47 protein-coding genes, 1 tRNA gene and 1 other RNA gene (1 of these 49 running past the window's edge) are annotated in these 57,671 nt (G+C 69.6%); 26 read left to right on the top strand and 23 right to left on the bottom strand.

What is annotated here, in order from left to right; genetic code table 11:
- Positions 1–606, bottom strand: the start of a protein-coding gene (locus FK256_RS08200; RefSeq protein WP_141424413.1) for a glutamyl-tRNA reductase. The gene continues 963 nt to the left of window position 1, outside the view; the window shows 606 of its 1,569 coding nt (coding positions 1–606); its start codon is at positions 604–606; the stop codon falls past the left edge of the window.
- 189 nt (positions 607–795) lie between these two features.
- Here FK256_RS08200 and FK256_RS08195 point away from each other — a divergent pair, with 189 nt between their 5' ends.
- The 6 genes from FK256_RS08195 (at position 796) to hemL (ending at position 8,946) form a co-directional block, all read left to right on the top strand.
- Positions 796–2,361, top strand: a complete 1,566-nt coding sequence (locus tag FK256_RS08195) for a uroporphyrinogen decarboxylase (RefSeq protein WP_346265135.1) — start codon at positions 796–798, stop codon at positions 2,359–2,361.
- Positions 2,362–3,975 (top strand): protoporphyrinogen/coproporphyrinogen oxidase, encoded by a 1,614-nt coding sequence (locus FK256_RS08190; RefSeq protein WP_141424412.1) that lies wholly within the window; start codon positions 2,362–2,364, stop codon positions 3,973–3,975.
- A gap of 130 nt (positions 3,976–4,105) precedes the next feature.
- Positions 4,106–5,278 carry a hydroxymethylbilane synthase gene (locus FK256_RS08185; protein WP_141424411.1) on the top strand — a complete coding sequence of 391 codons (1,173 nt, stop codon included), beginning with the start codon at positions 4,106–4,108 and terminating at the stop codon, positions 5,276–5,278.
- A gap of 4 nt (positions 5,279–5,282) precedes the next feature.
- Complete coding sequence (locus tag FK256_RS08180; protein ID WP_141424410.1) at positions 5,283–6,335, top strand: uroporphyrinogen-III synthase; 1,053 nt, start codon at positions 5,283–5,285, stop codon at positions 6,333–6,335.
- A complete protein-coding gene (gene hemB, locus FK256_RS08175) occupies positions 6,332–7,381 on the top strand; it encodes a porphobilinogen synthase (RefSeq protein ID WP_141424409.1) in 1,050 nt (349 codons plus the stop codon). Before FK256_RS08180 ends, hemB begins: the two co-directional genes overlap by 4 nt.
- A gap of 155 nt (positions 7,382–7,536) precedes the next feature.
- Positions 7,537–8,946 (top strand): glutamate-1-semialdehyde 2,1-aminomutase, encoded by a 1,410-nt coding sequence (gene hemL, locus FK256_RS08170; RefSeq protein WP_244936285.1) that lies wholly within the window; start codon positions 7,537–7,539, stop codon positions 8,944–8,946.
- A gap of 14 nt (positions 8,947–8,960) precedes the next feature.
- On the opposite strand, the gene FK256_RS08165 is transcribed toward hemL, so the two are convergent.
- Positions 8,961–9,902: a macro domain-containing protein gene (locus tag FK256_RS08165; protein ID WP_021606485.1), complete on the bottom strand. Its 942-nt coding sequence runs from the start codon at positions 9,900–9,902 to the stop codon at positions 8,961–8,963.
- 150 nt (positions 9,903–10,052) lie between these two features.
- On the bottom strand, positions 10,053–10,433 hold the full coding sequence (locus FK256_RS08160; protein WP_009234483.1) for a thioredoxin family protein: 381 nt from the start codon (positions 10,431–10,433) through the stop codon (positions 10,053–10,055).
- 196 nt (positions 10,434–10,629) lie between these two features.
- On the opposite strand from FK256_RS08160, the gene FK256_RS08155 reads away from it, so the two are divergent.
- Positions 10,630–11,535 carry a helix-turn-helix domain-containing protein gene (locus FK256_RS08155; RefSeq protein WP_009234484.1) on the top strand — a complete coding sequence of 302 codons (906 nt, stop codon included), beginning with the start codon at positions 10,630–10,632 and terminating at the stop codon, positions 11,533–11,535.
- A gap of 32 nt (positions 11,536–11,567) precedes the next feature.
- Here the strand turns inward: FK256_RS08155 and FK256_RS08150 are convergent, their stop codons facing one another.
- On the bottom strand, positions 11,568–12,812 hold the full coding sequence (locus FK256_RS08150; RefSeq protein ID WP_141424407.1) for a multidrug effflux MFS transporter: 1,245 nt from the start codon (positions 12,810–12,812) through the stop codon (positions 11,568–11,570).
- A 458-nt stretch (positions 12,813–13,270) separates the two neighbouring features.
- Between FK256_RS08150 and FK256_RS08145 the strand changes: the two genes are divergently transcribed.
- The 4 genes from FK256_RS08145 (at position 13,271) to FK256_RS08130 (ending at position 16,974) form a co-directional block, all read left to right on the top strand.
- Positions 13,271–14,482 carry a Fic family protein gene (locus FK256_RS08145; protein WP_141424406.1) on the top strand — a complete coding sequence of 404 codons (1,212 nt, stop codon included), beginning with the start codon at positions 13,271–13,273 and terminating at the stop codon, positions 14,480–14,482.
- A 160-nt stretch (positions 14,483–14,642) separates the two neighbouring features.
- The gene (locus tag FK256_RS08140) at positions 14,643–15,548 is read left to right on the top strand and encodes a hypothetical protein (protein WP_141424405.1); all 906 of its coding nucleotides are present in this window, start codon (positions 14,643–14,645) and stop codon (positions 15,546–15,548) included.
- Positions 15,545–16,141, top strand: coding sequence for a DUF998 domain-containing protein (locus tag FK256_RS08135; protein WP_141424404.1), 597 nt, complete (start codon positions 15,545–15,547; stop codon positions 16,139–16,141). Before FK256_RS08140 ends, FK256_RS08135 begins: the two co-directional genes overlap by 4 nt.
- A gap of 80 nt (positions 16,142–16,221) precedes the next feature.
- Positions 16,222–16,974 (top strand): potassium channel family protein, encoded by a 753-nt coding sequence (locus tag FK256_RS08130; RefSeq protein WP_141424403.1) that lies wholly within the window; start codon positions 16,222–16,224, stop codon positions 16,972–16,974.
- A gap of 97 nt (positions 16,975–17,071) precedes the next feature.
- Here FK256_RS08130 and FK256_RS08125 read toward each other — a convergent pair whose 3' ends face one another.
- Together FK256_RS08125 and FK256_RS08120 are read right to left on the bottom strand one after the other, a co-directional pair.
- Complete coding sequence (locus FK256_RS08125; RefSeq protein ID WP_021606494.1) at positions 17,072–18,151, bottom strand: aspartate-semialdehyde dehydrogenase; 1,080 nt, start codon at positions 18,149–18,151, stop codon at positions 17,072–17,074.
- On the bottom strand, positions 18,148–19,686 hold the full coding sequence (locus FK256_RS08120) for an aspartate kinase (RefSeq protein ID WP_021606495.1): 1,539 nt from the start codon (positions 19,684–19,686) through the stop codon (positions 18,148–18,150). The genes FK256_RS08125 and FK256_RS08120 overlap by 4 nt, the downstream gene beginning before the upstream one ends.
- Positions 19,687–20,159: 473 nt before the next feature.
- Between FK256_RS08120 and FK256_RS08115 the strand changes: the two genes are divergently transcribed.
- From FK256_RS08115 to FK256_RS08105, 3 genes are all read left to right on the top strand, one after another.
- Positions 20,160–21,584, top strand: a complete 1,425-nt coding sequence (locus FK256_RS08115) for an ATP-binding protein (protein ID WP_141424402.1) — start codon at positions 20,160–20,162, stop codon at positions 21,582–21,584.
- 113 nt (positions 21,585–21,697) lie between these two features.
- Positions 21,698–22,639 (top strand): ABC transporter ATP-binding protein, encoded by a 942-nt coding sequence (locus FK256_RS08110; RefSeq protein ID WP_141424401.1) that lies wholly within the window; start codon positions 21,698–21,700, stop codon positions 22,637–22,639.
- Positions 22,636–23,715, top strand: a complete 1,080-nt coding sequence (locus tag FK256_RS08105) for an ABC transporter permease (protein WP_141424400.1) — start codon at positions 22,636–22,638, stop codon at positions 23,713–23,715. Before FK256_RS08110 ends, FK256_RS08105 begins: the two co-directional genes overlap by 4 nt.
- Before the next feature lie 94 nt (positions 23,716–23,809).
- On the opposite strand, the gene FK256_RS08100 is transcribed toward FK256_RS08105, so the two are convergent.
- From FK256_RS08100 to ffs, 5 genes are all read right to left on the bottom strand, one after another.
- Positions 23,810–24,577 carry an ABC transporter permease gene (locus FK256_RS08100; RefSeq protein ID WP_141424399.1) on the bottom strand — a complete coding sequence of 256 codons (768 nt, stop codon included), beginning with the start codon at positions 24,575–24,577 and terminating at the stop codon, positions 23,810–23,812.
- Between the two features lie 64 nt (positions 24,578–24,641).
- On the bottom strand, positions 24,642–25,550 hold the full coding sequence (locus FK256_RS08095) for an ABC transporter ATP-binding protein (RefSeq protein WP_021606500.1): 909 nt from the start codon (positions 25,548–25,550) through the stop codon (positions 24,642–24,644).
- Positions 25,551–25,757: 207 nt separating this feature from the next.
- Positions 25,758–26,366, bottom strand: a complete 609-nt coding sequence (recR, locus tag FK256_RS08090) for a recombination mediator RecR (RefSeq protein ID WP_009234497.1) — start codon at positions 26,364–26,366, stop codon at positions 25,758–25,760.
- 1 nt (position 26,367) lies between these two features.
- The gene (locus FK256_RS14615) at positions 26,368–30,069 is read right to left on the bottom strand and encodes a DNA polymerase III subunit gamma and tau (protein ID WP_141424398.1); all 3,702 of its coding nucleotides are present in this window, start codon (positions 30,067–30,069) and stop codon (positions 26,368–26,370) included.
- A 261-nt stretch (positions 30,070–30,330) separates the two neighbouring features.
- Positions 30,331–30,425, bottom strand: an RNA gene (gene ffs / locus FK256_RS08080) — signal recognition particle sRNA small type.
- A 253-nt stretch (positions 30,426–30,678) separates the two neighbouring features.
- Between ffs and FK256_RS08075 the strand changes: the two genes are divergently transcribed.
- Positions 30,679–30,766, top strand: a tRNA-Ser gene (locus tag FK256_RS08075).
- Positions 30,767–31,456: 690 nt separating this feature from the next.
- Positions 31,457–31,930 (top strand): septum formation family protein, encoded by a 474-nt coding sequence (locus FK256_RS08070; RefSeq protein ID WP_009234502.1) that lies wholly within the window; start codon positions 31,457–31,459, stop codon positions 31,928–31,930.
- An 18-nt stretch (positions 31,931–31,948) separates the two neighbouring features.
- Here FK256_RS08070 and FK256_RS08065 read toward each other — a convergent pair whose 3' ends face one another.
- Positions 31,949–37,111, bottom strand: coding sequence for an acyl-CoA dehydratase activase-related protein (locus FK256_RS08065; protein WP_141424418.1), 5,163 nt, complete (start codon positions 37,109–37,111; stop codon positions 31,949–31,951).
- Between the two features lie 478 nt (positions 37,112–37,589).
- On the opposite strand from FK256_RS08065, the gene FK256_RS08060 reads away from it, so the two are divergent.
- A complete protein-coding gene (locus FK256_RS08060; protein ID WP_141424397.1) occupies positions 37,590–38,300 on the top strand; it encodes a TetR/AcrR family transcriptional regulator in 711 nt (236 codons plus the stop codon).
- Positions 38,301–38,420: 120 nt separating this feature from the next.
- Here the strand turns inward: FK256_RS08060 and FK256_RS08055 are convergent, their stop codons facing one another.
- Together FK256_RS08055 and FK256_RS08050 are read right to left on the bottom strand one after the other, a co-directional pair.
- Positions 38,421–38,966, bottom strand: coding sequence for a hypothetical protein (locus FK256_RS08055; protein WP_009234506.1), 546 nt, complete (start codon positions 38,964–38,966; stop codon positions 38,421–38,423).
- A gap of 112 nt (positions 38,967–39,078) precedes the next feature.
- Positions 39,079–40,143, bottom strand: a complete 1,065-nt coding sequence (locus tag FK256_RS08050; protein WP_141424396.1) for a hypothetical protein — start codon at positions 40,141–40,143, stop codon at positions 39,079–39,081.
- Between the two features lie 404 nt (positions 40,144–40,547).
- On the opposite strand from FK256_RS08050, the gene FK256_RS08045 reads away from it, so the two are divergent.
- Both FK256_RS08045 and FK256_RS08040 read left to right on the top strand, forming a co-directional pair.
- A complete protein-coding gene (locus tag FK256_RS08045) occupies positions 40,548–40,886 on the top strand; it encodes a type II toxin-antitoxin system VapB family antitoxin (protein WP_141424395.1) in 339 nt (112 codons plus the stop codon).
- Positions 40,887–41,028: 142 nt separating this feature from the next.
- Positions 41,029–41,613, top strand: a complete 585-nt coding sequence (locus FK256_RS08040) for a LytR C-terminal domain-containing protein (protein WP_009234509.1) — start codon at positions 41,029–41,031, stop codon at positions 41,611–41,613.
- Positions 41,614–41,666: 53 nt separating this feature from the next.
- Here the strand turns inward: FK256_RS08040 and FK256_RS08035 are convergent, their stop codons facing one another.
- A complete protein-coding gene (locus FK256_RS08035) occupies positions 41,667–43,112 on the bottom strand; it encodes a uracil-xanthine permease family protein (protein ID WP_141424394.1) in 1,446 nt (481 codons plus the stop codon).
- Between the two features lie 288 nt (positions 43,113–43,400).
- On the opposite strand from FK256_RS08035, the gene FK256_RS08030 reads away from it, so the two are divergent.
- The 5 genes from FK256_RS08030 (at position 43,401) to FK256_RS08010 (ending at position 47,955) form a co-directional block, all read left to right on the top strand.
- Complete coding sequence (locus FK256_RS08030; protein ID WP_021605263.1) at positions 43,401–43,781, top strand: DUF4190 domain-containing protein; 381 nt, start codon at positions 43,401–43,403, stop codon at positions 43,779–43,781.
- 38 nt (positions 43,782–43,819) lie between these two features.
- Positions 43,820–44,557, top strand: coding sequence for a glutamine amidotransferase-related protein (locus tag FK256_RS08025; RefSeq protein ID WP_141424393.1), 738 nt, complete (start codon positions 43,820–43,822; stop codon positions 44,555–44,557).
- A gap of 332 nt (positions 44,558–44,889) precedes the next feature.
- On the top strand, positions 44,890–46,056 hold the full coding sequence (locus FK256_RS08020) for an annexin A7 (RefSeq protein WP_244936283.1): 1,167 nt from the start codon (positions 44,890–44,892) through the stop codon (positions 46,054–46,056).
- A gap of 297 nt (positions 46,057–46,353) precedes the next feature.
- Entirely contained in the window at positions 46,354–47,541 is a 1,188-nt protein-coding gene (locus tag FK256_RS08015; RefSeq protein ID WP_141424391.1) for a hypothetical protein, read from the top strand.
- A gap of 144 nt (positions 47,542–47,685) precedes the next feature.
- Positions 47,686–47,955, top strand: coding sequence for a hypothetical protein (locus tag FK256_RS08010; protein ID WP_141424390.1), 270 nt, complete (start codon positions 47,686–47,688; stop codon positions 47,953–47,955).
- A 35-nt stretch (positions 47,956–47,990) separates the two neighbouring features.
- Here FK256_RS08010 and FK256_RS08005 read toward each other — a convergent pair whose 3' ends face one another.
- The 7 genes from FK256_RS08005 to FK256_RS07975 form a co-directional block, all read right to left on the bottom strand.
- Positions 47,991–48,380 carry an ArsR/SmtB family transcription factor gene (locus tag FK256_RS08005; protein WP_141424389.1) on the bottom strand — a complete coding sequence of 130 codons (390 nt, stop codon included), beginning with the start codon at positions 48,378–48,380 and terminating at the stop codon, positions 47,991–47,993.
- A gap of 59 nt (positions 48,381–48,439) precedes the next feature.
- Positions 48,440–49,696, bottom strand: a complete 1,257-nt coding sequence (locus FK256_RS08000) for an NADH:flavin oxidoreductase/NADH oxidase family protein (protein WP_141424388.1) — start codon at positions 49,694–49,696, stop codon at positions 48,440–48,442.
- A 732-nt stretch (positions 49,697–50,428) separates the two neighbouring features.
- Entirely contained in the window at positions 50,429–51,172 is a 744-nt protein-coding gene (locus FK256_RS07995; RefSeq protein WP_141424387.1) for a glutamine amidotransferase, read from the bottom strand.
- A 62-nt stretch (positions 51,173–51,234) separates the two neighbouring features.
- On the bottom strand, positions 51,235–52,062 hold the full coding sequence (locus FK256_RS07990; RefSeq protein WP_141424386.1) for a nucleoside phosphorylase-I family protein: 828 nt from the start codon (positions 52,060–52,062) through the stop codon (positions 51,235–51,237).
- 202 nt (positions 52,063–52,264) lie between these two features.
- On the bottom strand, positions 52,265–52,768 hold the full coding sequence (locus FK256_RS07985; RefSeq protein ID WP_244936280.1) for a hypothetical protein: 504 nt from the start codon (positions 52,766–52,768) through the stop codon (positions 52,265–52,267).
- Entirely contained in the window at positions 52,761–52,949 is a 189-nt protein-coding gene (locus FK256_RS07980) for a helix-turn-helix transcriptional regulator (RefSeq protein ID WP_141424417.1), read from the bottom strand. Before FK256_RS07980 ends, FK256_RS07985 begins: the two co-directional genes overlap by 8 nt.
- A 63-nt stretch (positions 52,950–53,012) precedes the next feature.
- Positions 53,013–53,408, bottom strand: coding sequence for a PTS sugar transporter (locus FK256_RS07975; RefSeq protein ID WP_244936278.1), 396 nt, complete (start codon positions 53,406–53,408; stop codon positions 53,013–53,015).
- Between the two features lie 162 nt (positions 53,409–53,570).
- On the opposite strand from FK256_RS07975, the gene FK256_RS07970 reads away from it, so the two are divergent.
- The gene (locus FK256_RS07970; protein ID WP_141424385.1) at positions 53,571–53,939 is read left to right on the top strand and encodes a hypothetical protein; all 369 of its coding nucleotides are present in this window, start codon (positions 53,571–53,573) and stop codon (positions 53,937–53,939) included.
- A 40-nt stretch (positions 53,940–53,979) separates the two neighbouring features.
- On the top strand, positions 53,980–56,916 hold the full coding sequence (locus FK256_RS07965) for an ATP-dependent RNA helicase (protein WP_141424384.1): 2,937 nt from the start codon (positions 53,980–53,982) through the stop codon (positions 56,914–56,916).
- Positions 56,917–57,058: 142 nt separating this feature from the next.
- On the opposite strand, the gene FK256_RS07960 is transcribed toward FK256_RS07965, so the two are convergent.
- Complete coding sequence (locus FK256_RS07960; protein WP_009234527.1) at positions 57,059–57,532, bottom strand: nuclear transport factor 2 family protein; 474 nt, start codon at positions 57,530–57,532, stop codon at positions 57,059–57,061.
- Between the last annotated feature and the right edge of the window lie 139 nt (positions 57,533–57,671).

Here is a 57,671-nt window from a genome sequence, read left to right as displayed (position 1 = left end):
GATGCTGCGCCCCTGACTGGAGAGCTCGGTGTCGTGGGCCACCCGGCGGGCGGCGGTTGAGGCGCGCTCGATGATTCGCACGAGGTCGGGGCTGAGTGTGCCCTCGGCGGCGGCGGTCTCGGCGGCACGGCGGACCTGGCCGACGATCTGGGCCTCGCCGACCACCATGGAGTTCAGGCCGGCGGCGATGGCGAGTATCTCGCGGCGAGCGGCCGCGCCGGCCAGGTGGGACAGATGCAGGGATCCCGGTTCCAGGCCCGCGCGCTCGGTAAGGAAGGCGGACACAGCCTCGCCCAGGCCAGATGGTGCAGCATCGACCGGTGAGGCGCAGACAGTGGGACGGTGCGTGGCAGAAGTATGGGAGTCCGAGCTGTGGGCGGCGGAGCCGGGCAGCGAGTGGAGGGCTGCCGGGCACCCGGTGTCGGCCCAGGAGTCGGCGTCGATCAGAAGGGCCAGGCGGTTGCAGGTGGACAGGACGACGATCCCGCGCAGGGCGGGGACCGCTTCCAGGAGGTCTGGACCCAGCCCCGGGGCGACCGCTCCCAGTCGGGCGACGACGTCGAGGCCCGGCAGTCGGTAGTCGGCGGAGAGAAGATGAGTAGTCACAGCGAGCGCTATTGAAACATCACTGCGGCGTGCGGGCACAATAGCGGCGTGGCGACGCACTCCAACGTCAAGACAATGTGTCACCACCATATTCCTGACACCCTGTCAGCACCCTATCGACATCCAGAACATCGCATCATCACGCGAAATGAACCCCCTCTGACCACTGCTTACAGGAGGCAATCGAATATGTCTCACATTCAGTTCCCCTATCGCGGGAAGAATACGCGGCGTCAGCATTCTTCATCCGACAATGGCGATTTCGTCACCGGCGCTTCACACAATTCGATCGAGCGCGAGCAGGCGGTCCACGGGCCCGATCCGACCGGCATCGAGGCCGGGGAGGACCGGGCGGCAAGCGGTAGCGGGGGTCGGGACGACGGCGTCGGAACCACTGCGACCCCCGCGATCCTGGAGGCGCTGGCGGGCCGGCGGCCCGCCCGCACACCTGTGTGGTTCATGCGTCAGGCGGGCCGGTCCCTGCCGGAGTACCGCGCGCTGCGGGAAGGCTCGGGCGCCCCGATGCTGGAGGCCTGCCTGGACCCGGAGCTCGCGGCCGAGGCCACGCTGCAACCCGTGCGGCGTCATGGCGTCGACGCGGCCGTCTTCTTCTCCGACATCATGGTGCCGCTGCGCCTGGCGGGTGTCGGAGTGCGGATCGAGGAGGGCGTCGGGCCGGTTCTGGACGCCCCGGTGCGCAGCGCGGGCGAGGTTGCCGAACTGGTCGCCCACCAATTCGGCGACGCCCCCGGCGCCGAGGGCGTCGGGGCGATCGAGGAGGCGGTGCGCCGCGTCGTCGTCGAGCTCGGCAGCCCGCAAACGCCGGGCGTGCGCGAGGGCCTGAGCGAGCGGGCGCGCGCCGGGCTGGAGCACAGTGCCGGAGCGGCGCTCTGGACACCGGTACTCGCCTTCGGCGGGGCGCCCTTCACGCTGGCCGCCTACCTCGTGGAGGGCCGACCCAGCCGCGACCACCTGGCGGCGCGCACGCTCATGCGCGCCGATCCCGAGGCATGGGACCGGCTCATGACCTGGTGCGCCCGCCTGACCGGCGAGTTCATCGCCACTCAGGTACGGGCGGGGGCCGCCGCGGCCCAGCTCTTCGACTCCTGGGCGGGTTCGCTCTCGCCGCGCGCCTACCGCGAGCGCGTGGCGCCCTACTCGGCGCTCGCCCTGGAGACGGCCCGGGGAGCCCTCTGCCCCCTTACCGGGCGGGCGGCCCCCCTCATCCACTTCGGGACCGGCACGGACCGGCTGCTGGGGCACATGCGCCAGGCGGGGGCCGACGCCGTCGGGATCGATGAGCGCATCGAGCTCGGTGAGGCGATCGAGGAGCTGGCCGGGGCCGACCCGCAGGCGGGGGCCTGCCCGGTTCAGGGCAACCTCGACCCGGCTCTGCTGGCGGCGCCGTGGTCGCTGGTGGCCGAGGAGGTCGACGCGATCCTGGCCGCCGGGCGCGCAGCTCCGGGGCACGTGGTCAACCTAGGGCACGGGGTGCCGCCGACCGCCGACGCGGACGTGCTCACCCGGATCGTGGCGCGGGTGCACGGCTCGGCCGACTGGGAGGCCGTGGCGCTGGCCGGCTGGGACGCCATCGCGGACCCGGCGGAGGGGAAGTCCTCGTCAACCGAGGCGACGGGCGGTCGGCGAGGCGTCGGCCAGCGGAATCGGCACGTTCCCGGTCGACAGGCGCCGCGGGGCCCTGGCGGGCGGCCCCTGGCCCGCGTGTCGCACCGCCCCGGACGGGAGGAGCGCTGAATGAGTCCGTCTCCGGAAGCGCCGGTTCAGCGGTGGGACGCGCTCGTCGTCGGCGGCGGGATCGCAGGGCTGACGGCGGCCTGGGACTTGGTGCGCGCCGGGCTGCGGCCGCTGCTCATCGAGGCGCGTGGCTACACCGGTGGGCTCGTGGCGGCCGGGACGATCGGCGGGGCGCAGCTGGACCTGGGGGCCGAGGGCTTCGTGGTGCGCGGCGAGGCGGCCACCTCGATGTTGGCCGAGCTCGGCCTGCGCACCGCCGCACCGCACGGTCGGCCCAGGCTGTTCCTGCCGCCCCCCGCGACGGCCGACGGCGAGGTCGGCGAGCCCGGCGGCGCAGGAGGCAGCCAGGGCCCATCCGATTGGGCGCTGCACCGATTCCCGGAGGATGCCTACCTGGGGATTCCGGCGAATCCGCTGGCGCCCGACGTCGTCGCCATCATTGGGGAGGCCGCCGCCCGCCGGGCCGCGCGGGACGCCGAGCTGCCCGGGGCCGTGGGCACCGGCCCGGAGGACCCGGCCGACCTGGCCTCCTTCGTGACCGCGCGGATGGGGGCAGGCGTCCTGGAGCGGCTCGTGCGCCCGATCGTCGCCGGCATCCACTCGGCCGATCCTGCCGACCTGGCCGCCGACGTCGTCGTACCCGGACTGCGGCGGGCCACTGCGGAGCTGGGGTCGCTCGGTGCCGCCGTGACGGCGGTGCTGGAGCGGCGTCGGGACCGCCGGGACGGCGCGGGCGGTCGGAGCGTGGACGCGGCCGTCGAGGGCGGGCTGTTCCGGCTCACTGACGCGCTGCGCGAGGCGATCGAGGCCGGTGGTGGCAGCGTGCGCACCCGCGTCGGCGCCCAGTGGCTGCGGCCGGCCGGCTGCGAACGCGGAGACGGGGACGGTGCCGGCACCTGGCGCACGGGTGTCGCGCCGACGCGGCGGGGGCCGGCGCCGTCGGACGAGCCGGTGGCCGACGGCGCTGAGGAGGTCGTGGTCACCGACCGCGTCATCCTGGCCTGCTCGGCGGGTGCCGCGCTGCGGCTGCTTCGGGGCGTCCCCGCCCTGCCCGCGAGCGCGACGGATCTGAGCGTGCCAGTGGGGGCGCCGATCGCCCGCTTCACGCTGGTGGCGCGCGCTCCCGGGCTGAACGGGGAGCCGGTGGGCTCGGGTCTGCTCGTCGCACCGGCAGAGCATGCGGCCTCATATGAGGCGCCCTGCCCAGCCCGGGCCAAGGCCCTGTCGCATCTGAGTGCCAAGTGGCCGTGGATCGGTGCCGAGCTGCGCGCGCTGCACGGACCGGACGTCCACGCGCTGCGCCTGTCCTACGGCCGCCCTGGCCGGCCGCGCCCGGAGGTGGATCTGTCGGTGGCGCTGGCTGATGTGGCCGTCCTGACGGGGGTGCGGATCGAGCCGGGCGACGTCGTCGACCACATGCTGGTGCGCTGGGACGGGACGCTGCCTCCGGTGACGCCCGCCCACCGGGAGCGGACAACCCATCTGGAGGAGCAGCTCGCGCCGGTTCCGGGACTGGAGGTCACCGGGGCCTGGGTGGCGGGCACGGGGATCGCGACCGTCGTCGGGCACGCCCGCGCCGCCGCCGCGCGGCTAGTGAGCTCGCATGGCGGGTGAAGCGCCGCACCAGGACGGGGACAGTCGTCGCGTTCGTATATTGGGCCTCGCGTTCGTACCCCTAAGGTACGAGCCCTAAGGTACGAACACGTGGGCGAACAGGGCCAGGAGTATCGGGGAGGAGATGGCCATGACAACCGCAGGAACGAGCGCGCGGCGGCTTCGGCTGGGCACGCGAGGCTCGCGCCTGGCACTGACCCAGTCCGGGCAGGTCGCCGACGCACTGCGTCGGGCCGCGGCCGAAGGCGCACGGGCCAGCTCCGCAGACGGCTTCGACGAGGTCCCCGGCCTGGACATCGAGCTGGTCACCGTGCGCACGGACGGGGACGGCGACCGCACGTCTCTGCGCCGGCTCGGCGGGGTGGGGGTCTTCGCGGCCCGGCTGCGCCGCGCGCTCCTGGATGGCGAGGTGGACCTGGTGGTGCACTCCTTCAAGGACCTGCCCACGCAGCCGGTCGGGGGTCTGGAGGTCGTCTGCGTTCCCCCGCGCGAGGACCCGCGCGACGCCCTGTGCGCCCGCGACGGCCTGACCCTGGCCACTCTGCCCGAGGGCGCCCGCGTGGGTACCGGCTCACCGCGCCGGGCCGCCCAGCTGCTAGCCGCCCGGCCTGACCTGGAGGTGGTGGACCTGCGCGGCAACGTGCCCACGCGCCTGGCGCGGGTGCGGGGGCAGGAGGCGGTCGGCGCCGGCACCGACGAGCCGGTCGCGCCGAGCCGGGCCGACGCCGTCGGGGACCTGGACGCGGTGGTCCTGGCGCTGTCGGGGCTGCGGCGCCTGGGGCTGGAGCGCTGCGCGAGCGAGGTCCTGGACTTCGAGACCATGCTGCCCGCTCCCGCCCAGGGGGCCCTGGCCGTAGAGGTGAGGGCGGGCGAGTTGAAAGCCCAGGATGCTCAGGAGCGCAGAGAGGACTCGGCCGGCTCTGCGGCGCTGGCCCGGGCGATGGCGGCCCTCGACGACGAGCCCACGCGCCTGGCGGTGACGGCAGAGCGGGCGCTCATGGCCGGGCTCGGCGCGGGCTGCGCGGCGCCGGTTGGAGCCTGGGCGCGCCTGCGCGGCGGCGAACGGGAGCTGGGGGTGCTCGTGCTTCGGGCGGTGGTCACCTCGCTCGATGGTGGCCGGGAGGTCGGCTGCGAGCTGAGTACCGAGCTGCCCGAGGCCGCAGAGGGACCGGATACGCCGGGAGATTCAGCGGCGGCGGTTCGTGCGGCGCAGGCGCTGGGCGTCCGAGTGGCGGAGGTCCTGTTGGAGGACGGTGCCGCTGACATCGTCGACCTGCACGCCGACAAGCCCCGACGGGACTGAGGCCATGGCCGAGTCAACCTCAGGCAGCCGGCCGGACGGACGCCCGCCGGGACAGTCCCACAAGGCTGCCGGCACGCCGTTGGCAGGCCGGGTCGTGCTGCTGCCGCGGCTGCGCGAGCGCGACCGGATCGCCTCGACGCTGGAGCGGGCGGGGTCCCAGGTGCTGCGCGTGGCTGTGACGCGGACCGTTCCCGGTGATACTGCGGTTTTGGAGGTGACCGCGCGGCGGATTGTGGCGGGCGAGGCCGCCTGGCTGGTGCTCACCTCGGCCCGCACGGTCGAGGTGCTAACGCCGTACCTGCTCGCCGAGGTCGGAATCGGCCCGACGGCCGGCGCCCCCGGACACCGCGACGCTCCTGACGCTTCCAACGCAGACCCCGACGCCGCTGCTCCCCCGGCCCGAGCCGCATCGTCTGAGCAGCGCCAGCTCGCCGCCGCGACCTCCTCGATGCGGGTGGCCGTCGTCGGGCCGGCGACCGGGCGCGCCTGGACCGGGCTCACCGGGACCTCCCCCGACCTCGTGGCCCGGGGCTCGGCCACCGCGCTCCTGGAGGAGCCCGAGCTCGCCTGTTCCCCGCCGGTGCCGAGCGCGGCGAAGCGGGTGCTGCTGCCGGCATCGTCCTTGGCCGATCCCGCGCTGGCCGATGGCCTGCGCCGGGCGGGCTGGGAGGTGGAGCAGGTGGCCGCCTACACGACCACCACCGCCGACGCCTCCGACCTTCCGCCGGGTCTGGCCCGCACCTGGGCCACCGGCGGCGTAGACGCTGTCGTGCTCACCGCCCCGTCCACGACGCGCGCCGTCCTGGAGCTGCTCGGTCCCCCTCCGCCCGTCACCCGGCTCGTCGCCATCGGCGCCACCACCGCGGCCGCCGCCCGCGAGCTGGGCCTGCCGGTCGCCGCCATCGCCTCCTCCCCCACGCCTGAGGGACTCCTCCAGGCCGTCATCAGCGCCGTTCAAACCTCCACATCACCAGCAACCCTCACGCATTCCCCGTCATTCCAACGATTCTCCGGAAACTCCGCGGAGAGACCGCCAACCACCAGGAGCACCTCATGACCGACGCCCTTCGACCGGCCGACGACTTCCTGTCGAGCCGCTCCGTACCCGCCCCGCAGGCCCCCACGGTCCGGCCGCGGCGCCTGCGCACCACTCCGGCGATGCGACGCCTGGCGCGCGAGTACGTCGTGGACCCGGCCGCCCTCATCCTGCCGGTGTTCGTGCGCGAGGGCATCGACTCCCCCCGCCCCGTGGAGGCGATGCCCGGCGTCGTCCAGCACACGCTGGACTCGCTGCGCCGCGAGGCTGCCGCCTGCGCCGATGCCGGCGTCGGCGCCATCGACCTGTTCGGTGTGCCCGCCGAGCGCGACGCGTCGGGCACAGCGGCCTGGGCGGAGGACGGCATCCTCAACCGCGGGATCGCGGCCGTGCGCGCGGAGGTGGGGGACGACGTCGTCGTGTGCGCGGACACCTGCCTGGACGAGTTCACCAGCCATGGCCACTGCGGCCTGATCCGCCCCGACGGCCCGCGCGCCGGCGAGGTCGACAACGACGCCACCCTGGCCACCTACCAGGCGATGGCCATCTCCCAGGCGGAGGCCGGGGCGCACATGGTCTCGCCGTCGGGGATGATGGACGGGCAGGTCGCCGCGATCCGCACTGCCCTGGACGCCACCGGGCACGACGACGTCGCGATCCTGGCCTACTCGGCGAAGTACGCCTCGGCCTACTTCGGGCCGTTCCGGGAGGCCGTGGGCTCCACGCTCACCGGGGACCGGCGCGCCTACCAGCAGGATCCGGCCAACCGCCGCGAGGGCCTGCGCGAGGCGATGCTCGACGTCGAGCAGGGGGCGGACATCGTCATGGTCAAGCCGGCCGGCCCCTACCTGGACGTGCTGGCCGACGTCGCCGCCGCCTCACCGGTGCCGGTGGCCGCCTACCAGGTCAGCGGGGAGTACGCGATGGTGGAGGCGGCCGCGCAGCGCGGGTGGATCGACCGCGAGCGCGTCATCGCCGAGTCGGTGCTGGGCATCGTGCGGGCGGGGGCGGACATGGTCCTGACCTACTGGGCCAGGGAGATCGCCAAGAACCCGGCCCTGCGCTGAGGAGGTCGATCCCAGCGGCTCAACGCCGCGAGTAACAGTGTCGGTCAGGTAGGTTGAGACCAGCCTTGCCAGCCTCTTCATCGACAGGATCGACCGTGCCCCAGCAACCCGCAGCCTCCGCCACCGCCGCCGCGACTCACGCGACCAACGCCGCCCTGTTCGAGGCGGCTCGCGCCATCATCCCCGGGGGCGTCGACTCCCCCGTGCGCGCCTTCGGCTCAGTGGGTGGCACTCCGCGGTTCATCGCCTCGGCGAGCGGCGCCCATGTCACCGACGCCGAGGGCCACCGCTACGTGGACCTCGTGGGCTCGTGGGGCCCGGCGCTCCTGGGGCATGCCCACCCGGGCGTCATCGCCGCGGTCCAGGCGGCCGCCGCCCGCGGCCTGTCCTTCGGTGCCCCGACCGAGTCGGAGACGCTCCTGGCCGAGGAGGTTCGCCGTCGGGTGCCGGCCGCGCAGAGGGTGCGCTTCGTGTCCACCGGTACCGAGGCGACGATGACGGCGGTGCGCCTGGCCCGCGGCGCCACGGGGCGTGACCTGGTGGTGAAGTTCGCCGGCTGCTACCACGGGCACAGCGACGGCCTACTCGCGGCGGCCGGCTCGGGCCTGGCCACTGGTGGCCTGCCGGGCAGCGCGGGCGTGCCCGCGGCCGTGGCCGCCCAGACGATCGTCCTGCCCTACAACGACGTCGCCGCCCTGGAGGCCTGCTTCGCCGAGCGCGGTTCCGAGATCGCCGCGGTCATCACCGAGGGAGCTCCGGCCAATATGGGGATCGTGCCGCCGGCACCCGGCTTCAACGCCGCGATCCGCCGGGTGACCGCCGAGCACGGCGCGCTCATGATCCTCGACGAGGTCCTCACCGGCTTCCGCGTGGGCCCGGCCGGCTGGTGGGGCCTGGAGGCTGTCGACGGCTGGACCTCGGACCTGCCGGCCTTTGCCTCAGCGCCCGCCAGCACCGCTTCTTCTGAGCCCGCCGACGCCGCAGCCCCCTCCTGGCCAGGCGCGGACTGGTGGGAGCGGGCCGCCTGGGTGCCGGACCTGGTGACCTTCGGAAAGGTCGTGGGCGGCGGGATGCCGCTGGCCGCCGTCGGCGGACGCGCGGAGGTCATGGACCTGCTGGCACCGAGCGGCCCCGTCTACCAGGCGGGCACGCTCTCGGGGAACCCGCTGGCCACGGCGGCCGGCCTGGCCACGCTCCAGCTGGCCGACGACGCCGTCTACGCCTCGGTGGCCGAGCACGCCCAAGCCATCAGCGAGGTGGTCTCAGCGGCCCTGAGTGAGCAGGGTGTACCCCACCGCGTGCAGCGGGCGGGCTCCTTGTTCTCCCTTATGTTCGGGCAGCAGGCTGCCGAGCGGGGCGTGGCCGACTATGAGGCCGCCCGCGCCCAGGAGACCTGGCGCTACGGTCCCTTCTTCCACGCCTTCCTCGAGGCCGGGGTGAGCCTGCCGCCGTCGGTGTTCGAGGCCTGGTTCGTCTCGGCTGCGCACGGCGAGGCGGAGCTGGAGGCGATTGCGGCCGCGGCCCCGGCGGCCGCACGCGCGGCGGCCCGGGCCCAGGAGCACTGAGGGATCGCGCCCCCTCACGGCCTCCAGGGCGGCGGGGCGAGGGCGGCCTCGTAGGCGGCAACGTCGACGTCGGCATTGAGGCTGATGACGATGCGCAGCCGGGAGTCGGGGTGGGCCATCAACCAACGGCCGATCGTCTCCAGGGTCACCAGGGCGGCCTGCCGCTTGGGGTAGCCGAAGACGCCTGTGGACAGCGAGCACAGGCCGACGCTGCCCAGCCCCGCGGCGTGCGCGACGTTGAGGACGCTCGTGTAGCAGGAGGACAGCAGGCGCCGGTCACGCAGCGTGGGCTTGCGGCCGTCCTCGATGACGGGACCCACCGAGTGGATGACGTGCTGGGCGGGCAGGTGGTAGCCGCCGGTGAAGACGGCCCGTCCGGCCGGCTCCCCGCCCTGGCGGCGCGTGGGGTCGAAGGTCTCCGCCCAGGTCATGTACCGGGCGCACTCTGCGCGCAGCGCGGGCCCGGCGACGGCGTGGATGATGTTGTCGATGCAGCGGTGCCCGGGCGCGAAGCAGCCGAGCATCCCGGAGTTGGCGGCGTTGAGGACGGCACCGGCACGCAGCCGGGTGAGGTCGCCGCGCCAGAAGGCCACGTTGCGCCCCAGCAGGCCCGGCACATGGTCGGTAATGGCCAGGGGCGGGATCTCGGTGGCGTCGACCATGCCGCGCTCGGCGGCCTCGGCCTCCAGGAGGGTGTCGAGATCGGCGGCGATGTCCTCGGGCAGGGGTGCCGGGGGCCGGGCGGTGAGGAGGAAGTCGAGCATGGTGCGCAGCTCGTCGGGGTCGGTGGGGACCGTTGAGTCGATCCAGTCCGTGGCCCCCTCGGGGTCGGAGCGCAGGAAAGCGTAGACCAGGTGGCGCACCAGCGCGTCGCGGCCCGAGGCACCGACGGGTACCGCCCATCTGGCTCTGACAGCGTGACTCACGTGGGACTCCAACTTCACGCGGGCCATCATAGGATATCAAAACGTAATGTTCTGCCCTTGACTGGGCGAGCCGGGTAACACTCGACGACGTCGTCCGGAAACGACCAGCTCCCGGACGACGTCGGATGACTTGGAGGGCCCGGACGCCACTCGGAGCGATCCCGAGGTGCGAGACGGCGCTCAGGCCTGGGCGCCGGAGGCGGCCTCCTCCTCGGCGATCTTGGCCTTGAGGGCCTCCATGTCGAGCTCGCGCACCTGGGTGATGAGGGAGTCTAGCGCGGGGGCGGGCAGGGCGCCGGCCTCGCGGTAGACGAGCACATTGTCACGGAAGACCATGAGCGTGGGGATCGAGGAGATGCCCAGCGCCCCGGCGAGGTCGTGCTCGGCCTCGGTGTCGACCTTGGCGAAGGTGATGTCCGGGTTGGCCTCGGAGGCCTTCTCGTAGATGGGGCCGAAGCGCATGCACGGGCCGCACCAGGAGGCCCAGAAGTCGACGAGGGTGATGCCGTCGCCGTGGATGGTGTCCTTGAACTCGGGGCCGGTGATGTTCTTGGTGGCCATGAGCGTTCCTTTCAAGACTGCGGATACTGATCGGTTCCACTGCGGCCAACACAATCGGGGCCCACCCTATTCCTGAGGCTGCCCGACCTCTCGCGGACGGGGACATTCCGCGCGGCCGGGTGCACACCGCATCACCCCTCCGGGGTGTACTGGCAGTCCACCCCAGCCGAGAGAGCCGCTGGCTATCGTTGAGGACATGGAGCATCGGGCACAGGTCGCGCAGTTCCTGCACTCACGAAGGGACCGGATCACTCCCGAACGCGTCGGAATCGCCAGCGGCGGGCAACGCCGCGTCCCGGGTCTTCGCCGGGAGGAGGTCGCTCTGCTCGCCGGAATCAGCGTGGAGTACTACGCCCGGATGGAGCGCGGCAACCTCGCCGGGGTCTCGCCCGAGGTCCTCGACTCCCTCGCCCGTGCGCTACAGCTCGACGAGGCGGAGGCCGCTCACCTGGCCGACCTCGCCAAGGCCGCCGGCCCGGCACCGTCATGGCGGCCCGGCAGCACGGGCCTTGAACCGGTCGTCGATCCGAGCTTCCAGCGATTCCTCGATGCCGTGACCGGTGCGCCGATGTGGGTCCGGGACAGGCGCCTGGACTTCGTGGCTGCGAACGCCCTGGGCCGCGCCTTCTACGCCCCTCTGCTCCAGGACCCGAACAGCTTTGGGAACTCCGGCAGATTCACCTTCCTCAACCCCGCCTCGCAGGACTTCTTCCTCGACTGGGAGGACAATGCCAACGACCTGGTGGCCACACTGCGCTCCTACGCCGGGCAGAGTCCTCATGACGAGCGGCTCAGAAACCTGATCGGTGAGCTCGTCACCCGCTCGGACGCCTTCCGTGACCGTTGGGCCAGGCACGACGTGCGTCAGCACCGCCCCGGGATCAAGCGTGTCCACCACCCAGTGGTCGGCGACCTGGAACTCACCTACGAGGTGATGGAGCTTCCCAGCAACCGCGACTGGTTCGTCTTCGCCTTCACCGCCGAGCCCGGGTCCCCGAGCCAGACGAGACTTGAGGCGCTGAAGGAGCTGTGCGCTCCGGCGGCCGACGATGGGGCCGGAGAGATCGCCGAAGCGAGGGCAGAACCCCACCCGGAGGACTGACATGCACAGCCCTGGGCTGACCCGCTGTCGAATCAGCTGCCCGACGACGGATGCTCAGGACCGCTGCTCTCACCCAGCACCGCTGCCAGGGATGTCCTGGGAGACGCCGAGCGCCTCCCTACGGCCAGCACGGCACTGAGGACGACGAACAGTCCCATCACCCAGGCCATGGTGCGCGGCGTCCCGCTGGAGAAGACGGCCAGAAGGAGGGAGGCCACGATCCCGCTCCCGTACTGAAGTGAGCCGAGAAGCGCCGCGCCCGAGCCGGCCATGGCGCTGTCGATGCTGCCCAGGGCGGCGGCGTTCGTCGTGGCGGCGATGATGCCGTTCATCGAGAACATGATGAAGACCGGGATGATGACGCCCCAGATGCCGCCGAATCCGGTGAAGACACAGGCAACCAGGCAGACGGCTCCAGCAGCGGCCACGACCGTCGCCACCCGCAGAAGTCCAGGCAGGGAGTACCGCTTAACGAGCTCGCGGTTGACCGCGCTCATGAGGGCGACCCCGACGATGTTGACCCCGAAGAGGAAGCCGTAAAGCTCCGGGTTGACGTGAAAATATGTGATGTATACGAATGACGAGCCGGTGATGAAGGCGTAGACCGCGACATAGAAGCAGGTCACGCACAGGGTGTACCGGAGGAACGTCGTGTTCCTCAGGAGGCTCAGGTAACTCGTGAAGGCCGCCCCAAGAGATGCCGAGACGGCCCGCTTCTCTGCGGGCAACGACTCAGGAAGGGTGAGCACAGCCAGGAACAGGACCGCTCCGATGGCGGCCATCAGCCAGAAGATCATGTGCCATGAGGCGAGTTTGAGGAGCCCGCCTCCGGCGAGAGGACCCGCAATCGGCGCCACCGCCATAATGACCATGAGGGTCGAGAGCATTCTCGCCGCCTGGGTGGAGCCGTAGAGATCGCGAATCATCGAGCGCGAGAGCATGGGACCTACGCACGCACCGATTGCCTGGAACATCCGCCACAAGACGACCTCAGCGATGCTCGACGACAGCGCGCACCCAACCGAACCGATGGCGAACATCGCCATGCCGATGATGAGGGGTTTCTTCCTTCCGATGCGGTCACTGATCGGCCCCCAGATGAGTTGGGCCAGCGCGAAGCCGACGACGAACCCGGTGACGGTCAGCTCGGAGTCCCCGTGGAGATCCGCCTCCATAGTGGGCAGGGCGGGCAGGTAGAGATCAGTCGAGAGCGACGTACAAGCCATGAGGGCGCTCAGGATGATCATGAACGACAGGCTCGCCTTATTAGCGGTCACAGTGCTCCTTGGAGTTGACGTGGGGCTCGCGCCCACAGCGCCGGGATCGAGAGAGGACATCGTGACACCTGCCACTGCCGGCGGCGGTCGTGTCCACAGCGGACAAGAGTACGACCGCAACAATCTCCCAGGGAGTCACTGGCAGTACACCCCAGGAGTGGGCCTCAGGTCTCCGTTCCACCCTGCCTCATGCCATCCGTCATCGGCGGGGACATTCTGCGCGCAGGGGTTCAGAAAACCTATTCCCGTACGCGCGTACTGCACCCGTCGGCGAGAAAACGTCCCCGACGGCGTCGAATACCTCCGCCCACATCGAGTGCCCCCTGGCAGCAGTCGCCAACAACCGGCCCACAACATGACCGTTTCCAGACACATCCCCACACAAGATATTCGACAAGTACCTCTTGTGTATGACTCACCCCCTTCAGATGTCACACAATCGCCATTAGACTGATATTATGGACCTCGGGATGTTCGTTGACGACACCATGGGGGAACTGGTCGACATCACTGGGGAACTGGTCGACATCACTGGCTCCGACCCGGTGACCGGCGGCTGGCAGCACAAGGCCTTCGTCCCCGCGCCACTCGGCTCCGACGAGCCACCCCTCAACGGAAGCACCTACCGCATGGTGGCAGCAGCCGGCCGCGCACTGGCCGCCCTCGACGCCACGGCCCAGCAGCTGCCGAACCCCTTCCTGCTGCGAACCCCCTCCCTGCGGCGCGAGGCGCAGTCGACGTCGGCCTTGGAAGGGACATACGCCCCCCTGCGCGAGGTGCTCACCGCCGACGACGACGCCCCCGCGACCGCCGAGATGACAGAGATCCTCAACTACGTCCGCATGGCCAACAGCGGTTTCCTGTGGGCGCAGGAGGGGCGCCCTATCACCCTGTCGCTGATCGAGGATCTTCAAGGCGAGCTCATGAGGGGCACTCCCCTTGAGTCCGCTTCAGGTTGCCTGCGCGACACCCAAGTCATGATCGGCCGCCGCCCCGGTACGCACAGCACGGCCCCGATCCATGCGTCCCGGTTCGTTCCCGTACCGCCCGGGGATCCTCTTCGCGCCGGCGTGCGAGCCCTCGTCGACTGGCTGCATCAGGACCACGCGGGAGACATCGACCCGATCATCGCCGCGGGCATGGCGCACTACCAGTTCGAGACCCTTCACCCCTTCCGGGACGGCAACGGGCGCCTGGGGCGGTTCCTCATCGTGCTCACCCTCCTGAGCTCGGACGTTCTCAGCGAACCCACACTGACGGTCTCCCCGTGGTTCGAGGAGCGTCGCGCCGAGTACTACGACGCTCTGCTCCGAGTCAGCACCCACGGCGACTGGGATACCTTTCTCACCTTCTTCTCCCGGGGGCTAGCCACGGCCGCCACCAACACGCGCCACCAAATGCTCGCCCTGGCCGCTGCCCACCAGAGTCTCAAGGAGACGGTGCGCGCCTCCAGCCTGCGGTCCGCTCACGCCGTCGGCCTCGTCGACTTCGCGGTCGCGAATCCGAGCTTCACGGTGCGCAAGGTCGAGGCGGCCCTTGGCGTCTCGTACGGGCGAGCCAACAGCCTCGTTGGCCAGCTGACTGACATCGGAGTGCTCGACGTCGTCGAGACCGGTTCGCAGCCTCGCCGCTTCACCGCCCCTGCCGTCCTGAAGGTCCTGCTCACCTGACTCGGCCACTGCCCTTCTCACTTCCCATCGGAGTGAATGGCACCTATAGGCAGGAGGCGCCCACCGGCCGCAGAATTGACCCGTCGACGGCACCCAACGTCGTCGGGCGCGCCCCAGGGGCTGCAACCGGCCTGGCGGCAGACTTGGAGAAAGGTGACCCATGGCGATCTACATCCGTTCACGTCCCACCACCGGAATCAGGGTGTTCGGATACCTGAGTGCGCTGGCCACCGTCGGTGTCGCGATCGTCTACCCGGCCGTCCTATTCCTGGCCGCCTGGGGCCTGGGCTCCATGGACGAAGCCATGGCCTACCAGGAGGAGGAGAAGAAGGGTCAGGTAGCCAACGCCGCAGCTCACATAGTCGCGATAACGACTATCTACAGCGCCGTGCTGACCGCTCTCTGCTTCGGTGCGGTCTTCTGCTTCAGGGGCACCGACCGGTGGCTGCCCAAGGACGCGACGGCGGCCCATTGCGATATCGTGTCGGCACGGTTCCTTCATGTGGCCCGGGATCCCAACAGGCGCGCCATGGGCCTGCTGTGGGCGATGCTTGCGGGCATGCTGCTGGTGGCCTCCCCGATCATTCTAATGGCCGTTCCGCACCCCCTGATCTATAGCGAGTCAACCCAGAAGCTGGTCGGTCAGGCCACCGCGGCCCTGCTCCTGCTCCACACTGCGCTCTTCATCGTCCTGGTTCGCACGGCTGTGCACCGCCGCTCCAGCATGGTGCGCCTATCCCAACACGGCATAGCAATTGCGAACCTGGAGTTATTCAATCTTGCTCTCCCCTCTGGTCGCGACAACTTCCGAATCCAGGAGGCACCAGCGCGCCGGGGCCGCGTACACCTGCAGGCCGTCTACGCCCCACCCAAAGAAGGCGCCAGACTGACGGCACCCGCCGTCATCCCTCGCCTCAGTCTGACCGTGAAACCCTCTCAGCTCGACGACGCCCGCTCGCAGGTCGAGACCTGGCTCGACGAGGTCTGGCGCGCCAGCGAGCTGGTGCGCACCCCGCCCGAACAAAATAAGGCAGTCGCACCCGTACGGAAGGAGCCGGTCCAATGACGACCGTCCTCGCCGCCGTCGCTCTCGTCCTGGGAGTCGCGCGGCTGGCCATGTTCATCGCCCTTCACCTCGTCCCCAGCGATTACAACATCGTGCAGCACGCCGTGAGCGACTACGCCGTCGGACCGACCCGCCGGCTCGCGACCGCCATCACCTGGACCTCGGCGGTGTTCTGGGCTGTGCTCGCAGGCGCCGTCGCCCTCGGACCGCCGACGCCGGAGAAGGGCGTGGCACTCTGGCTGGCGGTCCTGGCCGTTATCTTCGCGGCGCTGCCGTTCCTGCCGACCGACGTCGAGGGGCAGCCGACCACCCTCATCGGTCGCCTTCACCTGGTGGCCGCCATCGCATGGTTCGCAATCGCCTACTCGTGCATGGGCAACATCGTCCGGCTGCTGGCCCCGCTCGCACCGCAGGGTCTGGTGTCCTTCCTCGGGGCGACCCGCTGGGTGACCGCCGCCGCGCTCATCGCCCTGGTGACCGCACTGGTCATCCGCCGCCTGAGGCCCTACGCCTTCGGGATCTCGGAACGGATCTTCCTCCTGGCCGTCTACGTTTTCTACCTCGGCAGCGCAGCCGGGCTCCTGCTGGCCTAGCGCCCCTCGCCTCACATCCCTCCTCACACGGCCGGAGCATCCTCCGCGGCTCTGTCCCAAGCGCCGTCTACCATCGGAGCATGCCGACCGAAGACAGCACGGCCACTCGACTGCGGGCGTGGGAGCGGGCGACTGAGTGGCCACTGGCCGGCGCCGCCGTCGTCTTCCTGGGCACCTACGCCTGGGAGGTGCTCGCCAACGCACAGGGCGGGGCCAAGAACGCGGCCGAGCTGGTGATCGACGCCGTGTGGGCGCTGTTTGGCGTCGACTATCTTGTCCGCCTGGCACTGGCGCCGAGCCGGGGCCAATGGTTCCTCCACCACCTACCCGACCTAGCGGTCATTGCCCTGCCGATCCTGCGGCCGCTGAGGCTCCTGCGCCTGGTGACACTCGTGAGCATCATGCAGCGCAGCGCCGGCACCGCACTGCGCGGACGCATCACCCTGTACACGGCCAGCAGCGCCTCGCTGCTGATCTTCACCTCGGCGCTGGCCACGCTGGATGCGGAGCGCAATGAGCCGGGCTCCTCGATCCGGACCTTCGGCCAGGCCCTGTGGTGGGCACTGACGACGATCACCACCATCGGCTACGGCGACACCTTCCCGGTCTCCACAGAGGGGCGTTTCATCGCGGCGCTGCTCATGATCGGCGGGGTGGCGCTCATCGGCGTGGTCACGGCGACCCTGGCCTCGTGGATCGTCTCGCTGGTCGAGGAGGAGAGTGCCGAGCAGGAGGCCGCCACGCAGGCGCAGGTGACGGCCCTGCAGCGGCAGGTCAGCGAGCTCAGCGAGCGCATCGACCGCCTTCTGGAGGACCGAGAATCAGGTCACTGACCATATTGGCACCGAGCCGGGCATTTCTCGCGTAGCCCTACCGAAAAACAGTCGCCCTACGCGAGAAATGCCCGGCTCAGCGGAGAAGAAGACCCAGTCAGCCCCGGATCTCGGCGGCCACCAGCTCGGCGAGCTCGACGGCGTTGAGGGCCGCGCCCTTGCGCAGGTTGTCCCCGACGGCGAAGAACTGCAGGCCGTGGCCCGGTGCGAAGGCCTGGTCGGCGCGCAGACGCCCCACGAAGGTGCCGTCGCGGCCGGCGCCCTTGAGGGGGCTGGGCACGTCCTGGTAGGTGACGCCGGGCGCCGCCTCCAGCAGCTCGCGGGCGCGCTCGACGCTGATCTCGCGGGCGAACTCGGCGTTGATGCTGAGCCCGTGGCCGGAGAACACCGGGATGCGCACGCAGGTGCCGGAGACCAGCAGGTCCGGAATCTCCAGGATCTTGCGCGACTCGTTGCGCAGCTTTTGCTCCTCATCGGTCTCACCGGAGCCGTCGCCGGCGTCATTCCCGGCCCAGGCCACGGCGTTGAAGGCGATGGTGTCGACGTAGACCTCCGGCGCGGGGAACTCGACGGCCCGCCCGTCCAGGGCCAGGCCCTCCATGTCCTCGTTCACGACGGCGCGCACCTGCCCGGCCAGCTCGGCCACCCCGGCCCGCCCGGAGCCGGAGACGGCCTGGTAGGTCGAAACGATGAGGCGAACGAGCCCGGCTTCCTCATGCAGCACCTTGAGGGCGGGCATGGCCGCCATGGTGGTGCAGTTGGGGTTGGCGATGATGCCCTTGGGGCGCTCGCGCAGGGCGTGCGGGTTGACCTCGCTGACCACGAGCGGCACCTCGGGGTCCTTCCGCCAGGCCGAGGAGTTGTCGACGACGACGGCCCCGGCCGCGGCGAAGCGGGGGGCGTGCTCGCGCGAGGCGGCGCCCCCGGCGGAGAAGATGGCGACGTCGATGCCGGTCAGGTCGGCGGTGGCGACGTCCTCGACCTCAACACGGGCGCCACGGAAATCCACGACGGTCCCGGCGCTGCGGGCCGAGGAGAAGAAGCGCACCGAACGAGCCGGGAAGTCGCGCTCGGCCAGCATGGCGCGCATGACGCGGCCGACCTGGCCGGTGGCCCCCACGACGGCGACGGCGACGCCGTCGGCCACTCCGGTGTAGGTGTTCACGGGTTTGCTCATCGTCCGGTCCCTCCGTAGACGACCGCCTCGGCGGCCTGGGCGTCGAGGCCGAAGGCAGAGTGGACGGCGCGCACGGCCTCGTCGAGTGCGGCGTCGTCGACCACTACCGAGATGCGGATCTCGGAGGTGGAGATCATGTGAATGTTGACCCCGGCCTCGCTCAGGGCGCCGAACAGGCGCGCCGAGACCCCCGGGTTGGAGCGCATCCCGGCCCCCACCAGGGACAGGATGCCGATGTCGGGGTTGAAGTGCAGGCTGCGGAAGCCCAGCTCCTCGCGGGCGGACTCCAGGGCGGCGCGAGCGGTGGCGGAGTCGCCGGAGGGGCATGTGAAGGAGATGTTGGTCAGGCCCGTGCCCTCAGCGGAGACGTCCTGGACGATCATGTCGATGTTGGCGTCGGTACCGGCCACGATCGCGAAGATGCGGGCGGCGGCGCCGGGGACGTCGGGCACGCCCACGAGCGTGATCTTGTCCTGGCTGCGGTCATGGGCGATTCCGGAGATGACGGGGGCTTCCACGTGGTCCTCCTTGGCGGACGGGCGGGGGCGGGCCTGGGCCCGCGCGGCGATGGCGTTGCGGTGCGCGGTGTCGACGGCGGCGGCCGAGGGCCCGTCGTCGAGTCCGGCGGGGTTTGAGGGCGGGGCAGCGGCGGCGGGAGAGTTCCCCTGACTCGCCGAGCTCGCGGGAGTGACGGCGCTGGCCGGGGAAGCGGGGGTCGCAGGACTGCCCGGCGTCGCGATATCGGCAGCGACGACGTCGTCGAGCTGGGTAGCCACGACCGAGGGCACGAAGGCGCCCTGCCGGCGGCCGTCGTAAATCCAGGTTCCCGTCTTGTCGGAGAAGGAGGAGCGCACGTGCAGAGGAACCCCGAAGCGGCGGGCGTACTCCACCGCGCGCAGGTGGAGGATCTTGGCGCCGTGGGCGGCCAGTTCCAGGGTCTCCTCGCTGGAGAGGGACTCGATGCGCTTGGCGGTGGGAACGATGCGGGGGTCGGCGGTGAACAGGCCGTCGACGTCGGTGTAGATCTCGCAGACGTCGGCGTTGAGGGCGGCGGCCAGGGCGACCGCGGTGGTGTCGGAGCCGCCGCGCCCCAGGGTGGTGGTGTCCTCGACCTCGTTGATGCCCTGGAAGCCGGCGACGATGGCGACCGCGCCGGTCTGGATGGAGCGGGCCACGCGCTCGGGCAGCACCCCGACGATGGAGGCCTTGCCGTACTTGGAGTCGGTGAGGACCCCGGCCTGGGCGCCGGTGTAGGCGCGGGCAGGCACGCCGAGCTCGCCGACGGCCATGGCGAGCAGGGCCATGGAGATGCGCTCACCGGCGGACAGCAGGATGTCCATCTCACGGGCAGGGGCGTCACTCGTCAGGGCAGCGGCCTGGTCAAGGAGCTCGTCGGTCGTGTCCCCCATCGCGGAGACGACGACGACGACCGTGTTACCGGCCTTGCGGGTGGCGACGATGCGCCGGGCGACGCGTCGCATCGCGTCGACGTCGCTGACGGACGAGCCTCCGTACTTCTGGACGACCAGTGCCATATGGGCGCTCCTCAGGTCCTGGAATCAGTGCGTGTCTACCATCAGGTAGTCCGCGCCGGTGCGGGCGTCCTGGCAGGAGCCTCCGGGATCTGGAGCCGTCGCCGCGCGGCGCCCACGACGACGTGGCTGGGGCAAGCATACGGGCCCCTTGTGTTGCCGGCATATCACGTGGCTCTGAGATCACAGCGCCGGTGGACCACGCGAGGGGCGGGTGGACCCGAGAGCCGCCCCCCCCACTCGCATCTACTCTAAAATGTTGAGAGTAGCGACTCGATGTTGTAGAACGCTGGAACCACGAGGAAAGCCTCGCCTTGAACGGCGCTACTGCCAACCTACTCGAACGCTACTTGAACACTACTCGAAGCTCTCTCACGGGCCCCGCCGCACGCCCTTCACGCGCGAGTCGACCCCAAAGCGCCTCCTCGAAGCCGACACCCCACTCTTACGTACTCTAAAAATGTTAGAGTAGATCCGTGAGCCACGACGACATCGATGCGCTACTCAACCTCCCCATCAACGAGCGCGGTGAGCAACTGGCTCGGATGCCGGAGAACCAGTGGTTCGAACGCAAATCTATCCGTGTCGATCAGAAGAACTTCGCCAAGGCCATCATCGGAATGGCGAACGCAGAAGGAGGAACCGTCGTCGTCGGCTTGAGCGAGAAGCGGGTCGAGGGGACCGACTCCACCCCCTCTCAAACCAACACGCTTCGCCGGGTACCGATGACCATGGTGGCTCCACCACTGCGCGTCCACTTCCGGGAGGTCTCGGTGATGAACGACGATGGCGCGCAAGACCACCTTCTCGTCGCCCAGGTGCCTCCCAGCCGACACGCACACCGGCGCAGTGACGGAACAGCCTTCCTGCGCATGGGCGACTCCACCGTGAAGCTTGACGGCCCGATGTGGGAAGAGCTTGTCTACGACCGGGAGGCGGAGACGTATGAGGCCCAGCCCGCCGGCATCACGATGGCCGACCTGAGCGGAGAGGCAATCGATCGACTACGAGTGGAGATCGGCGCACGCGGAGATGACATCCACGTCTTACGCAGCCGCAGCCTCCTGACACATGACAGCAAGCCCACCATCGCCGCGCTCCTGCTTTTCGGCACCGCTCCCGAGCAGCTTCTGCCGCAGGCACTGGTGCGCGTCCTACGATACCGAGAGGACGAGACAGGCACCGGAGCGCGCCAAACTATGGAGGCCGACGGCGATCGACGCCTCGAGGGCACCATCCCAAACGTCATCGTCAGAGCGGCTACGCTCATAGACCAGTGGGCCCCCAAGCGCAGGGCCCTGAAGAATGAGGGGACCTTCGGCCCCACGGACATCATCCCTCGGGACGCCTGGCTGGAGGCCGTGGTTAACGCCGTCGTCCACCGCTCTTACTCAATGGCTGGGGACCACATCCGCGTGTCGATCTTCCCCCACCGCATCGAGGTTTCCAGCCCGGGCCGTTTTCCCGGACTGAGCGATCCGAGTCGCCCGCTCGAGATCGCGCGATACGCACGCAACCCGCGTATCGCGAGGGTGTGCGCGGACCTCGGGATCACACAGGAGCTCGGCGAAGGCATTCGGCGCATGGTTGACGACATGCGCCGGGCCGGTCTCTCGGACCCTCACTATCGTCAGACCTCAACCAGCGTCATCGTGAGACTGGATGCCACATCGGCTATCTCGAGCGACGTCATCGAGAGACTGCCTCAGGGCTCACTCGAGATCGTCGCGCTCCTGCGAAGCACCGGACCATTGGGCACGGGAGAGATCGCGTCGGGCGTCAACGCATCCCGCCCTACGGTCCTGCGGTGGCTCAAGAGACTGCGCGACGAGGGACTGGTGGAGCGAAGAGGGCAGTCACCGCGTGACCCGCGGGCCACATGGTGCGTGCCCGGTACCTGATCCCCCACCGCACGCCCTTCACGCGCGAGTCGACCCCAAAGCGCCTCCCACCACCGTCGACTATGGGTACCTCTCCCCGACCACCGCGGCCCACGACGCAGTAGCCTGCCCCTATGAGCATTGAAGTCTCTCAGCTCACCCGTTTCTTTGGCCGGGCGCCCGCGGTGCGCCGGCTGGACATGTCGGTGCCGGGCGGCGCCATCACGGGCCTGGTCGGTCCCAACGGTGCCGGCAAGACCACCCTGCTGCTCATGCTGGCGGCCCTCCTGGCCCCGGACTCCGGAACGATCCGCGTCGCCGGCCTGGACCCGATCACCCAGTCGCGCGAGGTCCACCGCGCCGTGGGCTGGATGCCCGACGCCTTCGGCACCTGGGACTCCCTGACCTGCACCGAAATCCTCCTGACCTTCGCCGCCGCCCAGGAGATGGATGCCGACGCCGCCCGCACCCGCGCCGTCGACATGCTCACCCTGGTCCACCTCGACGAGCTGGCGCGCACGCCAGCCCGGGTCCTCTCCCGGGGCCAGAAGCAGCGTCTGGGCCTGGCCCGCGCCCTCATCCACGACCCCAAGGTCCTGCTCCTGGACGAGCCAGCCGCGGGCATGGACCCGCGCTCGCGCGCCGACCTGCGCGTCCTGCTGCGAGACCTGGCCTCGGACGGCACCACTGTCCTGCTCTCCAGCCACATCCTGTCGGAGATGGAGGAGATGGTCGACGGCGTCGTCTTCATGTCCCACGGAACCACCGTCCCCTCGCCGTTGGACCCGGTTCCGGTCGGCGCGCAGGCCGATGACGCCACTCACCCAGTTCCGGTGCGCCGGACCTGGCGGATGCGGGCCCTGGATTCCGGGCACCTGAACGACTGGGCGGGCTCCGAGCAGCTGCCGGTCACGCCTGAGGAGGACGGGAGCATGCGTCTCCCCGTCGCCGACGACGCCGCGGCGGCCCGCCTGCTGCGCGAGGCCGTCGAGGCCGGGGTGGAGGTCGTCTCCTTCGCCCCTCTGTCCGGAACCCTGGAGGAGACCTATCTGGCCCTGGAAGGAGAACGCCGATGACTTGGACGGGCGTACGCACCATCATGGTGCTCGAGCTGCGCCAACGGGTGAGAGCCACGCGCTGGCGCGTCATGCTGGGGATCTGGCTGGCCGTCCTCATCCTGCTGTGCGGCGGACTAACGATCGCTCTACTAGAGACCACGGGCGCTCCCCCCAAGGATTACCTCGTCTCCCTCTACGACCTCGTCGTCTGCTTCGTGCTGGGGATCGGGCTCATCGTCGCCCCCACCCTGTCGGCGACGTCGATCAACGGCGACCGAGCCGACGCGACCCTGGCACTACTGCAGGCCACCGCTTTGCGCAGCCAGGAGATCGTCGTCGGCAAGCTGCTGGCGGCCTGGGGCGCGGCGATCGCCTTCCTGGGCGTGGCTGCGCCCTTCCTTCTCATCCTGACGATCGCGGGCGGATCGCACTGGCAGGCGCTCCTGGCTCACCTGGTCATCCTCGGCGTCACCCTGGGGGCGGTGTGCGCGATCGGCCTGGGGTTCTCGAGCCTGACAGCGCGCCCTTCGGCCTCCGCAGTACTGACCTACATCGTGATGGCCGCCCTGACCGTCGGGACGCCCCTGGCCACAACCATCGCCTCCTCCTTGGTAACCGGCAAGCAGACCGTAGTGACCTACGAGGTGGACTACACGAACTCGACCGATGACAAGCTCGTGTGCCGACCGGACCCCGATGTTGAGACTCGGGAGGTCACCCGCACCAACCGGATCTGGTGGATGCTGGCCCCCAACCCCTTCGTCGCCCTGGGGGACGCCACCGCTCATGCGCCGATTCAGCCCGCCTTGGACCACCACTCCGTGGGCAACTCCCTCCTGACGAGTACCGGGCTGGGAGTCGACTCGATGCGCGATCCCAAACCCGATCGAGTCATCCACAACTACTGCGAGGGGGACAGCTTCTACGACGACCCGTTCGGCTCGTCCACCACGGACTCTAGGACGAAGCACCTGGTCTTCTGGCCCGCGAGCCTCGTGGCACTCGCGGCCCTGGGGGCCGGCGGAGTGGTCGTGGCCGGCAGACGCCTGCGCGTCCCAGCCGGCAAACTGCCACGCGGCGTGCGTCTGGCTTAACCACCCCCATCGAGCCGGGCATTCTTCGCGTAGCCCTACCGTTTTTCCGCCCGGCTACGTGAAACTTGCCCGGCTCGGCGTGAGGTGAGCGACGTCAAGCCGTCTTCCACCGGAACAGCCGCGCCCCCAACAGGCCGCAGACCACCGTCATGCCGACGAGCACCGCGAGCGCCGTCCCATAATCCGCCCAGGACCGGCCGGACCACATCCCCTGGACGAGGTCGACCAGGTAGTAGAAGGGCGAGTAGCGGGCCACGCGCTGGACGCCCTGCGGGATCTGGCTCTGGGGGACGAAGGCCCCGGAGGTCATCATGATGACGATGAACAATCCGTTCCCGATCCCGGTGGCGGCGCGGGAGGAGGGGTAGAGGGCGGCCAGCGTGTAGCCCAGCGCCAGGAAGGCCACCAGCCCGAGGGCGGCGGCGGCCAGGACCGCCACCGGGTTGCCCTGGAGCCTCACCCCGAAGCCGAACGCTCCCACCAGCAGCGCCAGGACGATGCCCACCAGGCTGATGAGGAAGTTGACGGTCAGGTCGGCCGCCACGAAGACCCGCGGGCTCAGCGGCGTGGCCCGCAGGCGGGTCAGGGCCCCGCTCTCGCGCAGCTGGAGTTGGCTGGTGGGCAGGATGATGATGCCAGTCATACCCACCACGAGACAGGCGCAGGCGGGCAGAGTGGCGTCCATGAAGCCGCGGCCCCCGAACTGGGGGTTGGGGTCGTTGCCGAAGAGCACGCCGAGGATCGCCACCAGCAGCGGGGCGAGGACAAGGGTGAAGAACAGTCCGACGGGCTCGCGCAGGGTCGAGCGGGTCAGCATGACGAGCAGGGTTGTAAAAGTTCGGCGGGTGCGCGTAGTCGGCATGGTCGTGTCTCTTCTCAGCGCTCGGTTTGTCGGTAGGCGATTGCTCGGTCGGGGCCCCAGCCGGTCAGGCTTCTCTCAGGGCCCGTCCGGTGAGGTTGAGGAAGACCTCCTCCAGGCCCGGCGAGTGGGTCTCCATGTCTTGCACGACGACGTCGGCCTGCGCCAGGTGGGATAGGACCGCCTGGGCGAAAGCGCCCGTGCCGCCGACGACGGTGACGGCACCGTCGGTTCGTACGGAGGTGACGCCCTCGACGTCGGACAGCGTCCTGGGCGCCGGAGCGCCGAGCCTGAGCCGTAGCGAGGCCTGGCCGCCGTGGGCCGCGATGAGGGCGGGGATCGTGTCGAGGGCGATGACGCGTCCGTGGTCGATGACGGCGACCCTGTCGCACAGGGCCTCGGCCTCCTCCATGTAGTGGGTGGTCAGGACCACCGTCTTGCCGCGCTCGCGGATGTCGCGCACGACGTCCCACATGGCCAGGCGCGCCTGGGGGTCGAGTGCGGTGGTCAACTCGTCGAGGAAGAGCAGCTCGGGATCGTGGACGAGGGCCAGGGCGATGAAGACGCGCTGGCGCTCCCCACCGGAGAGCCGGGCGACGTCGGTCTTCTCCTTAGATGCGATGCCGAGGCGCGCCAGCAGCGGCCGCCAGGGCACGGACTGGTCGTAGAAGGAGGAGAAGAGCTCAAGAGCCTCGCCGACTCGCAGCCGGGGCAGGAGCGCAGCCTGCTGGAGCTGGATTCCGGTGCGACGGGCGAGCTCGGCGGCATCCTTGACGGGGTGCAGCCCCAGGACGGAGATCTCTCCGGAGGTGGGTTCGTCGAGGCCCTCGATGCTGGACAGCAGCGTGGTCTTGCCGGCGCCGTTGGGGCCGATGATGCCGAAAATCTCGCCGTCGGCGACCTGAAGGCTGACGTCGTCGACGGCGGTGAGGTCGCCGAAGCGGCGGGTGACGTGAGTGCAGGTGACGGCGTTCATCAGGGCTCCTGGATGATGTGTCCGTAGAGGTGGATCACCTCAGCGGGAGGGCTCCGTGCACCCTCGCACCCACCATGGTCGCACTGGGCAACTAGTTATACAAGTTTTACCCATCGCGCTGATCGATTTCCTCTTCCTCTCTCAGTCTCCCCGCCGCCCGGCTGCGCGAAATACGCCTGGCTCGGCGAAAGGGGGCGGAAGGAGTCTTCAGTCCTCGACCCGGCGCCGGCCCTCGAAGGCCCGCCCGAGGGTGACCTCATCGGCGTACTCCAGATCGGCACCCACGGGCAGGCCGGAGGCGAGGCGGGAGACGGGCACGGCCATGGTGCGCAGCATGCGGGTGAGGTAGGCGGCGGTCGCCTCGCCGACGACGTCAGGATCGGTGGCCAGGATGACCTCCTCGACCTCGCCGGCCCCCAGGCGGCTGAAGAGCTCGCGCACGCGCAGGTCATCGGGGCCGACACCGCTGATGGGGTCGATGGCGCCGCCGAGCACGTGGTAGAGCCCCCGATACTCGCGGGTGCGCTCAATGGCGACGACGTCCTTGGGCTCCTCGACGACGCAGATGACGCGCTGGTCGCGGCGGGGGTCGCGGCAGATGGCGCACTGGGGGGCCTCGGCGATGTTGCCGCAGGTCTCGCAGAAGCGGACCCGGGCCTTGACGGCGCGCAGGGCCTCGATGAGGCGCTCGACGGCGGCCGAGTCCGCGGCGAGCACGTGGAAGGCCATGCGCTGGGCGGACTTGGGGCCGATGCCGGGCAGCTCGCCGAACTCATCGATGAGGTCCTGGACGGCGCCTTCGTAGACGGCGGGCATGTCAGCGTCCTTCCTGAGTCACGGTGACCTCTTCGATGACTTGTGCGCCGAGGATCCGTTTGACGACCTCGATGCCGACGACGCCGGCGTCCTCGGCATCGGGATCGTCCTCACTGGGGGTGTCGTCGGCCAGGGAGTCGGCGCTGGTCTCCTGCGCGGCGGCGCGGGCGGCGGCCATGGCGGCAGCCAGCCGTGAGCCCGCAATGCCCGACGGCGCCCAGGTGGCATCGTCCTCGCGAGCGGCGCTCGAGGCGCCGGGCTCCTCGGGCGCCGGACCCGGGCTGAAGGGGCTCGACTCCGTCCCCTCCCAGGTGACGGGCGCCAGTCCGGGAGAACCGGCGGTGGCGTCGGGTGCGCCGGGCGCACTGCCGGCGGCCGGCGGCTGCGGGGATGACTGGGGGGAGGGAGACTGCTGGAAGGACTGGGGAGCGGTTGCGGACGATGCGGCCCCGCCGGGAATCTCCGGCAGGGCGCGCAGACGGTGGACGGTGGCCAGGGGCGCCTCGTCGGGCGCCTGCGCGGCAGGAGCGGAACGGGACTGCGCCGGCGACGTCGAGGAGGTGACCGGTGAGGCCGGAGTCGGGACCGGCGCGGATGAGGACCGGGGGGCGTAGGAGCTGGACTGTGCGCCATCCTGAAGGCCGGCGGGGACGGAGGCGTCCGGAGCATGCGGGGAAGACGACTCGGGGTCGGGCATCGCGGGCGCTCCCGAAGGGGGAGAGCCAACGGGTGGTGGGGACGACGACCCGGAGGACGGCGCGGCCTGGGCAGCAACGGTGTCGCCGCCGGGGACGGCGACCGGCCCCCATCCGTCGTCCGCGCCGGCGCCGTCGGAGGCGGGAGCGGATGCCGTGCCGCCACCTGGGATCGCGACGGGCCCCCACCCGTCATCGGAATCCGAGGGCGCTGCAGGGAGCGAGGCCGTCGGGAGCGCATGGGCGGCGGGCGCCGCCGGGGGCACTGCGGGAGAAGAGGTGGAGGAAGCCGGGGAGACGGCCTGAAACTCAGACGGCCCGGGACCGTGCTGCGCCTCAGACGACTGGGACGTGGCTGCTCCGGCGCGCGCACCGGGCGCTGGAGCGGAAAGCGGTCCGGCGGGCTCGACGGGGTCGGCGTATCCGGGGTCCCCGGCGTAGGGATCGCCGACCCACTCGTCCTCGGCCGGGGGCTCGAAGATCGGCGAACCGTCGTCCCAGGTGGTGGAGACGGGCTTGTGCGCCTCGGGACGGTCGGCCGGCTCGACGTCGGTCGGCCGTGCTGGTGCAGCAGCGGGCGACTGTGCCGCTGGGCCCTGGGCGGGCCGATCGGCGTCGGCAGCACTGCCACGGGCGGTGTCATCGCCGGTTCGATCGCGGATGTCGGGCGCACCGGCCTCGTTCCCCCTGCTGGGGGCGGGGCCGGGTTCCATCGAGTCGTGGGCGTAACTAGTGCTGGGGGCGCTGAGGCCGGGCGCCTCGTCACCGTGAGCGACGGGGTCGACGGCGCTCGTCTGAGGAGGGGCGCCGGACGGGCCCGCGGATGGACCGGCGCCGTAGAAGCCCTGCGGCCCTCTATCGCCGCTGCGGCCGGTACCGCCCGCGGCACTTCCTCCAACCGGACCACCAGGACCGGCGGCACGGTGGGAGTCGCCGCCAGGTCCGCCCGATCCGCCGGGTCCGCCCGATCCGCCGGGACCATTGCCGTCGTCGCCGGCGACGATGGCGTGCACTTCCAGGCGCAGGCCGAGGGCCTGATGGAGGGCCGCGGAGAAGATGGGGCCGTGTCCGCCGTTCTCGAAGGCTCCCACGAGGCCGGGCGCGGTGAACAGCAGGGTGAAGACGCCCCCGGAGACGGTGCCCGGCCGGGAGTTAGGGCCGACCAGTGCCCAGGTCGCGCGCCGCGAGCGCTTGGCCGCCTCGAGGACCTCCTCCCAGCGGGTGCGGATCATCTCCGCGTCGGCCGCCTCGGCCCCACCCTGGCCGGTCGCGCCGGAAGCACTCGCGCCCCCGTGAGCCCCGGGTGCCGCAGGCGCGCTCGGAGCAGCCGGGGCGCCGGCCGGTCTGGTGTCTGAGGGCTGTTCAGTCGGGCGTTGGCGTGGCGTCGCCGCAGCCGAGGGCGCGGAAGGACCCGGTGAGGCGGAGGTCGAGGAGGTGGTGGAGACGGTCCCGCGGGGCGAGCCGTCATCGTTCGGGACGTCCCGGTCAACGCCGGGGCTGGCCTGTGTGACCGACGCCGAGCCCGCTGCCGGAGCCGATGCGGACGTCGGCGCCGGAGAATCCGCCGGAGCGCCGCCGGGTTCGTCCCATCCGCCTGCGCTCGTGGCTCGCCCCCATCCGGCGTCTGGCTGCGGAGTCCGGGGGGCGGACGCCGGGCCGCCGGCTCCCCCTGGCTCCGCAGCGTTCCCGGGTTGCGGGACTCCGCGCCGCCCGGCGGCGTCTGCGGAGGCCCGCCGGGCGATCTGGGCGGCCATCTCGCGTCCGGAACCAGAGGGCATGATGCCGCCAGACGCACTGCCGGGGGCGCCGTCGCCCGCACCGCCGGGGGCGGGCGACGGCGCCGGACCGGCACCCCCGGCCTGCCCGACCGGGGCTTGCGCTCTCCCAGCATCACCGGCCTGAGCACCGCCGGCCGGGATGAGCAGGCGGGCCACGAGCAGCTCGAGCTGGAGGCGGGGGGAGGTGGCGCCGACCATGGCGGTCAGGGCCTGGGCGGTGGTGTCGGCGGCGCGGGAGAGGGCGGCGGCCCCCATGGTGCGGGCCTGGAGGTCCATGCGCTCGAGCTCATCGACCGGCAGGGAGCCGAGCGCCGCGCCGGCCTCGGAGCCGGCTAGGGCGATGACGAGGAGGTCGCGCAGCCGGGCCAGCAGGTCCTCCACAAACCGGCGTGGGTCGTGCCCGGAGGAGACGACCCGGTCGACGACCCGGAAGACGCCGGCACCGTCAGCGGCGGCGATCGCGTCGACGCACTGGTCGAGCATGGTGGTGTCGGTGTAGCCCAGCAGGGCGACGGCCCGCTGGTAGTCGACGCCGCCATCGTGCGCCCCACCGATGAGCTGGTCCATGACGGAGAGGGTGTCGCGCACGGAGCCGCCGCCGGCGCGCACCACGAGGGGGAAGACGCCGGGGCCGATCTCGACGCCCTCGGCCCGGCACAGCTGGGCCAGGTAGCCCTCGAGGACGTCGGGCGGGACGAGGCGGAAGGGGTAGTGGTGGGTGCGCGACCGGATGGTGCCGATGACCTTCTCCGGCTCGGTGGTTGCGAAGATGAACTTCACGTGCGCGGGTGGCTCCTCGACGAGTTTGAGCAGCGCGTTGAAGCCCTGGGCGGTGACCATGTGGGCTTCGTCGAGGATGAAGATCTTGTAGCGGTCTCGGGCCGGGGCGAAGGCGGCGCGCTCGCGCAGGTCGCGGGCGTCGTCGACGCCGTTGTGGCTGGCGGCGTCGATTTCGACGACGTCGAGGCTGCCGGGGCCGCCGGTGGCCAGGTCCCGGCAGGATGGACAGGTGCCGCAGGGCGTGTCGGTGGGGGCCTGGGCGCAGTTGAGGCAGCGGGCCAGGATGCGCGCCGACGTCGTCTTGCCGCAGCCGCGGGGGCCGGAGAAGAGGTAGGCGTGGGTGACGCGGTCGGCCCGCAGCGCCGCCATGAGCGGAGCGGTGACGTGGTCCTGCCCGATGACCTCCTGGAAGGCGTCGGGGCGGTAGCGGCGGTACAGAGCGGTGGTCACGGGCCGAGCCTAATCGGCCGGGCCGACCCCGTGCGAGGCGCCGGGCGAGTCGGGTGCCATCTGGCACGATGGGAGAGCCGGCGCATCGTCAGCTGGAGAAACGGAGGAACCATGTCTGTCACCGGGGCCCTCATCGCCCGCAACGCCGCCTACTCGGCCGAAGTCCTCTCCAGGGGAGGTCTGGCGGAGGTCGACGGCGCCGAGGCCTGATCCCCCTCCGGCAAACGGGCGCAGCAGGCCGCCCTCTTCACCGCCCGGGCACGTAAGGACCCCTCGCGCACCCGCCAGAGCCTGCTTACCCTTGCTACCTTCCGGTCCTGGGGGATTCGCTGGATGACGCCGCACGAGGGGCCGAGCGAGAGACTACCCGATCCGGCCCCCGGTTGCGAACCACCCCCACCGCCCCCCGCCCGAGGTCGAGGACGCGCCGCAGGGCTCGAGGACTGTCCCGGCAGGTGCGTCCCCGAGGCCTGCGGTGCGTCCACGCGGGGCCGATGCGGCGAGACCGGCCCCGCGTGACAGATCCCACCGCCCCGGGCTGGCCCCGGGGATGGGCGGTCCGATATATTCCTTTCTCGTTGCACGCGGTCGTCGCCGTGTGGAGCACCTGGAGGATTCGCCTAGTGGCCTATGGCGCACGCTTGGAAAGCGTGTTGGGTGCAAGCCCTCGGGGGTTCGAATCCCCCATCCTCCGCCACCACCCCGGAATCTTCGTGATTCCGGGGTTTTGTCGTGGCACGAGGAGAATCCCCAAACGCTCGACGACGATGAACTCATCAAGAGCAGCCTCGGGCACCGGCGGATCGTGCACGTCGATGGCGGGACCGCCCGTCGAACACCGAGCGGCGCAACGGCTACCTCGAGTCGATGGAGAAGCACGATCTGGAACAGGAGGCGGTCGTCGTCCCCGGGGGCCTTGAACAGTCCCACTGGGATCTCTCCCCATCGACGAGGCCGAGCCGCTCCTGCCACGGTTAACCCATGCGCGCAGAATCTCGTCCCTCATCGCACTCGCCGCCGCGCTCCTGCTCGCCCCAGTCGGTCCGGCCGGGAACAGGGCGACCGCATCATCTGCATGCTTCATCCGGGACGCGATTAACAACCTATTGAACAAATCCGCCAGAAACTCCTAGTCTGTCTCCGTTGAGCAGGACACCGGCCACCATCCCGTAGGTGGACCGTCGTCTGGGAAGAACAACTTCGCCCTTCTCACGCCTTACATCAACCGTCCTGCCCCCATTCCGGCCGGGTGGCGACTCTCCGTCTCTCCGTCTCAGGTCGCCACCCGGTCCTTATCCCAGGTATTTTCAGCCCATTCCCCGCACGTGGTCAGGCTCCCGCAGAAAACCGTCACAATCCCGAGTTTCCTACTGTTACGGTTCGGTATATGCGCACCCTGACCACGCTCCTCGCTCTGCCCGTGTCCGCCGTCCTCGTCATGGGACTGTCCTCCTGCAGCCTGTTCTCCTCGGGCACCTCCACCGCCACCAAGGACCTCAAGGTCGGGGATTGCTACAACACCGTGAGCGACAAGGCCGGCGGGAACAACCCGGTCGGCGAAGTCACCGTGGTCGACTGCGCCAAGACCCACACCTACGAAGTCGTCGCCCAGACCACCTTCCCCGACGACGTCGACAAGCTCCCCAACGAGGGCGCCGTCAAGTCCCTGGGCGAGGGCTTCTGCCAGGGAGAGGACTTCACCAAGTACGTGGGGGTCGAGGCCGGCAAGTCCAGCTATCAGATCGAGTACCTCTCCCCCAGCGAAGACACCTGGGCCAAGGGAGACCGGCACGTCACCTGTGTGGTCGCCCAGGGAGACAAGTCGGAGGTCAAGGGCTCGGCCAAGGACTCCAAGAAGTAGTCCTCACACCGGTCGTCCTCAGCGGGCCCGAGCGCGCTGAGGACGGCGCCGTGCCTCGGCGGTGTCCGGGGACGACGGCGTACCATCGGGCACCGGTCCGAGTCCCGCCAGCAGCTCTTCCACGCTCTCGCAGGCCTGCTGCTCGTCTCCGGCCGCTGCGGCGCCGAGGCCGCCCTCCGATCCGGGCGCCCCGCGCTCGGAATCGGCCTGTGCCATGAGGGCGGTGGAGATCATGAGCTTAATGCGGTTGAGCTGGTTGACTTCGCTGGCGCCGGGGTCGTAGTCGATGGCGACGATGTTGGCCTGGGGGTAGCGGCGTCGGACCTCGCGGAACATGCCCTTGCCCACGACGTGGTTGGGCAGGCAGGCGAAGGGCTGGCAGCACACGATGTTAGGCACGCCGTGCTCGATGAGCTCGATCATCTCGCCGGTGAGCAGCCAGCCCTCACCGGCCTGGTTGCCCAGGGAGAGCACCTTCGAGGCCTTGCGGGCCAGCTCGGCCGTGGAGACCTCGACGTCGAAGGTGCCGCCGGCGGCGCGCAGAGCGGCGCGGGCCGGTGCCTGGAGCTGTTCGATGAACCACACGGCCGCCTTCTTCTTGGCCACGGACTCCCTGCCGATGCCGTAGGTGTCTGCCTCCCACTGGGCGGTTGCCAGCCCGGACAGGAAGAAGGGCAGGAGGCCGGGGACGACGGCCTCGCAGCCCTCGGCCTCGATGACGTCGACGACGTGGTTGTTGGCGTCGGGCTGGAACTTCACCAGGATCTCGCCGACGACGCCGACGCGCGGGCGCCGAGGCTCGTCGCGGCGGGGCAGGTCGTTGAACTCGCGGACCATCTCGCGCAGGAGGCGGCGGTAGCCGATGCGCCCGCCCCAGGTGGCCGAGCGGCCCCGGTGCTCGAAGTACTCGGCGATGATGCGGTCCCAGCGCTCGACGAGCTTCTGGGTGGCGCCTTCGACCACCTCGTAGGGGCGCACCCGCAGCAGGCAGGTGTTGAGGGTGTCTCCGATGATGATGCCCTGGAGCATCTTCAGGCCCATGGTGGCGGTCAGCTCGAATCCGGGGTTGGACTCGATGCCCTGCAGGGAGATGGCCACGACCGGCACCTGCGGGTAGCCGGCCTCGCGCAGGCCCTTGCGCAGCATGGCGGCGTAGTTGGTGGCCCGGCAGATGCCGCCGGTCTGGGAGATGGCCACGACGCAGGAGTCGGGGTCGTGGCTGCCGTCGGTGAAGGCGCCGATGAGCTGGCCGATGACCATGATGGCGGGGAAGCAGGCGTCGTTGTTGACGTAGCGCAGCCCCACCTCGAGGTCATCGCGGGTGGCGGACTGAAGCAGCTCGACCTTGTAGCCCAGGCGCCGCATGAGCGGCTCCAGGGGCCGGAAGTGCACAGGGCTCATCTGGGGCATGAGGATGGTGTGGGTGGCGCGCATGGCCTCGGTGAAGACCGGGCCGGCGGCCCCCGGCAGCTCCCGCCCTCCGACGGCGAAGCCCGTCTCGCGCGGCCCGGCCGCCTTCTCAGTCTTCTCAGCGCCCTTCCGCGCCGGCCGGTCGGCGGCCATAGCAGAGGGCTCATCGGCGGGGACTGTCGTATCGATCTCGACGGCGTCGTCGGCAGAGCCGTCGGCCTCGTCGGCGGCTTCCTCAGCGTGAGCCGCCTTCTCCGCGGCACGGGCCTCGGAGGCGGCGGCCAGGGAGCGCAGGCGGATGGTGGCGGCGCCGAGGTTGGAGACCTCGTCGATCTTGAGGCTCGTGTAGACCCCTCCGGCGGATTCCAGGATCTCCTGGACCTGGTCGGTGGTCAGGGCATCGACCCCGCAGCCGAAGGAGTTGAGCTGGACGAGCTCGAGGTCGTCGCGGGCGGTGACGAGCTCGGCGGCCTGGTAGAGGCGCGAGTGGTAGGCCCACTGGTCGCGCACCCGCAGGCGCCCGGTGACGTCCTCGGTGGCCACGGACTTGGGCATGGGCAGGCCGACGCCGGTGACGTCGGACCAGTCGGCGGGCGCCTGCGGGTCGGGGCGGAGCTCGTCCACCCGGCGGCGCATTGCGGCCACGGCCCGGCTGAGTGCCCCGGTGGCGACGGCGTGCTCGGCGCCGTCCCCGGGGTCGGGGGCCTCGTCCGTGCCGGGTGACGAGCCGGCCTGGCGGGCGATGGCGGCCCAGTCGGTCTTCTTGGGCTTCTTGGGCCTGGCCGGTCTGGCGGGGCGCCCTCCCGGCTCGGCCTCCCCGGGCCTGCTGGCCTTGCCGGCGTCCCCGGTCTCCTCGGATTTCCCGGCCTGCCCAGTGGCCTCGGCAGTGTCGGCGGCTGCGGCGTCGGGCTCGGGTAGGAGGGAGTCCTCGGACAGGACGGCCAGGCCCAGGGTGTTGATGACGTCGGGGATGCCGTGGTTGATCTCGGGGTCGATGTGGTAGGGCCGCCCGGCCAGGACGATTCCCTTGCGGCCGTTGTCTTCCATCCACTTCAGGGCGCGGCGGCCCTCGGCGCGCACGTCGGCCTTGAAGGCGGCGTCCTCGGCGAAGCCCGCGGCCACGGCCCGGCGGGCCTCGGGCAGGGTGACGTCCCAGTCGGCGAAGACCTCGACGAGCCGCTCGGCGAGCGTCGCGGGGTCGGCCAGGTTGAGGAAGGGGGAGAGCATCCGAACGCCCGAGCCCCCGGGACCCGTGCCCCCCTCGGCGCCGTCGGGTCCTTCCTGCTGCCCATCGCGCACGGCCTCGACGTTGTTGCGGATGACCTCGGGGTAGGTGGCCACGATCGGGCAGTTGAAGTGGTCGGCGGCGCCCTTGACCAGCTCGCGCTCGTAGAAGACGCAGGGGAACCAGATCGTCTTGATGTCCTTGGCGATGAGGGCCTCGATGTGCCCGTGGGCGAGCTTGGCCGGGTAGCAGACGTTCTCCGAGGGGATCGTATCCATGCCGGACTCGAAGAGCTCATGGTTGGAGCGCCCCGAGATCATGACGCGGAAGCCCAGCGAGGTGAGCACCGTGAACCACAGGGGGTAGTTCTCGTACATGCCCAGCACTCTGGGAATGCCGATATCCCCGCGCGTGGCCGCACCCTCCCGCAGGCGCCGGTAGGAGAAAGCCCGCTTGTACTTGTAGTCGTAGAGGTTGGGCAGATCGGACTTGGTGGCGCGCCGCTCCTGGGTGGCGCCCCGCTCACAGCGGTTGCCGGAGATGTGGCGCTGACCGTCGTTGAAGGTGGTGATGGTCAGCTGGCAATGGTTCTGGCACAGCTTGCAGGTAGCGGTCTCGGTGGTCAGGCTGAAACGGGAGAGCTCGCCCAGGCTCATGAGACCGGAGGGCACGCCGTCGTAGGAGGCCCGGGCGCTCAGGGCCGCGCCGAAGCAGCCCATAAGCCCGGCGATGTCAGGGCGCACCACCTCCCGGCCGGTGAGCAGCTCGAAGGCCCGCAGAACCGCGTCATTGAGGAAGGTGCCGCCCTGGACCGAAACCCGCTCGCCGAGCTGGTCGGCGTCCTTGAGCTTGATGACCTTGTACAGGGCGTTGCGCACCACCGAATAGGACAGGCCCGCGCTGATCTCCCCCACGGTGGCCGACTCGCGCTGGGCCTGCTTGACCGAGGAGTTCATGAACACCGTGCAGCGGCTGCCCAGGTCCACCGGGCGCTCGGCGTGCAGCGCGGCCTCGGCGAACTCCCCGATCTTCAGCCCCATCGACTGGGCGAAGGTCTGCAGGAAGGAGCCGCAGCCGGCCGAACAGGCCTCGTTGACGCTGATGGAGTCGATCGCGTCGCCCTTGATGCGCAGGTACTTCATGTCCTGGCCGCCGATGTCGATGACCGAGGTGACCCCGGGGTTGAGATAGGCCGCCGCCCGGTAGTGCGCCATCGTCTCGACCACGCCCTCGTCGATGCGCAGCGCCGCCTTGACCAGGGACTCCCCGTAACCGGTGACGCAGGAGCGCACGATCCGCACACCATCGGGCATCTCGCGGTGGATGCGGCGCAGGATCTCCACGGCGGCCGTCACCGGGTCGCCCTCGTTGCCAGCGTAGTGCTCCCACACGATCCGCCCGCGCCCGTCCAGGACGACGGCCTTGATCGTCGTCGAGCCGGCATCGATCCCCAGGAAGCAGTCGCCTTCCCCGTGCTCTGCGGCCCCGCTCGTCCCCGGCGCCGACGACGCACCGGGGGCCTCATCGTCGAGCTCGTCATCCTGGCCGCCCGGCTCTTTCTCCGCAGGCCCGTCGGGAACCGGCCAGTGGGCCCGCTCGATGTGCGCGCGGGCGTGACGCTCGCGGAAGGCCTCCAGCTCGGCGACGTCCTTGAACAGCGGGCGCATCCGGGAGGTGCCCAGGGACAGGGCCTTGCGGGTGGACAGACGGGTGGACAGCTCCGAGATCGGCGTCGGCTCTCCCGAGGAGAGCAGGGCGGCGCCAATGGCGACGTAGAGCTGGGCGTTGTCGGGGCAGGTGAAGGAGTCGACCTGGTCCGCCAGGGTGCGCTCGAAGGCGGCGCGCAGCTGGGGCAGGAAGTGCAGCGGCCCGCCCAGGAACATGACGTGGCCGCGGATGGGGCGCCCGCAGGCCAGGCCCGCGATGGTCTGGGTGACAACGGCCTGGAGGACGGAGGCAGCCAAGTCCTCCCCAGCGGCGCCCTGGTTGATGAGCGGTTGCAGGTCGGACTTGGCGAAAACGCCGCAGCGCGAGGCGATGGGGTAGAGCGTGGTGTAGCGCGAGGCCATATCGTCCAGGCCGGCGGCGTCGGTGTGGAGGAGCTGGGCCATCTGATCGATGAAGGCTCCGGTACCGCCCGCGCAGGTGCCGTTCATGCGCTGCTCGGGGGTGGGGTGGAGATAGGTGATCTTGGCGTCCTCACCACCGAGCTCGATGATGACGTCGGCCTGCGGGTCGCACACGCGCACGGTCTCGGTCTCGGCGATGACCTCCTGGACGAAGGGCAGGCCCATGAGGGTGGCCAGGGACAGCCCGGCGCTGCCGGTGACGGCCCCGCGCACGACGGCACCCGGATAGGCCCGGGCAACCTCCCCCAGCAGCCGGGTCAGCTCACCGCGCACGTCCGCGTTGTGACGACGGTACTCAGCGAACACGGGGGCCACCGGGGCCGACGACGCAGATGCCGCGCCTCCTGCCCGAGCCGCCACGGGCGTCTCGGGCAGGAGGACCAGCTTGATGGTGGTCGAGCCGATGTCCAGCCCCATCCGCAGAACCGTCGATGCCTCGGCGGGGCCGCCGCCCGGTGCAGGCCCCTCGGCGGGCGCACCGGTCTTAACGGACGTGTCGGGAGCGGGCCTCCGTGAGCTGGGGAGAGGAACGGACATGCTTCACCTCGACGAGTGCCTGTGCCGACTCCCTGAGAGACGGCGATGTCGGACGGAAACCAAGGTATCGAGGCAAGCCACCAGCCTCAACGCTGTTGAAATAGCTTCGGATCTCCGACTCCGCTCATGTCTCTTCTTGGCAGGATGCCGCCCAGAGACTCCCCCGGACACCCGTCGCCGTCGTCGAGAATCTGAACGATGTTGAATATCGCACCGATAGTCTTTCCTAAAAATGGGGCGACCGTCACACACTCCCGGGGACGCCACCCCCGACCAAGCACTGTGTTTTCCCGGCACTTCTCCGGTTTCTGCGGAGCTGGCAGTCCCGGACGACGGGGAGCGCCCGTAATCTCCTGGAGTGACCAGTAAAGCCGCCAACGCGCCGCAGCCGAGCGCCTCGCCCGAGGAGGAGACGCTCGAGAGCGCACGTTCTGGTCGCACGCGTCATCGGGGGCCGCGGCGTCACCCGGACCCCGGCAGCATGCAGCCGTCCTCCACACGGGAGGCGATTCTGACCGCGGCGCGCGAGTCGTTCCTGGCGCAGGGATACGAGGGAACAACGATCCGGGCGGTGGCTCGCACGGCCGGAGTGGACCCGGCGCTCGTGTCGTACTACTTCGGCTCCAAGGGAGACCTGTTCGGGGCGGCCGTCAACCTGCGGGTGAGAGCGAGCGAGGAGATTGCGGCCGCCGTCAGCGGGGACCTGCGCTCAGCCGGCCCCCGCTTGGTGCGGCTGTCGCTGACCGCCTGGGACGACGCCGCGGACGGGGCGACCTTCCGCACCCTGCTGCGGTGGATGGCCACGGACGTCAGCGCCCCGGAGGCGATCCAGACCTACGCGACCGAGCAGATCGCCGTCCCGATGGCCGAGGCCCTCAAGCAGTCGGGGCTGCCAGAGGTCTCGGCACGAGAGCGGGCCACCCTGGCCGGGTCCCAGCTGGTGGGGCTGGCCATGATCCGCTACGTTCTGCGCCTTGATCCAATCGCGAGCGCCAGTGTCGAGCACCTGGTGGAGGTCGTCGGGCCGACGATCCAGCACTACCTCACCGACCCATTGCGCCCCAGGTGAGTCGCCCCGCCACGTGAAGCGCGTGAAGAGACGACGACGTCAGCGCGCCACGCCGCCTGCCACGCGCATGGTGGCGCAGACCGTCATTCGGTCGCGGGAGCTGCGAGCGGTGGTCGCGGTCTAACGGGGCCGCAGGGCGAGGAGCCCCATCAGGCGCCGAGAACCCGCGCCCTCACCACTGCGCGAGTCCGCCTCAGAGACCTCCTCGATGCCGTCTGACTGGAGGTGCATCATCCAGGCGGGCAGTCGGACCGGGTCGCGGGGGAAGAGCCGCAGCTCCGCCTCGCAGTCGGACCGGGTGCACGGCGGGACGAGGTCGGGGCGGCGCTCGTAGTCGAAGTCGGCGGTGAGATCCTCACCCCGTGCACTGATCGACAGGAAGGCCCAGGTCCAGGCGGCGCCGTCGGCGCGGGTTGTTGAGACCCGCAAGGCGACGGCGTCGCGAACGAGTTCATCGGGGACGCCGCCCTCCACCCACTCGACTCGACGTAGGAGGCCGGTTCTACGCAGCACCCGGTTGGCACAGGCGACACGCTCACCCAGCGCCTCGATCTCCACGACCACCTCGAGCGAGTCGGTCCGACGCAGCCAGGCGGCCCATCGGCTCGCGATGCCGTCGAGGGCGCTCGCCCTGGACGTTTCCGGGTTCTTCGTCTGCTCGCCCACGCATACACCTCCTTGGTCTCGGCGGGCTCGTCCCCTGGAATCGGGCACATGCGTTCGCCCCGGCGGGCGAGCCGGGGCGAACAAGCGCGCGATCGGGTCTGACGAGACCCGGTCAGAAGACCTCGTACCGCGAGGAGTTGAGGAAGACTCCGTGGCCGGTCTCGGTGTTGCGGCAGGTCATGCCGGTCTCCTCGGAGCTGCACACCCAGGAGCCGAAGGTGACGGACTGGCCGTACTCGACCACCTGGGGCGAAGAGCCGGCACCGCGGAAGCCCTCATCAAGAGAGAACGCACCCTCGCTGCGGCCACTGATCTGAGGCGTCGCACCGCTGCTGAGGTCGAACCACCAGTTAGGCGAACCCATCGCGTTCTGGCCGAAGGTGGACTCGGTGCGGTAGGAAAACACACCACAACCGGCGTAGTGGGCGGACAGGTCACAGCCGATATTGCCCGACGGCGAGATGACCATGGCCGTCTTCTCCGAGACGAGGTTATCCGGGACGAAGGACGTGGCCTGGCCCGCCTGCGAGTCGGCAGGCGGTGCGGGCTCGGTGGGCGCAGGCGCAGGGGATGCCGTGTCGGTGTTGCCACCGGAGTTGTCAGCGGGCGCCTGAGTCGGCTGGGCGGGCGCGGGCGAAGCCTGGGGCTCAGGCGCTGAGGACTGCGCCGACTGGGCCGTCTCAGCCTGAGGCTCGCTGGAGCGGCTCGCATTGCCACTCGCCTCCGGATTCTTGGAGGCACCCTCGTTCTGCGTGCTCGGGTTGCTCGTCCCGCCCGGAGTCGCGGCCCTGCTCGCGCCGGCCCCGTTAGCGGAGGACTGCGCCCCGCTGGTGGCCGGGCGCGGTTCATTGGCGCGCGGGCTGGAGGGACGGGCAGCGGAACCCGAGGAGGGCTGCGGCCCGGACGACTCGCCGGCGCCCTTCCCGGTGGGGCTCGGGATGCGCGGCGAGGCGTGTCCCGACTTCTGTCCGGAGGTCGGCTTGGAGCCGGCCACCGACTGGGACTTGGCAGAGTTGGCAGAGTTAGCAGGGGACGACGAGGACGAGCCCGCGGTGCCCTGCTGATTGGCGTTGGAGGCACCACCTGACTGACAACCGGCCAAGAGCATGGCGGTCGAGGTGAGGACGACAAGGGACAGGGGGATAGTGAAGCCGCTTCGGCGGACCGCAATGGTCATGGCTGCGGCATCCTTTCGGTCGACGTCGGTGCAGCCAACACCGTACTAGAGCCCCGAAGAGGAGGGGAACAGTCAGGAAATTCAGGCATCACGCCCACTTCCGGCATCAGACGTCCCACCTTTCCAGCGAACCACTAGATTTCGTCGAGATAACGCCAATCACAACAAGATGAAGAGACAATCGTCCAGCAGACCACATTCCGGCAAGTGAGACAGATAACGGTTCGAAAACCCGTCCCGCAAGGGACCGCGCTCCCCGCGCACATCGCGGGCGAACGTCATGCACACGCGTTATTGCACGGCGGTCCGGAGCGCTCCCCGCGCACATCGCGGGCGAACGGGATGTTGGGCCGCCCACGGCGCTTTCGTGCGCCTCAAGCAGGTTCATTCACTAGGATGTTCTCGTGATCTTCAAGGCAGTGCGCGAGAGGCCCCCCTACCCCGACCACGGGGTCACCACTCAACGCGAGTGGGCCGTCATCGCGCCCCGACAGATCCGCCTGGCCGATCTCACCACCACCCGTGCGACCCTCGACCTGCGCAGCCTCCTGGATGACGACTCCACCTTCTACGGCGACCTGTTCGCCCACGTCGTCTCCTTCAGGGGGGACCTCTACCTGGAGACCGGGCTGCACCGGGCACTGCGCGCTGCCCTGCAGGGACGTACCGCGATCCACGCCCGCATCCTCGAGGTCACGGAGGACGGGACACCGAGGCTCGCCCCGGCGCCGCCGGCCTCCTGACGCTCGCTCGAGCCTCCGGATCCACGGCTCCAGCTCGGTCCCATGTCACATCGGGGCCGCCACCGCCCGGCGAGCGCCGTCGTCCATTACTCTGGTTTGCGTGAGTAGTCCCGCAGATCCGCGCACCGAGTACCGCCGGCACATGCAGCACCGCCAGGCCACCATCATCGGCTCCATCCTGGCCGTCATGATCATCGCGGTCGCCGTGAGCCTCCTGGTGTCGCTGGGCATTCTGCCCGCCCCCAACCCGGGATTCTCGCGCCCCAAGAGCACCGCCACCTACGTGCCGCAGCCATGTCCGCCCGACGGCGCCAAGACCGTGGACGTCACCACGCTCACTGTCAACGTCTACAACGGCTCCGAGTCGGTGGGTCTGGCGACCACGGTGCAGCAGGAGCTGCAGGAGGCCGGCCTGACCGTCGCCTCGGCGAGCGACTGGCCGGGGGGCATCTACGGCGGCGAGGCGCAGATCATGTCCTCCAAGGGCAGCCTGGCCAATGCCTACTCCCTGGCCCAGGTCTTCCCCAACTCCACCGTGCAGATTGACGACAGCCTGTCCGACGACGACCCGACGGTCTCGGTGGTCCTGGGCAAGGAGTACCTGCAGAACGCATTGAACGCCGACGAGATCAAGCTGCTGGGCTCCGACAAGCCCATCACCGCCCCCAGCGACTGCGTCCCGGCGGACAAGGCCTCTCCGGCGGCTAAGGCCACGAAGGAGAGCTGAGCCGGGACGCCATCGGGGAGGCGGGTCGGCGCCCCTTGAGCCACCGACCCCCGTCAATCCGTACCGCCATCGCCCTCGGGGCTCGACGCCGTCGAGCCCGCCGCCGGGGAGGCGGCCGAGGGCGCGTGGGCGGCACGACTGGAGTAGGCCGGGCCCTCCAGCTCGGTGCCGGCGGGGGCAGAGGCCGGGGAGGCCTGTTCCAGGTTGGTTCCGCGCACCTTCGAAATCCAGCGCATGGCGTGGTAGATGCCGATCGCGGCCACCGAACCGAGCGCAATGCCCTCGAAGGTCATGCCGCCCCAGGCCAGGGTGTAGTTGGCGATGGCCACCACCATGGACACGGCCGCCGTGTTGAGGTTGACGGGGTCTGAGAAGTCCACTCGGTTCTGCACCCAGATGCGCACCCCCAGCATGCCGATCATGCCGTAGAGGACCGTTGCGGCGCCGCCCAGGACGCCCGCCGGGATCGTCGCGATGATCTCGCCGAACTTCGGCAGCAGGGACAGGCCCAGGGCAGTCAGCGCCGCCACGACGTAGGCGGCGGTGGAGTAGACGCGGGTGGCGGCCATGACGCCGATGTTCTCCGCATAGGTGGTGGTGCCAGAACCGCCGCCGGCACCGGCGAGCACGGTGGACAGCCCATCGGCGAACAGGGCGCGTCCGGTGACGTCGTCGAGGTCCTCGCCGGTCATCGCAGAGACGGATTTGACGTGGCCGATGTTCTCGGCGACCAGGACGAGCACCACGGGGATGAACAGGCCCAGATAGCTGAGGTCAAATGCCGGGGGGTGGAAGTGGGGCAGGCCCAGGAGGGGGGCGTCGATCACCTTGTCGAACTGCACCTCGCCTCGCACCACGGCTGTGGCGTAGCCGATGAGCACTCCGATGAGGATCGCCAGGCGCCCGACGATCCCCTTGAACAGCACGGTGATGAGCAGGATCGACACGATGGTGACGACCGCCGTCACCGGAGCCTGCTTGACGTTGTTCCAGGCCGAGGGCGCCAGGTTGAAGCCGATGAGGGAGACGATCGCACCGGTGACGATCGGCGGCATGAGGCGGTCGATCCAACCGGCCCCCGCCAGATGGACGACGACGCCCACGAGCAGCAGGGACACTCCCGCCGCGATGATCCCGCCCTGGGCCAGGGAGGCCTTGTGGGGATCGATGGAGCCTCCGCCGTCGGCCATGTAGCCGGTCACCGCTCCTATGGGGGCGATGAGGGCGAAAGAGGAGCCCAGGTAGCTGGGCAGGCGCCCGGAGGTGATCCCCAGGAACAGAAGCGTGCCCGTGCCGGTGAAGAACAGCGTCGTCGCCGGGTCGAAGCCCGTCAGAAGCGGCACCAGGAAGGTTGCGCCGAACATGGCGACGACGTGCTGGATGCCGATGCCGATCGTGCGCGGCCAGGTGAGGCGCTCACCGGGGGCGACGACCTCGCCCGGGGCGATCGAACGACCATCGCCGTGAAGGCGCCAGCCGAGAGAAGGGGAAGAGGACACAGATGATCTCCTGCCTGAGCAAAAGGGGATTGATGGTGCCCCGTAGGAGAACTGCGTACGGCAGGCCCGCGGGACGCTCGGCAGGACCCGGCAGGCTCTGCCGGGGCTTCAGCATAGACCGTGGCCGGTAGCCGTGCCGGTCGGGCACTCCGAGGCGGGCCGCCGGCCGGCACCGGCGGCAACAGCGCCTCGTCCCTGCGCCCAGCCCCCGCCTACTCTCCCCGCCCTTTCGCTCGACTCCTCCGCGGGAACGATGACTCCTCGGGCGCCGGCGGGCATGATGAGGTCATGAGCACCGCCCGGACCGCACCTCCAGGACAGAGCGCGCCGACCTTCTCCCCGGGCTCGGAGCAGTACGTCGACGGGCTCCCGCCGGGGTTCATCTTCCCCGGCACTGAGAACCTCAATCCTGCGGAGATCTTCTCCGGCCCCGGCTACACGGCGCCCCGCCCCCGTACGGACTCAGGGGCCACAGCCGCCCTGGTTTGCGGGCTGCTCGGTCTCGTCCCCCTTGTCGGCGTCGCCGCGATCATCCTGGGCATCGGCGCGCTACGGCGGCTGCGCCGCAGCTACAACTCTGGCGAGGGCATCGCCTGGCTGGGACTCATCCTCGGAGTCGCCTTCACCCTCCTCTGGCTCCTCATCGCGCTCATGCTGCTCGTGTTCTAGGAGCCCCGTCCCTCCGGCCGGTCCCCTACAGTGGTGCCGTGAAGCCTTTCATCATGGTGACGACGCGCCCCGAACACGAGGCAGCGCAGGACGAGTACGAATCCTTCCTGACCCAGAGCGGTTTGTCGCGCGGCGATCTGCAGCACATCGCTCTGGAGGAGGTCGACTTCCTCGCCTCCTTCACCGCTGCCGATGTCTCCGGGGTGCTCATCGGCGCCAGCCCCTACAACGCAGACACACCGGCGGCGGAGAAGACCCGCAGCCAGCAGCACGTCGAGGAGCAGATCCGCGAGCTGCTCACGGTCATACTCAAAGAGGGGATCCCGCTCCTGGCCACCGGCGTCGCGTTCCAAATCCTGGCCGCCTACCTGGGCACCGGGACCTATGAGGAGTTCGGCGAGGAGCTGGGCGCCGTCGACCTGTTCCTGACGGCGGAGGGCCGTGAGGATCCGATCCTGGCGGGGCTCCCGCAGGCGATCACCGTGTTCGCCGGTCACTACGAGGGCGTGGGCGAGGTGCCCGCACACGCGACGCTGCTGGCGAGCTCGCCCGACTGCCCCGTTCAGATGCTGCGCGTGGGCGAGAAGGTCTACGCCTGCCAGTTCAACCCCGAGCTCGACGCCGCCCGGTTCGAGCAGCGCGTGAGCATCTACGACGAAGCCGGCTACGGCGACCCGGACATGAGCGAGGACATCCTCACCCAGGCCAGGTCCTCCGATGCGCACGACGCCGGACAGATCATCCGCAACTTCGCCTCGCACTTCGCACGCGGCTGAGACGCCAGGGGCTCAGGAGTCCTGACACCCTGGGGACCCGGGCGAAGACGAAGCTCTGGAATCTCAGCAATGACCATCAGGATCATGTCATGACATATTCGTCACCCTACTCGGGAGCATCTCAGGGCCAGGGCGGCTCGTCGAACTCGCCGTACGACGCCTACGGCCAGCATCCCGCGCACGCCCCGTACGCCGGGGCGCCGTATGGGCAGCCGCCGCCAGCCGGCCGCGCTCCCTACGCGCATCCCGGTCAGCTCGCGTTCCCACCCCAATCGATGTATCCCACTCCGGGAGGTCCCACATTCCCGGGGCAGCCCTCGCCGTCGCCCCAGGTGCCGGCGCTGCAGTATTTCGCCGACCCTGCAGGAACATCGCAGTACCAGCCGTATGCGACTTCCGGTTCCCCCTACCTGAGCGGAGCGGCCACCGCACCGGGCTATTCCCCCGAAGGCCGGCTTGCGCGACCGGGCCACCCGAGCGCGGAGACGGCGACATCCCGGGCCAACGGCACAGGACATCACGTGCCGTGGCGCGGTGAAAAGACGGCGGCGCTGATCATGATGATCCTTGCCGCCACTATCGAGGCCGTCTCATTCATCACCCTGCTTCTCAGCCTCGCAGGAGGGTCCGACTGGCTGGTCTTCTTACTCATCACTATGATGCTCGTCGGCGTCACACCGGTGATCTGGTCGTTTTACTTCGGATTACGCCACCTGTTCCGCAACCAACCGGTCTGCGAGATGGTGGGGCTTGCGCTGTGGTTCGGTTATGGAGTACTCGGGCTGCTGAGCGGCACATCCAACAACGATCCGCAGGCCGGCCTATATGCCGTCTGCACTGTCCTCTCCTTCATCGTCACCTCTATCGCTGCCGTCTTGACGGTACAGCTCAATCAGCGTCTGAAGGATCCGCAACCGTGGACCGTCACCCTGGCTCTGGGGGCCTGTCAGTTCGTTCTGCTCAACAACATTCTCCGCCTAGGAGAATTCGGCGTCATCACCTACACGACGGTATCGAACGGCGAGAGCCTCAGTGAGTACACGGCCAGCACATGGCTCATGTGGTCGAACTCAGGAGGAGTCGGGCTTCCCCTAGCACCGGGATTGATCATTTCGGTCGCGATCACTTCTCTGGCCGCCGTCGGAGTCGTCCTGGGGATGCGTTCGCCCCGCAGCAGAGGCTTCCGAATCACATCCGTCACCGCCGTCTCTCTTCTGACCCTCTGCAACCTCATCATCGTCCTTGCCTACGGGTTGCCCACCAGCGGCGGACACGCGCACAAGCCCTCCGACATGGGATTGGAAGTGGTGACCATCATCATCGTCGGAGCCATCCTCATTGGGGCCACGCTGCTCGCAGGGCATCGCTCCCTCGCCTCACCACCCGCCAACGGCAACCAGTACGGCCCTCGTGCCTCAGGCGCACCGAGCACACAGGGCATGCAGAGTCGCTTCCGTCAATATGGCCGGCCCCAGTGGCCCACGGGAGGCGGGTACTGAGATCGTTCAGGAGCCGTGACGCTGATACACAGGTTGGTCTCGCTCATCGACACCGACCACTAGGTCGGCCACAATGCAGTTATGTCGCAGCCGTTCCCGCCGTCTCAGGTTCCCCCAGCATCTTCCGCATCAGGCAGATCCCAGGAGACTCCTGCGCAGTCGTACGGCCGGCCCTCCGGCATTCCCTCCCCATCCACATCGCCGTACACCGCCTATGCGCACGGCTCATCACCCTACCCCGCCCCGCCAGTCGACTACCCCTACCTCCAGGGACAGACCGCCACTCCGACGCGGCCAGTGCCGCAACACCTCTCCAGCATCGGACAACCGGCCAGCAGGATCGTCTCCGGCGCAACGGGCACAGCCCCCTCTTCGGTCATCCCCACGGCAACGTTCCCCAGATCCGTTCCAGTTGCCTCTCCCCACCCTGTTCCCGCCGCCCCGCAGCCCTCCGCACAACCTCGGCTCGTCCGGGAGCCATCGCCCAGCATTACCCGTCAGACCGCCCCCGCCACACCCGTATCCTGGCGACGCGATCGGATCATCGCACTGATCGCGACCCTGGTAGCTTGCGTACTCCAGATCATATGGACTTGCATCGACGCCTCCGAGCATCCGTCCTTCCACACCGATCAGGGATTCACCCCGAAATTCATCATCGAGCTGGCGCTCTACATCCTTTACACTCTGGGTGCCTGGTGGATGCTCCTTCTCTTCTTCTCACTGAGAGCGATATATAAGAATAAATCCGGCGCAGTGATAGTGGCGACAGCTCTTCAACTGCTGCTGATCGATGTCCTCATTTTTAACAACGACATCATCGGCAATCCTCTACCCATCCTGTGCCTCCTGGCGACCGGTAGTGCTGCAATCGCAACAGTATTCATGAATCAGCGCACGCCGTCTCCATGGCCATGGCCGGTCACCCTGGGACTGGCGATCAATCTGTTCATACTTGTGAGCATGCTTCATCGTCTCATGAGATCCGCCCTGTACGCCTTCAACGACAACTCCATACGAGCTACCGCGGTAGGGCTGTGGATGGTCCCATCGCCTTCGAACGAGTTCCCCGGAACTCCGTACGTTCTAGGAGTCCTCCTGACGGTCATCATCGCCATCTTCTCCGCCGTCGCACTACGTTTTGGATACCGTCCATCACACAGGTCCACATTCGCAAAACTCTGCGGAATCGGTCCGATGCTCGTTGCTCTGCACAATATTTGTATTCTCTCCATATTCGGCATGACCGGCACATCCATCATCGCCGCACTCGGATTCACCAACGTTGGCCAGGGGGGCCACCCCTACGCAACCTTCCGGACATGGGTGTCGTCGATCCTTCTGGGCCTCATCGCCATGGCGGTGGCAGTGCTGCTGCATCGCAGTTCCTCCGCCGACAGGCGCATGCAGGCACTTCAGGGGACGTCGCCGACCGGACCGACAGCGACCCCCCGTTACCAGCGATATCGCCCCTACACGAGGTAGAGGTATCTCCGTTCACATCCGCCTCTGAGTGAACTAAGTCACTCACCGGGTCCCATCCGACTCTCGCTCGGCTCCGAACTCCTGATGACGGTGCGCACGGTCGGTGCGCCGCCATTCACCCCATCACTTCACCGAGGAGTTCCTATGCGCACTCGCAAGATCGTATCCGCCGCCCTTCTCGTCGCCGCACTCGCCGTGGGCACCGCCGCCTGCGGCTCAACGGATGCCGACAAGGGCACGATGGACAAGATGGAGCAGACCTCCACCCCGGACGGCACCATGAGTGACGGCAAGATGTCCGACGGAAAGATGAGCGACGACAAGACCAAGGACGGGAAGATGTCCGACGAGAAGATGTCGGATGACAAGATGTCCGATAGCCCTACCTCCGGCTCCATGAGCGACGGCAAGTAGGCCGCCCCGTGACGCTCGGGCCCACCTAGGCTCCGTCAGGCCGGTGACTTCTGAGCCTGCTCGTGCCCGAGCGTCTCGAGGTCGGACTCCAGCGCACCGACGAGTCCTCTGAGCAGCCCCAGGGTCTCGTCACTGCGAACCCGGCAAATGCGCCGGGTCGACACCTTCGTGATCTCCAGCAACCCCGCCCGCTCCAGCAGCTTGACGTGGTGGGAGACGGCGGTGCGAGACAGCGGTGAGACCTGGGCGATCTCCCCGACCGTCTGCGGGCCATGCTGGAGAAGGTGGACGACAATCTGCTGACGCGAGGGGTCCTTGAGGGCCTCGAACATGGGGATGCAGTCATTGAGGATGGCGATGCTGCACCGGTCAGCCGGATGCTCGGCCCGGCCGTTCTCCTCTTCATCAGCAACATGACGAGTCACGGCTCTTGCGCTCTCTTAGTTCCTGCGATCACAGTGTCCGGCGCCGTGCCGTACCACCGTCAGCCGCGCCGCCGCGCTCTGCGGGGCATCAGCGCACCGAGCCCATGCCTGCGCACCGTGAAGGCCAGGGCGGCGAGCCCGTTGCCATGGGCCGAGGCGTAACCGCCCCGAGCGAGCCGGTGCATCTGCATCTCGTACCAGCCGATGAGCAGGACACCGCCGAGCGCCTCGTCGAGCGCCTTGACTCGTGTGGAGATGCGGGGCAGTTCGATCCGGCGTCGGCCCACACCGTTGAGAATGCGCTGCGGCAGGTCGGGAACGAGGGCCAAGGGCCGCCCGATCCCCACAAAATCGGTCAGCCCCTCGGCGACAGCCTCCTCCATGTCCGACGCGGAGCGGAAGCCGCCGGTGAGCGCCACCGGCATGGAGACGAGCTCCTTGAGACGGCGCGCGTAGTCGGCGAAGTAGACGCCGCGACGGTGGTCCTCAACGCTGCTGTCGGTCTCTTCGAAAACCGGCTTGCGATAAGTGCCGCCCGAGATCTCCAGGACGTCCACCCCCAGCTCGGACAGGCGGACTGCGACGCGCAGCGAGTCCTCCTGACTCATGCCGCCGGGGTCGCCATCGGAGGAGTTGAGCTTGACGGCGATGGGGAAGTCAGGCCCCAGGGTCTCGCGCATGCCCTGATAGATCTCGATGAGGAAGCGCATGCGTCCCTCCAGGGAGCCTCCGTATTCGTCGGTGCGATGATTGTCCACCGGGGAGAGGAACTGGCTGATGAGGTAACCATGGGCGGCATGGATCTCAACGCCGGTGAAGCCCGCCTTCTTGGCGACGCGGGCGGTGGTGACGAAACGGCGCACGACGTCGCCGATCTCCTCGCGGCTGAGCTCGCGGGGTGGCGCGAAGAACCGCCCGTAGCCGCCCGCGCTCGAAATCTCGCTGGGAGCGACCGGGTGGAGATTGACCGAGCGGGGAGACTGCCTGCCGGGGTGATTGATCTGCATCCACAACTGGGTACCGCCGGCGGTACCGGCCTGCGCCCAACGCCGCAGCATCTCCAGGTGGGACTCGTCCTCGACGACGATGTTGCCAGGCTCCCCCAGGTGGCGGGAGTCGACCGCGACATTTCCGGTCACCAGGACCCCGGAGCCGCCAGCTGCCCAGCGCCCGTAGAGGTCCACGATGTCCTGCGAGGGCCCCAGACCGGGAGTTCCTAGGGCCTCGTGCATGGGCGCCTTGAAGAAACGGTTCTTCACAGTCACCCCGCAGGGCAGGGTGAGCGGTTCAGCGAGGACAGAACTCGTTGCGGGCATCGACAACCTTTCGTCGAAGCGTCGAAGTACTTTGACCTTTCGACTCACGAGAGGCTACCACGCTCATCGGCGCCAACCGTATCGGCGAACATGCTTCCCGACTCGCACACCGAGCCAGAGGCAGTAGATCGCAATGATAAGGACCACCGCCACACGGCTTCCACTGAGCGCTACTCCATACAGTCCAACGACGACGACAGCATCGGCCAGGATGTAGGTAGCCACACCGAAGCGAAGAGACTCAGCACGAGCGATTTCCTTCCAGGCGCATACGAGGAGCCAAACTGCCCCAACAATGAGTGCAGCGTGAATAATCACGAACGACCATAGATACCCGTCCACCCCCTCGCCCATCGCCACGGCAGCCGCCAACGCACCGCCACCGGCTACAGCCTGCCCAAGCGTTCTTTTAGCGCTGAGCGACGGCTTTACCGCACCTGCCTCATTGTCCGTCACTGCAGAACACCCGATTTCATTCGATCTCCGGCACGAGGGGAGGGAAGCCCCGATCAACGTGGAGAGCCACCCCGGCAGCCACTAAGGCGACACCAAGCCACTCATCCCCATTCGCCTCCGACTCCCTGATGACACGATCACCGTACTCGAGCGACAAATAGGTACACCAGTAAATTATAGTCAGCACAATCCTGTCGACACTTCAGCTTGTAGTATTTCTACAAGTTCCTTCGCGCCTCACATGTATGTGTGCGACAAGAGTTCGGGACGATTCGGCTACCTAGAGCAGTCGCGGGCGTGGACAGACACGAAGTTGGCCAGGAGCTTCCAAGAGTCGGAGACGTCGTCGAGACGCACGCGCGCCTGGAGCTCGGCAAGCTCATCGTCGGCGAAGTAGCCGTGGCCGGAGTAGAAGCCGAGACGGTGGGCGAGGTAGTCGCCGTCGAGCTCGGGGTGGAACTGAGTGGCGTAGAGGTTGTTCTTGATGCGGAACATCTGCACGGGGCAGGCCTGGCCGGACCCCAGGACGACGGCGTGGGGCGGCAACTCGGTGACGGCCTCCTTGTGGGCGACGAAGGCCTGGAAGACTTTGGGAACGCCCGCGCAGATCGGATCGGCCAGGCCGGCCTCGGTGAGGGTGACGTCGGGGGCGGTGACGGCCTCGCCGTAAGTCGTGTCGACGACGGCGCCCTGATGGCAGGCGAGCGTGCCGACGCCGTAGCAGGCGCCGAAGAAGGGGAAGTCGGCCTCGACGACGCGGTCGAGCAGGCCGGAGAGCTCGGTCTCGACCCGCTTCTGGGTGGCGGTTTTCTTCTCCGGCGGGGTGGAGGCGTTGAAGGGAGAGCCGCCCACGAGGATCCCGGACCAGTCGTCCAGGTTGATCTGGGGCAGGGGCCGGGACTCCAGGCGCAGGCGAACGAGCGTGGACTCATCCAGGCCGGTGCGCTTGAGGAAGGCCTCGTACTCGGCGTCGGCCGGCTCGTCGTCGCTGCGGGTGGCCAGGAAGAGGAAGGGTTTCACAGGATGACTTTAACGGGGGTCGACGGGGACGGCAGCATCCTTATCTCACGCCGTTCCCAGAATCACGTTCGGGCGCCCGCCCGCAGACTTCTGAGAACATCCTCGACGGCGGCCAAGGCGATGCCGGAGGCCTGGCGCAAAGAGAGCTGCGCCTGCCCGAGGTTCGCGCCTGCGGCGGGGGCGTCGAGGTAGGTCAGAGCCGCGACGGACACGCCCCGGGAGGCCAGGGCCATGGCCTCGGCGACGGAGTCCGTAACGGCGGCGTCGGCCCCCATGGAGGCCAGGGCACGGGACTCGGCGGGGCTCGGGCGCAGCGGGCCGGGGATGAGGGCGACGACGGCGCTTCCGTTCACCCCGCGCAGGCTCCCCAGCCGCTCGGCGAGGTTCGCGTCCCACCCCGCCGAGACCATGCCGCTGGCCGGGAAGAGGGGACCACCTGAGAAGTTGAGGTGATCGGTCACAACGCGCACCTGGCCGGGAGCCGTATCGCCGGATGCGTCCCCGGACTCGCCCAACGCTGTGGCGCGCGTGATGAGCAGGGCGGCGCGCAGGCGGGCGCCGCTGGCGATCCGGGCCAGCGCCGTCGTGCTGCGGGCGGACTCGCCCTCGAACAGGCTGGTGCGGCCGCGGGCGACGAGGACGCCGAGACCGCCGCGCTCGTAGGACATCAGGGCGTCCTCCTGGCCGGGGGCGCTCGGAGCGTGGACTCCGGGCAGGAAGGACAGGCGCACGCGGGCGGCGGGGCGCCCCCAGACCTGGTCGAGGTCGCGCAGGAAAGCTGGTTCGGCGATGACGAGGAGGTCGTGGCGGGCGCGGCCCGTGGCCAGGAGGATGGAGGCGCCGTCGGGGTCCTCGTCCCAGGTTCCTGGTGGGGCGGGCTGCTGGGCCATGGGTTCTCCTCGGGTGGGCCCGGGGCGGGCGGAAGGGCGGGGACGATGACCGGCACGGGGGCACCGGTCAGGGTGGGGCGAAGTTTACGCGAAGATGTCGGGGCGCGCCGCCGGTCCCAGCCAGCCCCAACGGCTCCAGCCGACTCCGGGCAGTCGCGGTCAACTGTCGCCCGTCGCCTGCCGCGGAGAGCTGCCGCGACATCTACATCGTGCGGTTGAAGTAGATGTTCCCTCCGATGAGACTGATCAGCTGGAGCCACAGCACGACGGCAAGGGCCGGCATCATCGGCCCCCCGAAGGCACCCACGGCGGTAGCGACAATGCCGCCGAAGAACCCGACGACGCCGGTAAGGGCCCAGGCCCGCTGCGAGGCGGCCCTGTCCCGTTCGTCGTCCCGCTTCTCGAGCTCCCGGACGACGAAGGTGTCGTATCCACGCCTCTTCGCAATGAACAAGGCGACGTACACGAGCATCATGGCTGACGCCCCACTGGCACCACCGTAGAGAAAGCCGCTGGGCATCGGGATTGTCAACGCTGCCACCCACAGAAGGATCACGACGACGACAACGTATGCCATGCGCCCGACGACGGGCGGCCACAGCTTGGTGGCCTTCAGGCCCTTCCGCGCCTTCGGCGTCGAGCCGGAGGAGGACGAACCGGCGGCTGGAGCGGAGGTAGGGGTGAGCGTGGGATCTGACTCAGACATGGAAGATCTTTTCGACAGTGGTCTCGAAGTAGCGGGCGATGGCGAGGGCGAGGGGAAGGGAGGGGTCGTACTTGCCCTTCTCGATGGAGTTGACGCTCTGCCTGGAGACGCCCAGGGCGGCTCCGAGCTGGGCCTGGGTGAGGCCGCGCGCCTCGCGCAGGCTGCGCACGTCGTTATCCATGGCACTCACCGCCCAGAGCACGGTAAGACAACCGAGATGCATGGGCAACCGCCCTTCCCCGGCTCATACCGCAGCCGCGTTCCGGGCGGCACGCAGTCGTGGGGACAGCCACGCGACACCGACGATGGAGACGCCGATCATGGCGGCACCCATGAGGCGGACAACCAGCAGAAGTGGTCCGGCGGAGAGATGAGTGGCCGCCGGATTCACGAAGCCCACCATGATTCCGGTGGGGGCGCTGCAGATGAAAGCGGCTATCTGCCCGCCGAGCTTCTTGACGAGCTCGGGCGTCTCCTCGGCGCGAACCTCGGGCAGATGGCGAGCCGAGTACCGGTGGACGAGCAGATAGAGGACGATCCCGGCGACGAGACCACCGACCACCCCGGCAATGAAGGTGACACCGGAGGAGGTCGACGACGTGGCGGTCAGGACAGTAGGAGCGAAGACGGCGGAGAGCATGGCGATCATCCCTTGAATAGCCACTCACCCCCGAGAGAGGGTGTCATGTTTGCTTGACATGTCTAGTCTGCTTGACAGAATCCGTCATGTCAAGCCACCTTCACACGACAACTTATTGCACACAATATGCAAGAACAAAAGACTCTCACCTAACATCCAGGCATGGCTGAGCGAACTTTCATCATTAATGCACCAATCAATCGGGTTCAATCGATTATCACGGACTTCTTCACCCGCGAGGGCTGGACCTGTACCCCCAGCACCACCGGCGGCATTCACCTCAATCGAGGCAATAAGGGGCTGACCATCGCTCTCGGAGCGCTGGCGCTCGGCAGCTTCTACCTCTCCCAAGACGTCGACCTCACAACCGGCCCGCAGGGGGAGACGATAGCGGTCTACCGTCCATCAACGGGCAAGGCGCTCATCGGTGGGGCGATCGGCGTGCACAAGTCTATGAAGACACACGCCGAGTACGTCGAGAAGCTCACCCAGGCCCTGCAGTCCCAGGGCATCCTCCTGGGCGTGCAGTAACCGCCGCCGTGCCCACTCCCCTACCGGGCACAATCAGGGCATGACTCGCACCGGGCCGCAGGGCCGCACGCAGCCTCCGCAGACCGACCCCATCAGGGCCCTGCTCGCTTCTCCCCCTCACCTGCCGGTGGTCGAGGCGCTGCCCGAGCTGCGCGAGCGCCTCTCCTCCGATTCCGACGGCCTCGGCGCCTGCCTGGTGCTCACCGCACCGCCCGGCACTGGGAAGACGACGCTCGTCCCACCGCTCCTGGCCGACGTCCTCGTCCGGGCCGGTACGACGTCAGGCACGGGAGCAGGCCGCGGACCGGGCGGAGAGCCCGGCCGCGTCGTCGTCACCCAGCCGCGGCGCATCGCCGCCCGCACGGCCGCCCGCCGCCTGGCGGACCTGCTGGGCGAGGAGGTCGGCGGCACCGTCGGCTACGCGGTGCGCGGGGAGCGGCGCACCGGCCCGGCCACCCGGATCGAGGTCGTCACCGCCGGGCTCCTCCTGCGCCGTCTCCAGCGAGACCCGGAACTGGCCGGCGTCGACGCCGTCATCCTCGACGAGGTCCACGAGCGCTCCCTTGAGGGCGACCTGCTCCTGGCCCTCCTGACGGACGCGCGCGCCGCCCTGCGCGAGGACCTGACGCTCGTGGCCATGTCCGCCACGCTCGACGCCGACCGCCTGCGCCGCATCCTGAGCGACGGCACCCGCCCGGCCCCGCTGGTGGAGGTGCCCGGACGGCTCCACCCGATCGAGGAGGTGTGGGCGCCGCCGGGGCGGACCGGACGCCTGGGGCCGCGCGGGGTGCCGCGCGAGTTCCTCGCCCACGTCGCCGCCACCGTGGAGCGGGCGCTGGCCGAGCAGACCGGCGACGTCCTGACCTTCCTGCCCGGAGCTCGCGAGGTCGACGACGTCGTGGCCCGCCTGCGCGGCACCGCTCCTGAGGGAGTGGACGTCCTTGCGCTGCACGGGCGCCTGTCCGCGAGCGCGCAGGACGCGGTCCTGGCCCCGAGCCCGGCGGGGCGGCGGCGCGTCGTGGTGTCCACGAATGTGGCCGAGTCCTCGCTGACGGTGCCCGGGGTGCGGGTAGTGGTGGACTCCACGCTGGCGCGCGAGCCGCGCCTGGACGTGGCCCGGTCCATGAGCGGTCTGGTGACGGTGGGGGTCTCGCGGGCGGCAGGGGTGCAGCGGGCCGGGCGGGCGGGTCGCGAGGGGCCCGGTGTCGTCTACCGCTGCTGCTCGCCGACGGACTGGGCGCGTTCGCCGCTGGCTCCGACCCCGGAGATCCTCTCGGCCGACCTCACCGGTGCGGCCCTGGAGCTGGCCGTGTGGGGTGTGCCCGACGGCGCGGGGCTGGCCTGGGTGGATGAGCCGCCGGTCGCGGCGATGGGGGCCGCCCGGGAAGCGCTGGAACGTCTGGGGCTGGCCGGCGCCGATGGCGTGACGCCCCTGGGTCGGGCGGTGGCCGGGCTGCCGGCGGGCGTGCGCGAGGCCCGGGCCCTGCTGGCAACGGCGCCGCTTTTGGGGGCGCGGCGGGCGGCCAGGGCGACGGCGCTGCTGACCGCCGACCTGCGCGCGCCCGGCGGGGACCTGACGGCCCTGGCCCGGCAGGTGCGCGGCGGCGGGGCCGGGTCGGGGATCTGGAAGGCGGAGGCGCGCCGCCTGGAGCAGGCCTGCCGGCGCGCCGTCTCCGAGCACTCTGAGGACCTCGAGGATCTCAACGCCGCAAGCGCCGCTCCTGGGGCGTCGGACGCGATGGGAGTATCGGGGGCATCGGCCACGAGCCGCGGCCAGGAGGCCATGGCTCGACCCGGCGGCGTGGGCGGCGATGCTCCTGCGACCGTGGCCGGTGGGACCGCCGGGACGCACGACCTGGAGTCGGCGGTGGCGCTGGTGGCCGGGACGGCTCAGCCCCAGTGGATCGCCCGGCGGCGTGGGCCAGAGCCCCGGGCGGGCAAGGAGGCGCATTACGCGAGCGTCGCCGGGACCGGGCTGCGCCTGGCCGCGGGCTCGGCACTGGCGGAGTCCGAATGGTTGGCGGTGGCGGGCGTCGATCTGACCACTGGGCGCGGGGACGCGCTTGTCCGGGCTGCGGCGCCCCTCGATGAGCAGGCGGCGCTGGAGCTGGCCGGGGCCTGGCTGGCCGAGGAGGAGCGCACCGTCTGGGACGGCGGGCGGCTGCGCACCGAGCGCGTGCGCCGCCTGGGAGCCATCACGCTCACCGCCACGCCGGGGTCGCCTCCGGGACCGCAGGAGGTGGCGGACGCAGTCGTCGAGCGGGTGCGAACTGAAGGCGCCGGCGCGGGTCTGGCCGCGCTGCCGTGGGATGAGGAGGCCCGGAGCCTGCGCGCCCGACTGGCCCTGCTGCACGAGCACCTGGGCGAGCCCTGGCCGGATATGAGCGATGCGGCTCTGGCAAAGCGGGCCGAGGAGTGGTTGGCACCGGCGGTCATGAGCCTGGTCGGGCAGGCCGGCTCACGCGGGTCGTCCGGGGCTGCGGCGTCGAGCGCGGGGAGCCGGCGCTTCAGCCTGGAGCGGCTGGATGTGGCCCAGGCGCTGCGGGCGCTTCTGCCCTGGCCGCAGGCGGCGCGCCTGGAGGAACTGGCGCCCGAGCGCATTGAGGTCCCCTCCGGTTCGCAGGTGCGGGTGGACTACGGCTCCTCCGCCGCCGGCTCCGCTGGGCCCTCGGCCGCCACAGGCGCCATGGACTCCGCCGGCACCGGGCAGGCGGGTCGGCCGGTGCTGGCGGTGCGGGTCCAGGAGTGCTTCGGTTGGGCGGCCACGCCGCGGATCGTGGAGGGACGGGTGGCCGTGCTGCTGCACCTGCTCTCGCCGGCACGCCGGCCGGTGGCGGTCACCGACGACCTGGCCTCCTTCTGGGAGCAGGGCTACCCGCAGGTGCGCTCCGAGATGCGCGGACGCTACCCCAAGCACGCTTGGCCCGAGGACCCGCGGAACGCGCCCGCCACGAGGGGGACCGGACGGCGTCGGTAGGCGGGGGCGAAGATAATCTGAGGGCCCCACGGGGGCAGCGGGCGACGGGTACCGCAGCAGGCCGGCACTGCCGAGAGGCCTAAGGAGGCCCCGGGACTCCGGCCGGCTCAGACGTTCTCAGGACAACCGGCTTAGCGACGACTCACCACGTGGAGGCGTCCAGGCGGCTGAAGCGGAAGCCGGTGGAGTTGTGTTCGGTGTCGGGATCGGCGTCGGGCACGACGTATCCGACGATCTGGAGATTCCAGGTGCCGCGCCCGCCCCACAGGGTGGCCGTGGTGCGGGTGCGGCCGCGCACCACCGGGAAGCCGGCGATCGTGTCTGTTTGAACGGACACCACCTCGTGGGCGTGGTAGCGCATGGAGCCGGTGGCGATGTCCCCGAGCCATTCGATCTTGGGCTGGGGATAGCCGGTCATGTGGGTCAGGACGCAGTCGTCGGTGAGCAGGGCATCGATCGCCTTGGTGTCGCCGGCGACCATGGCGTCGCACAGGAGCGAGTAGAGGTCGGCGGCCGCGTGCGGCGCAGCCTCGGAGGCGTGGGGGTGAGGACGGGCCTGAGTACGGGTGCGGGAGAGGGTTCGGGATTCGTGGGGACGGTGGGGGCGGCGGCTCATGGGTCAAGGGTAGAGCCCGATGTCGGACAAATGGGGGACCAAGTGCTTTCAGCGCGCGTGGCAGGTGTGCAGGTCCCGCCGCATCTGACGTTGCAGCCAGTTTCACGGCGTTGCACCGTGGGTGGGGTCTGGTGGTGGA

Source organism: Actinomyces johnsonii (genome assembly GCF_006546835.1).
GTDB lineage: Bacteria > Actinomycetota > Actinomycetes > Actinomycetales > Actinomycetaceae > Actinomyces > Actinomyces johnsonii.
This window is presented reverse-complemented; position numbering and strand designations above follow the sequence as displayed.

Excerpts from the sequence above, each read along its gene's own strand:
- FK256_RS08125 (WP_021606494.1), bottom strand. The coding sequence starts at position 18,151 with ATGAGCAAACCCGTGAACACCTACACCGGAGTGGCCGACGGCGTCGCC.
- recR (WP_009234497.1), bottom strand. The coding sequence starts at position 26,366 with ATGCCCGCCGTCTACGAAGGCGCCGTCCAGGACCTCATCGATGAGTTC.
- FK256_RS08160 (WP_009234483.1), bottom strand. The coding sequence starts at position 10,433 with ATGGCCACCAAGAACATCACCGGCCCCGAGTTCAAGGACACCATCCAC.
- FK256_RS08120 (WP_021606495.1), bottom strand. The coding sequence starts at position 19,686 with ATGGCACTGGTCGTCCAGAAGTACGGAGGCTCGTCCGTCAGCGACGTC.
- FK256_RS07970 (WP_141424385.1), top strand. The coding sequence starts at position 53,571 with ATGGCTGAGCGAACTTTCATCATTAATGCACCAATCAATCGGGTTCAA.
- FK256_RS08105 (WP_141424400.1), top strand. The coding sequence starts at position 22,636 with ATGACTTGGACGGGCGTACGCACCATCATGGTGCTCGAGCTGCGCCAA.
- FK256_RS07985 (WP_244936280.1), bottom strand. The coding sequence starts at position 52,768 with ATGTCTGAGTCAGATCCCACGCTCACCCCTACCTCCGCTCCAGCCGCC.
- FK256_RS08185 (WP_141424411.1), top strand. The coding sequence starts at position 4,106 with ATGACAACCGCAGGAACGAGCGCGCGGCGGCTTCGGCTGGGCACGCGA.
- hemB (WP_141424409.1), top strand. The coding sequence starts at position 6,332 with ATGACCGACGCCCTTCGACCGGCCGACGACTTCCTGTCGAGCCGCTCC.
- FK256_RS08165 (WP_021606485.1), bottom strand. The coding sequence starts at position 9,902 with ATGATGGCCCGCGTGAAGTTGGAGTCCCACGTGAGTCACGCTGTCAGA.
- FK256_RS07965 (WP_141424384.1), top strand. The coding sequence starts at position 53,980 with ATGACTCGCACCGGGCCGCAGGGCCGCACGCAGCCTCCGCAGACCGAC.
- FK256_RS08180 (WP_141424410.1), top strand. The coding sequence starts at position 5,283 with ATGGCCGAGTCAACCTCAGGCAGCCGGCCGGACGGACGCCCGCCGGGA.
- FK256_RS08110 (WP_141424401.1), top strand. The coding sequence starts at position 21,698 with ATGAGCATTGAAGTCTCTCAGCTCACCCGTTTCTTTGGCCGGGCGCCC.
- FK256_RS08130 (WP_141424403.1), top strand. The coding sequence starts at position 16,222 with ATGCCGACCGAAGACAGCACGGCCACTCGACTGCGGGCGTGGGAGCGG.
- FK256_RS08155 (WP_009234484.1), top strand. The coding sequence starts at position 10,630 with ATGGAGCATCGGGCACAGGTCGCGCAGTTCCTGCACTCACGAAGGGAC.
- FK256_RS08135 (WP_141424404.1), top strand. The coding sequence starts at position 15,545 with ATGACGACCGTCCTCGCCGCCGTCGCTCTCGTCCTGGGAGTCGCGCGG.
- FK256_RS08010 (WP_141424390.1), top strand. The coding sequence starts at position 47,686 with ATGCGCACTCGCAAGATCGTATCCGCCGCCCTTCTCGTCGCCGCACTC.
- FK256_RS07990 (WP_141424386.1), bottom strand. The coding sequence starts at position 52,062 with ATGGCCCAGCAGCCCGCCCCACCAGGAACCTGGGACGAGGACCCCGAC.
- FK256_RS07975 (WP_244936278.1), bottom strand. The coding sequence starts at position 53,408 with ATGCTCTCCGCCGTCTTCGCTCCTACTGTCCTGACCGCCACGTCGTCG.
- FK256_RS08040 (WP_009234509.1), top strand. The coding sequence starts at position 41,029 with ATGCAGCACCGCCAGGCCACCATCATCGGCTCCATCCTGGCCGTCATG.
- FK256_RS08095 (WP_021606500.1), bottom strand. The coding sequence starts at position 25,550 with ATGAACGCCGTCACCTGCACTCACGTCACCCGCCGCTTCGGCGACCTC.
- FK256_RS08190 (WP_141424412.1), top strand. The coding sequence starts at position 2,362 with ATGAGTCCGTCTCCGGAAGCGCCGGTTCAGCGGTGGGACGCGCTCGTC.
- FK256_RS08100 (WP_141424399.1), bottom strand. The coding sequence starts at position 24,577 with ATGCCGACTACGCGCACCCGCCGAACTTTTACAACCCTGCTCGTCATG.
- FK256_RS08140 (WP_141424405.1), top strand. The coding sequence starts at position 14,643 with ATGGCGATCTACATCCGTTCACGTCCCACCACCGGAATCAGGGTGTTC.
- FK256_RS08070 (WP_009234502.1), top strand. The coding sequence starts at position 31,457 with ATGCGCACCCTGACCACGCTCCTCGCTCTGCCCGTGTCCGCCGTCCTC.
- FK256_RS08065 (WP_141424418.1), bottom strand. The coding sequence starts at position 37,111 with ATGGGGCTGGACATCGGCTCGACCACCATCAAGCTGGTCCTCCTGCCC.
- FK256_RS08195 (WP_346265135.1), top strand. The coding sequence starts at position 796 with ATGTCTCACATTCAGTTCCCCTATCGCGGGAAGAATACGCGGCGTCAG.
- FK256_RS08000 (WP_141424388.1), bottom strand. The coding sequence starts at position 49,696 with ATGCCCGCAACGAGTTCTGTCCTCGCTGAACCGCTCACCCTGCCCTGC.
- FK256_RS08145 (WP_141424406.1), top strand. The coding sequence starts at position 13,271 with ATGGACCTCGGGATGTTCGTTGACGACACCATGGGGGAACTGGTCGAC.
- FK256_RS07980 (WP_141424417.1), bottom strand. The coding sequence starts at position 52,949 with ATGGATAACGACGTGCGCAGCCTGCGCGAGGCGCGCGGCCTCACCCAG.
- FK256_RS07960 (WP_009234527.1), bottom strand. The coding sequence starts at position 57,532 with ATGAGCCGCCGCCCCCACCGTCCCCACGAATCCCGAACCCTCTCCCGC.
- FK256_RS08030 (WP_021605263.1), top strand. The coding sequence starts at position 43,401 with ATGAGCACCGCCCGGACCGCACCTCCAGGACAGAGCGCGCCGACCTTC.
- FK256_RS08050 (WP_141424396.1), bottom strand. The coding sequence starts at position 40,143 with ATGACCATTGCGGTCCGCCGAAGCGGCTTCACTATCCCCCTGTCCCTT.